The organism is Actinopolymorpha cephalotaxi (assembly GCF_013408535.1).
GTDB classification, from domain to species: domain Bacteria; phylum Actinomycetota; class Actinomycetes; order Propionibacteriales; family Actinopolymorphaceae; genus Actinopolymorpha; species Actinopolymorpha cephalotaxi.
Genome location: NZ_JACBZA010000001.1, coordinates 6,359,048 through 6,416,154, shown reverse-complemented (window position 1 = coordinate 6,416,154; position 57,107 = coordinate 6,359,048). Strand labels below are relative to the sequence as shown.

54 protein-coding genes (1 of these 54 cut by a window edge) are annotated in these 57,107 nt (G+C 71.0%); 27 read left to right on the top strand and 27 right to left on the bottom strand.

Annotated features, from left to right (window positions below; all coding sequences use genetic code 11):
- On the bottom strand, positions 1-834 hold the 5' portion of the coding sequence (locus FHR37_RS28595; protein WP_237768989.1) for an alkaline phosphatase D family protein. 789 nt of this gene lie to the left of the window's left edge; only the first 834 of its 1,623 coding nucleotides appear in the window; it begins with the start codon at positions 832-834; its stop codon lies off the left edge, out of view.
- A 330-nt stretch (positions 835-1,164) separates the two neighbouring features.
- On the opposite strand from FHR37_RS28595, the gene FHR37_RS28590 reads away from it, so the two are divergent.
- Complete coding sequence (locus FHR37_RS28590; RefSeq protein ID WP_092886538.1) at positions 1,165-3,363, top strand: HelD family protein; 2,199 nt, start codon at positions 1,165-1,167, stop codon at positions 3,361-3,363.
- 9 nt (positions 3,364-3,372) lie between these two features.
- Here FHR37_RS28590 and FHR37_RS28585 read toward each other — a convergent pair whose 3' ends face one another.
- The 3 genes from FHR37_RS28585 to FHR37_RS28575 are packed head-to-tail and all read right to left on the bottom strand — an operon-like array spanning position 3,373 to position 6,052.
- Positions 3,373-4,350, bottom strand: coding sequence for a DNA polymerase domain-containing protein (locus tag FHR37_RS28585; RefSeq protein WP_092886540.1), 978 nt, complete (start codon positions 4,348-4,350; stop codon positions 3,373-3,375).
- A gap of 40 nt (positions 4,351-4,390) precedes the next feature.
- Complete coding sequence (locus FHR37_RS28580) at positions 4,391-5,632, bottom strand: RNA polymerase sigma factor (protein ID WP_092886542.1); 1,242 nt, start codon at positions 5,630-5,632, stop codon at positions 4,391-4,393.
- Between the two features lie 3 nt (positions 5,633-5,635).
- On the bottom strand, positions 5,636-6,052 hold the full coding sequence (locus tag FHR37_RS28575) for a YciI family protein (protein WP_092886544.1): 417 nt from the start codon (positions 6,050-6,052) through the stop codon (positions 5,636-5,638).
- A 181-nt stretch (positions 6,053-6,233) separates the two neighbouring features.
- On the opposite strand from FHR37_RS28575, the gene FHR37_RS28570 reads away from it, so the two are divergent.
- On the top strand, positions 6,234-6,563 hold the full coding sequence (locus FHR37_RS28570) for a putative quinol monooxygenase (RefSeq protein ID WP_092886546.1): 330 nt from the start codon (positions 6,234-6,236) through the stop codon (positions 6,561-6,563).
- A gap of 93 nt (positions 6,564-6,656) precedes the next feature.
- On the opposite strand, the gene FHR37_RS28565 is transcribed toward FHR37_RS28570, so the two are convergent.
- Both FHR37_RS28565 and FHR37_RS28560 read right to left on the bottom strand, forming a co-directional pair.
- Positions 6,657-8,213, bottom strand: coding sequence for an FAD-dependent oxidoreductase (locus FHR37_RS28565; RefSeq protein WP_092886548.1), 1,557 nt, complete (start codon positions 8,211-8,213; stop codon positions 6,657-6,659).
- 70 nt (positions 8,214-8,283) lie between these two features.
- The gene (locus FHR37_RS28560; RefSeq protein ID WP_202818281.1) at positions 8,284-8,925 is read right to left on the bottom strand and encodes a CGNR zinc finger domain-containing protein; all 642 of its coding nucleotides are present in this window, start codon (positions 8,923-8,925) and stop codon (positions 8,284-8,286) included.
- A 16-nt stretch (positions 8,926-8,941) separates the two neighbouring features.
- Between FHR37_RS28560 and FHR37_RS28555 the strand changes: the two genes are divergently transcribed.
- Positions 8,942-9,415, top strand: coding sequence for a VOC family protein (locus FHR37_RS28555; protein ID WP_237768990.1), 474 nt, complete (start codon positions 8,942-8,944; stop codon positions 9,413-9,415).
- Positions 9,416-9,492: 77 nt separating this feature from the next.
- On the opposite strand, the gene FHR37_RS28550 is transcribed toward FHR37_RS28555, so the two are convergent.
- Genes FHR37_RS28550 through FHR37_RS28535 form a run of 4 tightly spaced genes read right to left on the bottom strand, consistent with a single transcriptional unit; the run spans position 9,493 to position 12,380 of the window.
- Entirely contained in the window at positions 9,493-10,431 is a 939-nt protein-coding gene (locus FHR37_RS28550; protein ID WP_092886552.1) for a lipid kinase, read from the bottom strand.
- Between the two features lie 26 nt (positions 10,432-10,457).
- A complete protein-coding gene (locus FHR37_RS28545) occupies positions 10,458-11,459 on the bottom strand; it encodes an NADP-dependent oxidoreductase (protein ID WP_092886554.1) in 1,002 nt (333 codons plus the stop codon).
- On the bottom strand, positions 11,456-11,881 hold the full coding sequence (locus FHR37_RS28540; RefSeq protein ID WP_092886556.1) for an organic hydroperoxide resistance protein: 426 nt from the start codon (positions 11,879-11,881) through the stop codon (positions 11,456-11,458). The genes FHR37_RS28545 and FHR37_RS28540 overlap by 4 nt, the downstream gene beginning before the upstream one ends.
- A gap of 4 nt (positions 11,882-11,885) precedes the next feature.
- Positions 11,886-12,380 carry a MarR family winged helix-turn-helix transcriptional regulator gene (locus FHR37_RS28535; protein WP_202818282.1) on the bottom strand — a complete coding sequence of 165 codons (495 nt, stop codon included), beginning with the start codon at positions 12,378-12,380 and terminating at the stop codon, positions 11,886-11,888.
- Between the two features lie 243 nt (positions 12,381-12,623).
- Between FHR37_RS28535 and FHR37_RS28530 the strand changes: the two genes are divergently transcribed.
- Positions 12,624-13,664: a Gfo/Idh/MocA family protein gene (locus FHR37_RS28530; RefSeq protein ID WP_139239106.1), complete on the top strand. Its 1,041-nt coding sequence runs from the start codon at positions 12,624-12,626 to the stop codon at positions 13,662-13,664.
- Between the two features lie 13 nt (positions 13,665-13,677).
- Here FHR37_RS28530 and FHR37_RS28525 read toward each other — a convergent pair whose 3' ends face one another.
- A complete protein-coding gene (locus tag FHR37_RS28525; RefSeq protein WP_237768991.1) occupies positions 13,678-14,232 on the bottom strand; it encodes an ArsR family transcriptional regulator in 555 nt (184 codons plus the stop codon).
- Positions 14,233-14,307: 75 nt separating this feature from the next.
- The gene (locus FHR37_RS28520) at positions 14,308-15,399 is read right to left on the bottom strand and encodes an aldo/keto reductase (RefSeq protein WP_237768992.1); all 1,092 of its coding nucleotides are present in this window, start codon (positions 15,397-15,399) and stop codon (positions 14,308-14,310) included.
- 132 nt (positions 15,400-15,531) lie between these two features.
- On the opposite strand from FHR37_RS28520, the gene FHR37_RS28515 reads away from it, so the two are divergent.
- From FHR37_RS28515 to FHR37_RS28450, 14 genes are all read left to right on the top strand, one after another.
- A complete protein-coding gene (locus FHR37_RS28515; protein WP_202818283.1) occupies positions 15,532-16,407 on the top strand; it encodes a helix-turn-helix domain-containing protein in 876 nt (291 codons plus the stop codon).
- 67 nt (positions 16,408-16,474) lie between these two features.
- Positions 16,475-18,115, top strand: coding sequence for an alpha-L-arabinofuranosidase C-terminal domain-containing protein (locus FHR37_RS28510; RefSeq protein ID WP_092886562.1), 1,641 nt, complete (start codon positions 16,475-16,477; stop codon positions 18,113-18,115).
- Positions 18,116-18,149: 34 nt separating this feature from the next.
- On the top strand, positions 18,150-18,524 hold the full coding sequence (locus FHR37_RS28505; protein ID WP_092886564.1) for a PH domain-containing protein: 375 nt from the start codon (positions 18,150-18,152) through the stop codon (positions 18,522-18,524).
- Between the two features lie 113 nt (positions 18,525-18,637).
- The gene (locus tag FHR37_RS28500) at positions 18,638-19,999 is read left to right on the top strand and encodes a hypothetical protein (protein ID WP_092886566.1); all 1,362 of its coding nucleotides are present in this window, start codon (positions 18,638-18,640) and stop codon (positions 19,997-19,999) included.
- A 139-nt stretch (positions 20,000-20,138) separates the two neighbouring features.
- Entirely contained in the window at positions 20,139-20,807 is a 669-nt protein-coding gene (locus FHR37_RS31065; RefSeq protein ID WP_202818284.1) for an excalibur calcium-binding domain-containing protein, read from the top strand.
- A 54-nt stretch (positions 20,808-20,861) separates the two neighbouring features.
- The gene (locus tag FHR37_RS28490) at positions 20,862-21,257 is read left to right on the top strand and encodes a VOC family protein (protein ID WP_092886568.1); all 396 of its coding nucleotides are present in this window, start codon (positions 20,862-20,864) and stop codon (positions 21,255-21,257) included.
- A 169-nt stretch (positions 21,258-21,426) separates the two neighbouring features.
- Entirely contained in the window at positions 21,427-23,385 is a 1,959-nt protein-coding gene (locus FHR37_RS28485; RefSeq protein WP_092886720.1) for an APC family permease, read from the top strand.
- Positions 23,386-23,434: 49 nt separating this feature from the next.
- On the top strand, positions 23,435-23,620 hold the full coding sequence (locus tag FHR37_RS28480; protein ID WP_139239107.1) for a hypothetical protein: 186 nt from the start codon (positions 23,435-23,437) through the stop codon (positions 23,618-23,620).
- The gene (gene kdpF, locus FHR37_RS28475) at positions 23,617-23,706 is read left to right on the top strand and encodes a K(+)-transporting ATPase subunit F (RefSeq protein ID WP_139239108.1); all 90 of its coding nucleotides are present in this window, start codon (positions 23,617-23,619) and stop codon (positions 23,704-23,706) included. The genes FHR37_RS28480 and kdpF overlap by 4 nt, the downstream gene beginning before the upstream one ends.
- Positions 23,707-25,368 carry a potassium-transporting ATPase subunit KdpA gene (gene kdpA, locus FHR37_RS28470; RefSeq protein ID WP_092886572.1) on the top strand — a complete coding sequence of 554 codons (1,662 nt, stop codon included), beginning with the start codon at positions 23,707-23,709 and terminating at the stop codon, positions 25,366-25,368. It abuts the gene before it with no gap.
- Entirely contained in the window at positions 25,365-27,521 is a 2,157-nt protein-coding gene (gene kdpB, locus FHR37_RS28465; protein ID WP_092886574.1) for a potassium-transporting ATPase subunit KdpB, read from the top strand. Before kdpA ends, kdpB begins: the two co-directional genes overlap by 4 nt.
- Positions 27,522-27,525: 4 nt before the next feature.
- On the top strand, positions 27,526-28,131 hold the full coding sequence (gene kdpC, locus FHR37_RS28460) for a potassium-transporting ATPase subunit KdpC (protein ID WP_237768993.1): 606 nt from the start codon (positions 27,526-27,528) through the stop codon (positions 28,129-28,131).
- Between the two features lie 3 nt (positions 28,132-28,134).
- Entirely contained in the window at positions 28,135-30,711 is a 2,577-nt protein-coding gene (locus FHR37_RS28455) for a sensor histidine kinase (protein WP_092886578.1), read from the top strand.
- Positions 30,708-31,397: a response regulator gene (locus FHR37_RS28450; RefSeq protein WP_092886580.1), complete on the top strand. Its 690-nt coding sequence runs from the start codon at positions 30,708-30,710 to the stop codon at positions 31,395-31,397. Before FHR37_RS28455 ends, FHR37_RS28450 begins: the two co-directional genes overlap by 4 nt.
- A 51-nt stretch (positions 31,398-31,448) precedes the next feature.
- Here FHR37_RS28450 and FHR37_RS28445 read toward each other — a convergent pair whose 3' ends face one another.
- Positions 31,449-32,462, bottom strand: a complete 1,014-nt coding sequence (locus tag FHR37_RS28445) for an NAD(P)-dependent oxidoreductase (RefSeq protein ID WP_139239109.1) — start codon at positions 32,460-32,462, stop codon at positions 31,449-31,451.
- 156 nt (positions 32,463-32,618) lie between these two features.
- Between FHR37_RS28445 and FHR37_RS28440 the strand changes: the two genes are divergently transcribed.
- Positions 32,619-33,659, top strand: coding sequence for an acyltransferase domain-containing protein (locus tag FHR37_RS28440; RefSeq protein WP_092886584.1), 1,041 nt, complete (start codon positions 32,619-32,621; stop codon positions 33,657-33,659).
- Positions 33,660-33,666: 7 nt separating this feature from the next.
- On the opposite strand, the gene FHR37_RS28435 is transcribed toward FHR37_RS28440, so the two are convergent.
- The 3 genes from FHR37_RS28435 to FHR37_RS28425 form a co-directional block, all read right to left on the bottom strand.
- Entirely contained in the window at positions 33,667-34,917 is a 1,251-nt protein-coding gene (locus FHR37_RS28435; RefSeq protein WP_092886586.1) for a hypothetical protein, read from the bottom strand.
- A complete protein-coding gene (locus tag FHR37_RS28430) occupies positions 34,854-35,651 on the bottom strand; it encodes a hypothetical protein (RefSeq protein WP_092886588.1) in 798 nt (265 codons plus the stop codon). The genes FHR37_RS28435 and FHR37_RS28430 overlap by 64 nt, the downstream gene beginning before the upstream one ends.
- Before the next feature lie 92 nt (positions 35,652-35,743).
- Positions 35,744-36,871, bottom strand: a complete 1,128-nt coding sequence (locus FHR37_RS28425) for a GntR family transcriptional regulator (RefSeq protein ID WP_092886590.1) — start codon at positions 36,869-36,871, stop codon at positions 35,744-35,746.
- 211 nt (positions 36,872-37,082) lie between these two features.
- Between FHR37_RS28425 and FHR37_RS28420 the strand changes: the two genes are divergently transcribed.
- The gene (locus tag FHR37_RS28420) at positions 37,083-38,279 is read left to right on the top strand and encodes a glycoside hydrolase family 76 protein (RefSeq protein WP_237768994.1); all 1,197 of its coding nucleotides are present in this window, start codon (positions 37,083-37,085) and stop codon (positions 38,277-38,279) included.
- A gap of 84 nt (positions 38,280-38,363) precedes the next feature.
- Here FHR37_RS28420 and FHR37_RS28415 read toward each other — a convergent pair whose 3' ends face one another.
- Together FHR37_RS28415 and FHR37_RS28410 are read right to left on the bottom strand one after the other, a co-directional pair.
- Positions 38,364-40,166: a hypothetical protein gene (locus FHR37_RS28415; RefSeq protein WP_092886594.1), complete on the bottom strand. Its 1,803-nt coding sequence runs from the start codon at positions 40,164-40,166 to the stop codon at positions 38,364-38,366.
- Between the two features lie 110 nt (positions 40,167-40,276).
- Complete coding sequence (locus FHR37_RS28410; RefSeq protein WP_092886596.1) at positions 40,277-40,828, bottom strand: 2'-5' RNA ligase family protein; 552 nt, start codon at positions 40,826-40,828, stop codon at positions 40,277-40,279.
- A gap of 17 nt (positions 40,829-40,845) precedes the next feature.
- Here FHR37_RS28410 and FHR37_RS28405 point away from each other — a divergent pair, with 17 nt between their 5' ends.
- Entirely contained in the window at positions 40,846-41,496 is a 651-nt protein-coding gene (locus FHR37_RS28405) for a histidine phosphatase family protein (protein ID WP_092886598.1), read from the top strand.
- Between the two features lie 22 nt (positions 41,497-41,518).
- Here FHR37_RS28405 and FHR37_RS28400 read toward each other — a convergent pair whose 3' ends face one another.
- A complete protein-coding gene (locus FHR37_RS28400; protein WP_092886600.1) occupies positions 41,519-42,415 on the bottom strand; it encodes an aldo/keto reductase in 897 nt (298 codons plus the stop codon).
- A gap of 84 nt (positions 42,416-42,499) precedes the next feature.
- Here FHR37_RS28400 and FHR37_RS28395 point away from each other — a divergent pair, with 84 nt between their 5' ends.
- The 4 genes from FHR37_RS28395 (at position 42,500) to FHR37_RS28380 (ending at position 47,176) form a co-directional block, all read left to right on the top strand.
- Positions 42,500-43,321: an LLM class flavin-dependent oxidoreductase gene (locus FHR37_RS28395; protein ID WP_092886602.1), complete on the top strand. Its 822-nt coding sequence runs from the start codon at positions 42,500-42,502 to the stop codon at positions 43,319-43,321.
- 93 nt (positions 43,322-43,414) lie between these two features.
- On the top strand, positions 43,415-45,712 hold the full coding sequence (locus FHR37_RS28390) for a glycoside hydrolase family 3 C-terminal domain-containing protein (protein WP_092886604.1): 2,298 nt from the start codon (positions 43,415-43,417) through the stop codon (positions 45,710-45,712).
- Positions 45,713-45,866: 154 nt separating this feature from the next.
- Positions 45,867-46,274, top strand: coding sequence for a VOC family protein (locus FHR37_RS28385; RefSeq protein WP_092886722.1), 408 nt, complete (start codon positions 45,867-45,869; stop codon positions 46,272-46,274).
- 95 nt (positions 46,275-46,369) lie between these two features.
- Positions 46,370-47,176, top strand: a complete 807-nt coding sequence (locus tag FHR37_RS28380; RefSeq protein ID WP_092886606.1) for an SDR family oxidoreductase — start codon at positions 46,370-46,372, stop codon at positions 47,174-47,176.
- 29 nt (positions 47,177-47,205) lie between these two features.
- Here the strand turns inward: FHR37_RS28380 and FHR37_RS28375 are convergent, their stop codons facing one another.
- Positions 47,206-47,904 (bottom strand): haloacid dehalogenase type II, encoded by a 699-nt coding sequence (locus tag FHR37_RS28375; protein WP_092886608.1) that lies wholly within the window; start codon positions 47,902-47,904, stop codon positions 47,206-47,208.
- Between the two features lie 102 nt (positions 47,905-48,006).
- Here FHR37_RS28375 and FHR37_RS28370 point away from each other — a divergent pair, with 102 nt between their 5' ends.
- Positions 48,007-48,669, top strand: a complete 663-nt coding sequence (locus FHR37_RS28370; protein ID WP_092886610.1) for a ThuA domain-containing protein — start codon at positions 48,007-48,009, stop codon at positions 48,667-48,669.
- A 49-nt stretch (positions 48,670-48,718) separates the two neighbouring features.
- Complete coding sequence (locus FHR37_RS28365) at positions 48,719-49,174, top strand: VOC family protein (RefSeq protein ID WP_092886612.1); 456 nt, start codon at positions 48,719-48,721, stop codon at positions 49,172-49,174.
- 27 nt (positions 49,175-49,201) lie between these two features.
- On the opposite strand, the gene FHR37_RS28360 is transcribed toward FHR37_RS28365, so the two are convergent.
- The 7 genes from FHR37_RS28360 to FHR37_RS28330 form a co-directional block, all read right to left on the bottom strand.
- A complete protein-coding gene (locus tag FHR37_RS28360) occupies positions 49,202-49,672 on the bottom strand; it encodes a MarR family winged helix-turn-helix transcriptional regulator (protein ID WP_092886614.1) in 471 nt (156 codons plus the stop codon).
- Positions 49,665-50,645, bottom strand: coding sequence for an SMP-30/gluconolactonase/LRE family protein (locus FHR37_RS28355; protein ID WP_092886616.1), 981 nt, complete (start codon positions 50,643-50,645; stop codon positions 49,665-49,667). The genes FHR37_RS28360 and FHR37_RS28355 overlap by 8 nt, the downstream gene beginning before the upstream one ends.
- 82 nt (positions 50,646-50,727) lie before the next feature.
- Positions 50,728-52,017 (bottom strand): MFS transporter, encoded by a 1,290-nt coding sequence (locus FHR37_RS28350; RefSeq protein WP_092886619.1) that lies wholly within the window; start codon positions 52,015-52,017, stop codon positions 50,728-50,730.
- Entirely contained in the window at positions 52,014-52,607 is a 594-nt protein-coding gene (locus FHR37_RS28345) for a MarR family winged helix-turn-helix transcriptional regulator (RefSeq protein ID WP_202818285.1), read from the bottom strand. Before FHR37_RS28345 ends, FHR37_RS28350 begins: the two co-directional genes overlap by 4 nt.
- Positions 52,608-52,638: 31 nt before the next feature.
- On the bottom strand, positions 52,639-54,249 hold the full coding sequence (locus FHR37_RS28340; RefSeq protein ID WP_092886621.1) for a DUF4185 domain-containing protein: 1,611 nt from the start codon (positions 54,247-54,249) through the stop codon (positions 52,639-52,641).
- A gap of 422 nt (positions 54,250-54,671) precedes the next feature.
- Positions 54,672-55,778: a Gfo/Idh/MocA family protein gene (locus FHR37_RS28335; RefSeq protein WP_175542704.1), complete on the bottom strand. Its 1,107-nt coding sequence runs from the start codon at positions 55,776-55,778 to the stop codon at positions 54,672-54,674.
- Between the two features lie 5 nt (positions 55,779-55,783).
- Complete coding sequence (locus FHR37_RS28330) at positions 55,784-56,896, bottom strand: Gfo/Idh/MocA family protein (protein WP_092886625.1); 1,113 nt, start codon at positions 56,894-56,896, stop codon at positions 55,784-55,786.
- Positions 56,897-57,107 lie beyond the last annotated feature (211 nt).

Below are 57,107 nucleotides of genomic sequence, written 5' to 3'. Positions count from 1 at the left end.
GTCCGGCACCGGGGTGACTCCGGGATGGTCGCCGGCCCAGTCGTCCTCCACCTCGTGGTCGTCCAGCGTCACGATCCACGGGAAGCGCGCGTGCGCGGCCCGCAGCGGCGCCTCTGACTTGTAGAGCGCGTACTGCAGCCGGTAGCCGGGCAGGTCGAAGACCTCGGTGCGCAGCGACGCCTCGCCGATCTTTCCCCGCCGGTCACGGTCGGGCACGTGCTCGTAGATGTAGTCGCCCAGATGGACCACCAGGTCGAGGTCCTCCCGCGCCAGATGGTCGTACGCGGTGAAGTAGCCGTCCTGCCAGGTCTGACAGCTGGCGAACGCGAAGCTGAGCTCCCGCGGCGAGGACGAGGCGAGCGGCGTCGTCCTCGTCCGCCCGACCGGGGAGAGCGCCCCGCCGACCCGGAACCGGTAGTAGTACACCCGGTCGGGTTCCAGGCCGCCGACCTCCGGATGCACCGAATGGCCGAGTTCGGGGGTGGCCACCACCCGGCCGCGGCGGACGACGCGGGCGAACCGGTCGTCGGCGGCCACTTCGTACTCCACCCGCACGGGTCTCGGCGGCATCCCGCCGCTGCCGTCGGCCGCCAGCGGCACCGGCGCCAGCCGGGTCCACAGCACCATCCCGTCCGGCGCCGGGTCACCGGAGGCGACGCCGAGAGTGAAGGGGTCGGCGCCACCGAGCGGGAGGGACGACACGGAGTTCTCGACGAACACCCCGGTGCCGAGCAGCACCGCGGCGGCACCGCCTCCGCCGAAGCCCAGGAACCGTCGCCGGGACAGCCGCCCCGGTGGGGAGTTCGCTGCGCGCGCGTGCGTGGACCAACTCACCCTGGTGCCCGACCGAAGTCCGCGAAGCCCGAACGGAAGTACGCCGCGTCCGGCGAAAGTGCGCCGCGCCCGGCTGACGGGAGCAGCCGGACGCGGGCGCGCGGCGGGCAGAGCTGGAGTTGTCCGCCACAGTGCGAGCTACCCATCGGCCGGGCGCGAATAACCGGTGGCGGGACGGCAACCGCCCTGGTAGCGTCACCGGGCTTCCTGGGTGGCTCTCGAGTAATCCTCGAAGGATCGAATCGAACCGGACCTTCTCACTCCGGGGCGGGACCCTCGTCGACGGCCGCCGATCTCTTCGTCCTCACGACCAGAGGAGCCCAGGCCCTGATGAAGTCCGTCACCACCGCAGCCGGCCGGTCCGAATCCGCCACCGGCGCCGACCCCACCGATCCCACTCGTCCCACCGATCCCACTGGTCCCGGCAGGCCGTACGACCCGGAGCTACGGGCGGAGCGCGGGTTTCTGGACGACGCCCGTGCGGCCCTGCGGCGCATGCACGCCGACGTCGTGGACACCGAGACGCCGCTGATCGGCGGCGAGGACAACGACGAACGCTTCACCAACGAGTCGAACCTGCGCGCCCGCTGGCTGCGCGCCCAGTCCCTGGTCGACCTGCCCGACGTGCCGCTGTTCTTCGGCCGGATCGACTACGACGCCGGGACCGTCGCGGAGGCGGGCGACCGGATCCACATCGGCCGCCGGCACGTGCACGACGAGGTGGGTACGCCACTGGTGATCGACTGGCGGGCGCGCGTCTCGGTCCCGTTCTACCGCGCCACCCGTACCGACCGGCAGCACGTCCACCGGCGCCGCCGCTACGGTTTCTCCGACGCGGCCGACCTGACCGCCTACGACGACGAGATCCTCGACGGTACGGACACAACGGCGGGCGAGGCGGGCGACCCTCGTGCGGACGCCTTCCTGCGGGCCGTGATCGAACGCCCACGCACCGGACCGATGCGCGACATCGTCGCCACCATCCAACCCGAGCAGGACGACCTGGTCCGCGCGCCGCTGCAGCCGTCGATCTGCGTGCAGGGCGCACCGGGCACCGGCAAGACGGCGATCGGGCTGCACCGGATCGCCTACCTGCTCTACACCGAACGCGAACGCCTGCGCCGCGGCGGCGTCGTCATCGTCGGGCCGAACCGCTCGTTCCTCTCCTACATCCGCAAGGTGCTGCCCGCCCTCGGTGAGGTCGACGTACGCCAGACCACGGTCGAGGAGTTGCTCGGCCAGACCGGCACCGCGAACGCCGTCGGCACGGCCGGCACCGAAGACCCGCGGGCGGAGCAGCTCAAGGGCGACGCCCGGATGGCGGCGGTCCTGCTCCGCGCGCTGTGGACGTACGTCGGTACGCCGGCCGAGGGAATCCTTTACACCAAGGGATCCAACCGCTACCGCGTGCACGACTACGCCGTCGCAGAGATCGTCGAGTCGCTGCGTGGTACGACCCGCTACGCGCCCGGACGCAACTCTCTCGCCCAGCGGATCGCGCACGAGGTGCTGGTGCTGATGGAACGCCGCGGCGAGTCGCCCGACGACCGGGTGCAGAACGCGGTGGCCCGGTCGAGGCCGGTCAAGGTGCTGGTCGACCAGGTGTGGCCGAAGGTGACGCCGGAGCAGGTGCTGTTCCGGCTGCTGTCCGACGCCGCGTTCCTCGAGCTCGCGGCCGGGACCGACCTCACCGAGGACGAGCGGATCGCCCTGGCCTGGCGCAAACCCCCACGGTCGGCGAAGTCGGCGAAGTGGTCGCCGGCCGACCTGGTGCTGCTCGACGAGCTCACCGACCTGATCGAACGCCGGGCGGGTTCGCTCGGCCACCTGGTGGTGGACGAGGCGCAGGACCTGTCGGCCATGCAGCTGCGGGCACTCGGCCGGCGCTGCCGTACCGGCTCCGCGACCGTGCTCGGCGATCTCGCCCAGGCGACGTCACCCGCGACGACGGGTTCGTGGGAGCAGGTCTTCGAGCACCTGGAGATGCACGACACCCGGCTGGTCGAGCTGGAGCGGGGGTTCCGGGTGCCGGGCGAGATCATCGACTTCGCGGCCCGGCTGCTGCCGACGATCGCGCCCGCCCTGGGCCGGCCAACGGGATTTCGTTCCCTGCCGGGCGCGCTACGGGTCATCCCCGTGACGTCGGCCGGCCGTCAAGGCTTTCTTGACAGCCTCGCGGACGCCTGCCGGAACGCCCTGGGTGGTGAGGGTTCGGTGGCGATGATCGCGGCGGACGCCGACGTGGACGAGCTCCGGGCGGGCCTGCTGGACAGGGGCCTGCCGTCCGCGCTGCTCGGCGGCGCAGACGACGCGATGGAGACGGACCGGCTGGTGTGCGTACCCGCGATGCTGGCCAAGGGGCTGGAGTTCGACGCGGTGGTGGTCGCCGAGCCGGCCGGGATCGTGGCGGCCGAGCCGCGCGGGCTGGCCCGGCTGTACGTCGTGCTCACCCGGGCGGTCACCAGCCTGCACGTCGTGCACGCCGAACCGCTGCCGGCCGAACTCCGCGGCGCCGCAACCGCTGGTTGACGTCTACCTCTACGTCTCCGTCGACTCACCGCGCCGGGCGCGGGCGCGGCGCTTGCCCTCGTGCATCGCCTGGACCCTGGCCACCGGGATCGTGTGCCCCTCGGCAACGAGGTCGGCGGGCAGCGTCTGCGGAGCCGGCAACTGCTCCACCCACGGGTCGCTCGTGCCGATCAGCTCCGGCACGGTGTGGATGGTGAAGTCGCCGGGGACGATGTCGTCGAGCACGTCCCAGCCGACTGGGTAGGACACCGGAACGCCCGGCCGGAGCCGGGGGCTGTACGCCGCGACGACGGTGGCCCCGCCGGCGCGGGTCGAGTCGAGGAACACCTTTCCGGCCCGGTCCTCGCGGATGAACGCGGTGGTCGCCACGGACGGATCGAGTCGCTCGGCCCGCACGGCGAGCGCCCGGGTCGCCGCCGCGACGTCCCACACGTCCTGCCCCTGCGCGAGCGGGACGACCACGTGCAGGCCCTTGGCGCCGCTGGTCTTCACCGCGCCGGCCAGCCCGTCGTCGGCCAGCGCCTGCCGGACCAGCTTCGCCGCCGCCACCGCCAGCCCGAACCCCGCGGCGAGATCGTCGCCCTCCGGCGGGTCGATGTCGAGAATCAGGGCGGTGGGATGCGTGACGCTGTCGGCGCGGGACAGCGTGGGGTGGTATTCGATAGCGCGCTGGTTGCCGAACCACAGCAGCGTGCGGCGGTCGTCACACAGGGCGTACCGGATCTTCCGCTTGGAGGCCTCCGCCCACACCTCGACGCTGCGCACCCACGAGGGGGTGTACTTCGGGAGGTTCTTCTGCATGAACGGCGACTGCCCGCGCAGCACCCGCACCACCGACAACGGCCGGCCGGCCAGCTCGGCGACGAGCCTGTCGCCCACGGCGTCGAGGTAGTCGACGAGATCACGCTTGGTCGCGTCCGCACCGTCGAACAACGGCTGGTCGAGGTTGGTCAGCGACACACCCTCACGCGTCTCCTCCGACGTCATGCCCGCAGCGTAGGCGACGCCGCCGACAACGCGGCGCAGGTCACTCGGCGACGTCGGCCAGTCGGGCGGCGCGGGCCCGCAGATATCGCTGCCGGGGAAGACTGGAGGTGAGGTCCGCGGCGGCGAGGTAGGCCGTCCGGGCGCCGGCCGGATCGCCGTCGCGTTCCAGCAGATGCCCCCGGACCGCGTGCAACCGATGGTCCTGCGCCAGTCGTACGTCGGACTCCAGCGCCCCGACCAGCGACAGACCGGCGCGCGGCCCTTCCACCATGGCCACCGCGACGGCATGGTTCAGCGCGACCATCGGGTTGTCGGAGATCCTGCGCAGCAGGCCGTACAACGCGGCGATCTGCGGCCAGTCGGTCTCCTCGTAGCTGGGCGCCTCGTCGTGGAGTGCGGCGATCGCGGCCTGCAGTTGGTACGGCCCGGTGTGGCCGCGCGGCAAGGCGGCGGTGACCAGGCGTACCCCCTCGGCGATCTGCCCGGCGTTCCAGCGGCCGCCGTCCTGTTCGTCCATCGGGACGAGCTCGCCGTGCGGCCCGACCCGCGCTGCCCGCCGGGCGTCGGTGAGCAGCATCAGCGCCAGCAGCCCGGCCACCTCGCCGTCGCCGGGCAGCAGCCGGTGCACCATCCGGGCCAGCCGGATCGCCTCGGTGGCGAGCTCCACGCGGTGCAGGCTGGGGCCGGACGTACTCGCGTATCCCTCGTTGAAGATCAGGTAGAGCACGTGCAGCACGGCGGCCAGCCGGTCGTCCCGCGCGGCACCGGCCGGGATGCCGAACGCCACACCGCTGTCACGAATGCGCTGCTTGGCCCGGCCGATCCGGCGGGCCATGGTCTGTTCGGAGACGAGGAACGCCCGGGCCACCTCCGCCGTGGTCAGCCCGCCGACGGCGCGCAGCGTCAACGCGATCTTGCCCTCCGCCGACAGCGCCGGGTGGCAGCACATGAACAGCAGGATCAGCGAGTCGTCGGTGTCGGACGCGCTCCGGTCGGCGGGTGGAGCCAGCCACTGGTCGGGCAGCACCCAGGATGCGACGGTGTCCTCGCGCTGGCGCCGGGCCTGCTCGTTGCGCAGCAGGTCGGTGAGCCGGCGGGAGGCGACCGTCACCAGCCAGGCCCGCGGGTCGTCCGGCACACCGTCGACCGGCCACCGGGTGGCGGCGGCCAGCAGCGCCTCCTGGGTGGCGTCCTCGGCGGTGTCGAAGTGGCCGTACCTACGGACGACCGCGCCGAGGACCCGCGGCGCCAGCGTGCGCAGCAGGTCCTCGAGCTCGGTCACCGCTCACGCCTCCAGCTCGGACCGTGACTCCACCAACGGCCGGACGTCGGCGTACGCGGTGGCCCGGACGTGCTCCGGCCCCGGGCAGTCGGCCAGCCGGGCGGCGAGCTCGGTGGCCCGGTCGAAACTGTCGCACTCCACGATCCAGTAGCCGGCCAGCACCTCCTGGGTCTCGGCGTACGGCCCGTCCGTCACCACCGGCCGGCCGTCCCTCGACCCCAGCCTCCGGGTGTGCACCGGCGCGTCCAGGCCGCGCGTCTCGACCAGCTCACCGGACGCCGCGAGGTCGGCGTTGAACTTCTCCATGAACGCGCCCATCGCGGCGAAGTCCTCCTCCGACCAGGCCGGCTGGTCCCCGCCCTTGCCGGCCATGCCGTCGTAGTCCTGCTGTGAGGCGTACGTCAGGATCATGTACTTCATGGGTTCACTCCCTCTCGGCGAGACGCCGGGGTCCGGCGCCGCTCACCCGGGACGTCGAGGCCGCCGCGGCCACTCGGACAGCTCCGACCAGGATCGCGCACCATTTTTCCGGCGACCTCGGGTGTCGGGTCTCCCCGCTACGGTGTGGCGTGACGAACAAACCGGACACGGGAGGCGACCCATGATCTTCATCACCGCGAAGTTCGACGTACGACCCGAGGACGCCGACCGGTGGCCCGCGATCGTCGCCGACTTCACCCAGGCGACCCGGAGCGAGCCCGGCTGCCTGTGGTTCGACTGGTCGCGCAGCCTGGACGACCCGGCGGAGTACGTCCTGGTCGAGGCGTTCCGTGACGACGACGCGGGCGCGGCGCACGTGCAGTCCGCGCACTTCCAGGAGGCGCGGCGGACGCTGCCGCCCCATCTCGCCCGGACGCCGCGCATCGTCAACGTCACGGCACCCGGGGACGACTGGTCCGAGCTCGGCGAGATGGCCGTCTCCGGGGAGTAGCCCGAGAAGCTCCCCGACCGCTTCGCGTAGCGGGACCGACTCGTTGGGGACGCTCCGCTCCAGCAGTTCGTCCACCCGGTCGAGGCTGAGGCGTCAGTCCACGTCCTCCGCGTCCTGGTTGTCGTGGGCGTTCACCGTGGCCTCCGGGTCGCGCGGCTGGAGCGGGCTGGTCGCGGGGCCGGTGAGGACGGCGCCGTCGGGGTCGAACCGGGAGCCGTGGCAGTTGCAGTCCCAGCTGGTCTCCGCCGCGTTCCAGTGCAGCCGGCAGCCCAGGTGCGAGCAGGTCGGGCGTACGCCGTGCAGGGCGCCGGCCGGGTCGCGGTAGACGCCCATCGCCTGCCCGCCCACCCGGATCAGCCCGCCGGTACCGGGGAGCACCTGGTCGAGCGTCCGCGCCTCGGGCGTACCGAGGTAGCCGCCGACGAACTCCCTGCCGACGTGCAGGTTGTCGGTGACCGTCTTCACGACTCCGCGTACGTCGCCGATCCGGCGGGCGTCGAACGCCGACGCCCACGGGTTGGAACGGCCGGACATGGCGTCGACCAGCATCACCGCGGCGGCGGATCCGTTGCTCAGTCCCCACTTGCCGAACCCGGTGGCCACCCAGACCGAACGGTGGCCGGGTGCCGCTCCGACGTACGGAACGCGGTCGGGGGTGGTGAAGTCCTGCGCGGACCAGGTGTACTCCACGTCCTCCACGTCGAACGTCTTCCGCGTCCACTCGATCAGGTCGCGGACCTGTTCCTCGGTGTCGACGTCCGCGGCTCCGGTCTCGTGGCCGTTGCCGACGACGACGATGCCGTTCGGTCCGGGGTCCAGCCACGGCCGCGTCGAGCGGGTCGGCTGGTCGACCGACAACGCCATCGCGGTCGGTGCGGGACCGCTCAGCCGCGCGGCCAGACCGTAGGACCGTTGCGGGCGGGTACGCGCGAAGTAGCCGCCGATCATGCCCAGCGGCAACAGCGTCGCCATCACCACGTGCCGGGCCCGGACCACGCCGGACTCAGTGGTCACCGTGACCGTGTGGTCGTGTCCCTCGGACACGTCGGTGACGCGGGTGTCCTCGTGGACGCCGGCACCTGCCTCGGTCGCGGCGGCCGCGACGGCGCGCAGGTAGCGGACCGGGTGGAAGTGCAACTGGTCGTCGAAGCGCACGGCTGCCGCGACGTCGAAGGGGTGCTCGGCGGTGTCTGCCATGCTCGCCGCAAGCCCTAGCTTGGTGGCCGCGGTCACCTCGGCCTCGAGCTCGCCGATCCGGCTCTCGTCCAGGGTGTACGCGTAGGACGGGGCACGGGTCAGCTGGCAGTCGATGGCGCCCTGCTCCACCAGGTCGGTCACCAGCTCCATGCCGGCCGAGTTGGCCGCGGCGTACTGACCGGCGGCGGTCCAGCCGTGCCGCCTGGCGAGCTCGGCGTAGATCAGGCCGTGCTGCGTGGTGACCTTGGCGGTGGTGTGCCCGGAGGACGCGGAGGCGATCCGGCGGGCTTCGAGTACGACGGTCTGCAGCCCCGCGCGCTGGGCGAGCAGGGCGGTGGTGAGCCCGACCAGGCCGCCGCCGACCACCGCGACGTCGACGTCCAGGTCGGTGTCCAGGGCCGGATAGGTGGGCCCCTCCGCTCCGGCGAACCACACGCTGGCATGTCTGGTCATCTCGTCCCCTACTCCCGCGCCACCGTCGCTTCGTGTAGGGCGCTCCTACCCGGGGCGGGGACCGACATGCTCAGGAGTGGTCGCGGCGGGCCCGCAGCGCGCGGAGCTTGTGGCGGTTGCCGCAGCGTTCCATCGAGCACCACCGCCGACGGCCGGGTCGCGAGGTGTCCACGAAGACCAGTTGGCAGTTGTGCGCGTCGCACTCGCGGATCCGGTCGGCGTACGGGCCGGTCAGCAGGTCGATCGCGTCCCGGGCGACGGTCGAGACCACCTGCTCGGCGTCCGCCGGGAGCGTCCACTCGTGCGTCCCGTCGGCGGCGATCCGCGGCACGAGGGGCGGGCGGGCGGCGGCGCGGTTGACCTCGGCCAGGTCTTCGGGGGTGGGCGTCAGCTCCGCCTCCTCGCCCGCGTCGTCGTCCGCCTCGTGGGTGGTCCCGTGAGCCGCGTCGTGGACGACGCGCCACAGCGCGTCGCGGACCCGGCGGGCCGACGCCAGCGCCGCGACCGTGACGTCCACCTGGGCGGGGTCGAGGTGCAGCCGGGAGTCCGCCAGCCAGGTGCGCAGCCCCTCCGGCCGGTCGAGCGTCTCCCACCTCGCCAGCGGTCCGGGCCCGCCGGTGACCAGGAACTCCAGGCACAGGGCGCCCGGGTCGAAGATCCACCGGGCGCCGTCCCGGGAGTGCATGGGCAGACCGGTTGCGGGTACAGACACGTAACCACTATAAACGGTGTCGTCCGAACTGGAGGAACTCATGCCCCTGCACTGGAAACTCGTCGTCGACTGTGTGGACCCGCTGCGGCTGGCCGACTTCTGGGGGTTCGCCCTCGGCTACGACGTGGAGGACCACTCCGCGCTGATCGACCGACTGCTCGGCGCGGGCGTCGTCACCGAGGCGCAGTACACCGAGGTGGACGGCCGCAAGGCGTGGTTGCATGCCGCTGCCGTACGCCATCCCGACGACCCGGTGGACGGCTCGACCGGGGTGGGTCTGGGCCGGCGGCTGCTGTTCCAGGCGGTGCCCGACCCGACGCCGGGCAAGAACAAACTCCACCTCGACGTGCACGCCGAGCCCGGGCGCCGCGACGACGAGGTGGCCCGGCTGCAGGAGCGCGGCGCGAAGGTGCTGCGGGTGGTGTCGGAGCCGGGGACCGACCACGTGGTCATGACCGACCCCGAGGGCAACGTCTTCTGCGTCCAGTAGCTCCGGCGAGCCCGGCGTCCGGGGTGTCAACTCCGCCTTGCCGGCACTCGCGTCAACTCCGCCTTGCCGGCCCGGCGTCAGTGGTGGTCGGTGTCCAGTCGCGCGGCGTCGGACTCCTGGGGTACGAGCACGACCAGCGCGTTGCGCTGCACGCCGAACTCCTGCGGGGTGGTCGCCACCACCTCACCGTCGACGTTCACCGCCTGCTCCGGCTCCGCGTGCAGGTTCAGCCGGCGGGTGGTCACGTGCACGACGTTCCGGTGCCGGACGAAGTGCCCGCTCCGCAGCAGCCGCGCGATGCTGAGATGGTCGTGCAGGTTGCCCCTCGGGATGGCGTACACGTCCAGGGTGTCGTCGTCGATGCCCGCGGTGGGTGAGACGACGTTGCCGCCGCCGTAGTGCCGGCCGTTGCCGACCGCCACCTGCAGCAGGTCGGCGAGGTCCATCGGCGGGTGGTCGCCGTCCGGGAACTCCAGCCGGGCCCGGAACGGCCGGTGGGCACGGTAGGCGCGACTCGCCGCGAGCGGGTACGCCAGCGGTCCCAGCCGGCGCTTCATCCTCGACGTGAGCGCCTGGGTGACGCCGACGGACAGCCCGATCGAGGCGACGTTGACGAAGTGGTTGTCGCCGATCCGGCCCAGGTCGACGTCGACCAGCTTGCCGTGCGCGATCGTCTCGCAGGCACCGGCGAGGTCGAACGGAATGCGGAGAGTACGGGCGAAGTCGTTCGCCGTGCCCAGCGGAAGCACGCCGAGAGCGGTCCGGCGGGGCGCGAGGTGGTCGACGGCCGTACTCAAGGTGCCGTCGCCGCCACCGACCACCACCAGGTCGTGGTGGTCCGCGACCTCGGCGACGACCTCGGACAGCCGGGCGCCGTCGGTGACCGAGTAGCACTCACCGAGCGGCACCCCGAGGTCACGCAGCCGGCCGCGAGCGTCCTCGAACGCCGCGGCTCCGCTGCGTGAACCCGAGTTCACCACCAGCGCGACCCGATCGAACCGCTTCTCCGCTGCCATCGGGCCAGGCTACGTGGGCGGGCGGCTCAGCCGAGCCGGACCAGCATCTTGCCGAGGTTGTCGCCGCGCAGCACGCCGAGGAAGGCGTCCGGCGCGTTCTCGATGCCGTCGGCGAACGTCTCGTCGTACTTGACCCGGTCCTCGCGCAGCCAGCCGGCCATCTCCCCGACGAACTGGTCCTGCAGGTCGGCGTGGTCGGCGACCAGGAAGCCGCGGACGGTCAGACGCTGGGCTATCAGCAACCCCAGGTTGCGCGGGGCGGCCGGCGGCTCGGTGCTGTTGTACTGGCTGATCATTCCGCAGACCGCGACCCGCCCGTGGGTGCGCAGCGAGCCGAGCGCCGCCTCCAGGTGATCACCGCCCACGTTGTCGAAGTAGACGTCGATGCCGTCCGGCGCGGCCGCCTTCAGCGACTCGGCCACCGGCCCGTCGTGGTAGTCGAAGGCGGCGTCGAAGCCGACCTCCTCCAGCCGTCGCACCTTGGCCGCGGAGCCGGCGCTGCCGATCACCCGGGCGGCACCCTTGAGCTTGGCGATCTGACCGACCAGGTTGCCCACCGCGCCGGCCGCCGCCGAGACGAAGACCGTCTCGCCGGGACGGAACGCCGCCACCTCCAGCAGTCCGGCGTACGCCGTGAGGCCGGTCATCCCCAGCACTCCGAGGTACGTCGACAGCGGCGCCAGGTCCGGGTCGACCTTGCGGGCCGCGGCGGCGTCGACCACGGCGTACTCCCGCCAGCCGAGCCCGTGCAGCACCAGGTCACCGGGGCGCAGGCCGTCGGCCTGGGAGGCGACCACCTCGCCGATCGCACCGCCGTCCAGCGGCGCGCCGACCTGGAACGGCGGTACGTAGGACTTGACGTCGTTCATCCTGCCGCGCATGTACGGGTCGACCGACATGACCACGTTGCGGACCAGGACCTGCCCCGGACCGGGGTCGGGCACCGTCGCCTCGACCAGCGTGAAGTTCTCCGGCGTCGGCCAGCCGGTCGGGCGGCTGGCCAGGTGGATCTCTCGTCCCTGGGTCATCGGGTCTCCCCCACAGTCAGCGTGACGTCGATGTTGCCCCGGGTCGCGGCGGAGTACGGGCAGACCTGGTGGGCCTGCTCGACCAGTTGCGTGGCGGTGGCCGGGTCGACCTCGGGCAGGTCGACGGCGAGCTCGACGGTCAGCCCGTAGCCACCGGCGCCGGTGGCGCCGATGCCGACCCGCGCCTGAACGGTGGAGCCGGTGACGTCGGCCTTGGCCTTGCGGGCCACGGCCCGAAGTGCGGAGTGGAAGCAGGCCGAGTACCCGGCCGCGAAGAGCAGTTCGGGGTTGGCGGCTCCGCCGGCCCCGCCCATCTCCTTCGGGACGGCGAGATCGAGGTCGATCGAGCCGTCGGAGGTGGTGACGTGTCCGTCCCGCCCGTCACCCGTGGCAAGTGCCTGGGCCGTGTAGAGGACCTGCATGTCGTCAGTTCTCCTTCTGTTGTTGCCGTTGTTGCTGGTCTTGCTGGTCTTGGTGGACACCGGCCTGCTGGTGGTGGACGGCGTCGGTGATCCTGGTCAGCGTGTGCCGCAGCGACAGCAGTTCGTCCTCGGACAGTCCGGTCGCCTCGGCGACCTGCCGGGGCACCTCGCCGACCCGGTCGCGCAGGGCCCGACCGGCGGCGGTGAGTGCCACCTCGACCACCCGCTCGTCCCGGACCGAGCGGGACCGGGTGACCAGTCCCGCGGCGGCCAGCCGCTTGAGCAGTGGCGAGAGCGTGCCGGAGTCCAGCTCCAGAGCGGCCCCCAGGTCCTTGACCGTCGCGGGATCCGGGTCCCGCTCCCAGAGCACCAGCAGCACGAGGTACTGCGGGTACGTCAGCCCCAGCTCCTCCAGGATCGGCCGGTAGACGTCGGTGACGGCGCGGGACGCCGCGTAGAGCGCGAAGCACACCTGGTGGCGCAGTTCCAGCTTGGTCACCTGCCCCACGGTATTGCCCGATCAAATTGTGCACAACTTAATCGACTGTGACCCTGGTCTCCCGCCGCGCGGTCCGCACCGGGTCACTGGCCGTCACAGGCCGCCGGCTTGGCCCGTACCCACTCCGCGCGGCAGGCTGACCCGCGACGGCCGGGACGACACCGGCCGTACTCGGTCGAACGCGACGGGCGCGACTGGCACGACTGGCACGACTGGCACGACTGGCACGACGGAGGGACTGGCATGGCGGACGCACCGCTTCGGGTCGGGATCATCGGGCTGGGCAGGAGCGGGTGGAACATCCACGCCGACGCCATCGCCGACCACGAGGGATTCGAGGTGGCAGCGGTCGCCGACCCGGTGCCGGAGCGACGCCGAGAGGCCGAGGAGCGCTTCGGCTGCGCGGCCCACACCGAGCCGGAGGGTGTGATCGGCACCGAGGGCCTGGACATCGTCGTCGTGGCCACGCCGTCCCACACCCACGTCCCGCTCACCCTCGCCGCCCTCGAGGCCGGCAGCCACGTCGTCGTGGAGAAGCCGATGGCCGCGTCGGTGGCGGAGATGGACGAACTGATCGCCGCCGCCGACCGGGCCGACCGGGTGCTCACCTGCTACCTGCCGCGGCGGCTGGACGTGGACTTCGACTTCGTACGGCAGGTACTGGCTTCCGGCCTGCTGGGGAAGCCGATCCTGCTCCGGCGTACCGTCCACCGCTTCCAGCGGCGGGCCGACTGGCAGACGCTGCGCAAGTACGGCGGCGGCGAACTGTCCAACACCACTCCGCACGTGCTCGACCAGGTCCTGTTGCTGTTGGACGAGGAACCGGCGGAGGTGTTCGCGGACCTGCGGCACACGGTCGGCCGGGGCGACGCCGAGGATCATGTCAAGCTGACCTTGCGCGGACCGAACCTCCCGCTCGCCGAGGTCGAGTCCAGCATGTGCATGGCGATTCCCCAGCCGGACTGGCAGATCACCGGCACCACCGGCGCGCTGGTCGGCGACGGGCAGACATTCACGACCCGGTGGTTCGACGAGGCCGCCGCCAACGCGCCGCACCTGGACGAGGGTCCGGCGGCGGGCCGAAGGTACGGCAGCGGCGAGGCGATCGACTGGCAGGAGGAGGTCCGCACGCTAGGCCGCGGCACCCGGTCGGCCGCACTGCGCTACTACGACCGGCTGGAGGCGACCCTGCGTGCGGGCGCGGACCTGTTCGTCACGCCGGAGAGCGTGCGGCGCCAGGTCCGGATCATCGAGGAAGCCCGCCGCCAGACGGGTTACGCCTGACCCGCCGGACTACTCAACGAGCCAACTCGACTTCGACCAAGGGACGAGATCGTAAGTGAGCAAGGAAGGGATCGTCGGAAGGCGACTCCCACTCGGCGCGTCCGACTCGATGGACGTTGACCTCGAACCGAAGCTGCTGCCGTGCTTGCCGAGCGGCCTCGTCGAGTTCGTCGAGGTCGGCGTTGCCGACCACCAGCACATCGAGGTCTGCCGGTACGGGTCCCGCTTCGCCGGTGTGCCGTGCGGCCCAGGAGCCGTAGATGAACGCCTGCTCGACGCCGGCGATCGGGCTGAGCAGGTCCGACATCACTGGTAGCGGCCCGTAGGTCGCCACCAGGAGGTCGGTGAGCGGGGCAACCAGTCGATGACCGGTGTCAGCGGAGACCAGCCGGAGGTTGCCCCGCCGCCGGGACTTGATCAAGCCTGCTTCGGACAGCCTGTCCGCTTCGTGGTGGATCGTCTTCACGCTCACCCGTAATGCTCGGGCGAGATCGGTCAGGCTGTATTCCGTCTCAGGGTGAAGGTACAGCTGCGCCAGGAGGCTGCCCTGAGCCTGCGAGCGCAGCAACGGAAGCAGCTGGGACGTTCTCATAACTGGTAACGTACCTTACCACTTGTGAGAACTCCCAGGCTTCGGCGTTGATCACCCGCGAGGGGTCAGCTGGAGATCGCCGAACATCACGCCCCGCGTCATCGGCTGCGCCAGGAAGTCGTGCGGGAACCCGAGCTCGACCGCGCTCGCGGCCTCCAGCCGGGCCACCTGCTCGGGAGTGAACCGCACGTCCAGCGCACCTAGGTTGTCCTCCAGCTGCGCCATCGTCCGTACGCCGGCGATCGGTGCGGTGACCGCGGGGTTGAGCAGCGTCCAGGCGATCGCCACCTGGGCGGGTGAGTGACCCACCTCGGCGGCCACGTCGCGTACGACGTCGGCGATCTCCAGCGCGCGTTCGGTGAGGCTGCCATTGCCGATGGCGACGTCCCGGCGGGTTCCGACGGCGCCGGCGGAGACCTGGCCGTCCGCGGACGGCAGGTCCGCGCGCGAGTACTTCCCGGTCAGCACTCCACTGCCCAGCGGCGACCACGGGACGACGCCGAGGCCGAGCTCGTGGGCCATCGGGATCAGGTCGCGTTCCACGGTCCGCTGCAGCAGGCTGTACTCGATCTGCAGCGCGACCAGCGGCGACCATCCGCGCAGGTCGGCGAGGGTCTGCATCCGGGCCACCTGCCAGGCGGGCGTGTCGGAGATGCCGGCGTAGAGCACCTTGCCGGCGCGTACGAGGTCGTCCATCGCACGCATGACCTCCTCGACCGGGGTCGTGCCGTCCCAGGCGTGCAGGTAGAGCAGGTCGAGGTAGTCGGTGCCCATCCGGCGCAGGCTGCGCTCGACCGACTGGACCATGCTCTTGCGGTGGTTGCCGCCGGAGTTCGGGTCGCCGGGCCTGGCGATCAGGGTGTACTTCGTGGCGATCACGAGCTGGTCGCGCCGCCCGCCCGCGAACTCGCCGACGAACTCCTCCGCGGTGCCGTTGGTGTACTGGTTGGCGGTGTCGACGAAGTTGCCGCCGCGGTCGACGTAGGCGTCGAAGATGCGGCGCGCCTCGTCCTTGTCCGCACCCCAGCCCCAGTCCGAGCCGAACGTCATCGTGCCCAGTGCCATGGGCGAGACCCGCAGGCCCGAACGGCCCAGCAGTCGGTAGCTGTCGAGCGAGAGGTCGCGGGAGAGGGAGGTGGTCACGTGTGACTCCAGGAAGGTCGTACGAACTCCTACGCGTACACCTTCGGCCTGCCGGCTGGGGCCGGGTAAGGGAAAGGTCTTCCTGGGACTGGCTTTCCTACCTTCGCGCTTCCCCGGCCTAGAATCGCGAAGGTGGCCACGACGATCGACACCACAGCCGAGCTGGCGGCGTTCCTGCGCACCCGTCGCGAACGCCTGTCGCCTGAGGCCGTCGGTCTCCCGGACAGTCGCCGGGCCCGCCGCACGCCGGGGCTGCGCCGTGAAGAGGTGGCGGAGCTGGCCGGCGTCAGCGTCGACTATGTCGTACGCCTGGAGCAGGGGCGGGGTCTGCGGCCGTCCGCGGAGGTACTGGACGCGCTGGCGGGCGCGCTGCGGCTGGACGGGGACGAGCGGGCCTATCTGTTCGACCTGGCGCACCAGCGGACCGCACACCGCACGCCCGAACGCGGTCCCGGCACGCGGAAGGAGGCTCACGTCGATGCGGCCCTTGCCCAGCTGGTGCACGACCTGTCGCCGCTGCCGGCGATGTTGCTCAACCACCGGCTGGACATCCTCGCCTGGAACGCCGAAATGGCCGGCCTGATGGTGGACTTCGGCGCGCTGCCGCCCGAGCATCGCAACGTGCTGTGGATCTGCATCCTGCATCCGGGCATGCAGGAGTTCTACGTCGACCGGGAACGCGTGATCCGCGAGGGCATCGCCGACCTGCGCGCCGCCTGGGCCACCCGTCCCGACGACACGGATCTTGCCACGCTGGTGGACGAGCTCACGTCGCAGGACGAGGTGTTCGCCCGGCTGTGGGCGCTGCGGGACGTACGCGTCAACGGGCGAGGGCACAAGTCGCTGCTGCATCCCCGGGTCGGGCCGCTGACCATCGAGTACCAGGTGCTGACACCGCTGCAGGACCCGAGTCAGCGGCTCATCTTCTACCGCGCCGCCGATCCCGCATCGCAAGCAGCACTTGACGCCCTCGCCGACGACCGCGCGGAGGTGCGTCCTGTCCGTTAGCCGGGCGACATCACCCATCTAACGGGAAGATTGCACGTCGTCGTACCACAGACCCGGGAGAGCACTCGTGACCCAGCCGACCGCGACCATCCTGATCGACCGGAGCCGCGAGGTGGGCCGCATCGACCCGCAGATCTACGGCCACTTCCTCGAGTCCTCGTTCTTCGGCAACATCGAGGGCGGCGTCTTCGACGAGGGATCCCCGTTGTCCTACGACGGCCCCGGCGCTCGAAGCGGCCTGCGCAAGGACGTGTTGACACTGTGCCAGGAGCTCGGCCTGCCGATCGTTCGCTGGCCGGGTGGCAACTTCGCGTCGCCGTACCGCTGGGAGGACGGCATCGGCCCACGCGACTCACGGCCCCGTAGGCTGGAGCTGGCCTGGGGCGGGCTGGAGACCAACCGCTTCGGCACCGACGAGTTCCTTGCCTGGTGCGCCGAGGTCGGCACCGAGCCGTACCTCGTGCACAACTGCCGCGACGTCGACGAGGCGGTGCGCTGGGTGGAGTACGCCAACAGCCAAGCCGACACCGCCTACACCCGCCGGCGCGCGGAGAACGGCCGAGCTGAGCCGTACGGCGTCCGCTACTGGGGAATCGGTAACGAGGTCTACGGACCGTGGCAGTACGGCCACCGGACGGCGGACGAGTACGCCGCCGCGGCCCGCGAGCACGCGCGGTTCATGCGCCTGGTCGACCCCGACATCAAGCTCGTCGCGGTCGGGATCCCGTGGCAGCAGGAGGAGTGGACGCGCCCGTTGCTGGAGCAGGCGGGCAACCTGGTCGACTACGTGTCGCTTCACCTGTACGGCGCGAGCACGCATCTGTTCTCGCCCGCGTCCGGTGACGACGACTACGACGCGGTGGTGGCGCAACCGACGTACTTCGAACAACGCATCCAGGACTACTCCCACCTCGTCTCCGACCTGGCCGCGAAGGCGGGTGTCAACCGTCCGTTGGCACTGGCCCTGGACGAGTGGAACATCCGGCACCTGGAGCCCGCGGGCTGGCCCGAGCCGTTGCCCTCCGACGACGGCGGGGTCGTTCCGCGGGACGTCGCGGCGGCCGGCGGGTCGCCGGCGAAGCTCCGCGTCAACCGCTGGAGCCCCCGCACCCTGGCGGACGCGTTGTTCTACGCCGGGGTGTTCCATGCCCTGCACCGTGGCTCCGACCTGCCCGTACCCCCGACGATGGCGAACACCGTCAACCTGGTCAACGCCAACGGTCTGGTCGTCGCCCGTCCCGGCGGCGCGGTGAAGTCGGCGTCCTACCACGTCTGGGACCTCTACCAGAACTCACTGGGCTCCCGCGCGCTCGCGACCCAGGTCGACGGCCCGGCCAGGACCGCGGCCGTACGCCAGGGCGACGAACGCGAGCGCGGCGGCCTGCACACCACACGTCCGGCCGTCGTCGCGTATCTCGATGTGAGCGCGACCCTCACCGAGGACCGGCGCTTCCTACGGGTCGCGGTGATCAACCGGCACCGCTCAGCTCCGATCAGGGCGCGGATCATCCTCGATGCAAGGGCCGAGGCACTGCCGCCCACCGCGGACGTCCGTGACCTCGGTGCCGACGTCGACGACGTGCTCGCCGGCAACAGCCTGAGCAACCCTGGCAACGTGTGCGTCCGCGATCGCGGCCGGGTGGACGTGCCGTCCGGCGAGTTCGACTTCCCGCCCCACTCGGTGACCGTCCTGTCGTTCACGCTCTGAACCCGGCGACTCCCAGCGGCGCTATCGTGGCGCGATGATCGACTTCGCCAACGGGTCCGTCTTCAAACTCAACCCGTGCCCGACCACTGACCTCGCACCGCTGGTGGCGCCGCTTCTCATTCCGGGGGAGCAGGTGGTCAGCTCCTTCAAGGCGATGCGCGACTTCGTGGTCTTCACGGACAAGCGTCTGATCGCCGTCAACGTTCAGGGGCTGACGGGTAAGAAGAGGGACTTCACCTCTCTTCCGTACAACAAGATTCAGGCGTTCTCGGTCGAGACCTCGGGGACGTTCGACCTGGACGCCGAACTCGACCTCTGGTTCAGCGGCCTGGGCAAGGTACGCCTGGAGTTCAAGGGGAGCTCCGACATCCGGCAACTGGGTCAGCTGATCGCCGGCTACGTACTCTGACCGGTTTTTGCGAAACCATTACACACACCCGCTGTCTGCCTTTACGATCTTCGCCACCGGACGGCGGCAGGCGTCGCCCGGTGCGGTCGCGAGTTCCGTAGCCGGGGGGACAGATGAAGAGGTTCGGCAGAGTCGCAGGCGTTGCCGCGTTCGCCATTCTTGCCGGCGGGATGGCGAGCACGTCGGCGAGCGCGGCGCCACCCACCACGCAGACCTCCTTCCACGCAGGGCTGCAGTGCTCGGGGACCACCACGACCGGCGAAGCGGTGTTCGTCACCGCGGGCGCCTCCTCCGACTTCGGCGACTTCGCGTACGCGGCGGTCGGCCCGGACGACGCTCCTGTCCTGAACGCGTACGGCATCGGCAGCTGGAACGACGGCTCACCCTCGTACGAGCTGGACGTCTACGACGCCGAGGGTGAGCCCGCCGGCAGCGGTGCGTTCACGGCGACCACGACGGTCACCGCCCAGGTGGAAACCGACGGGCGTAACGACAACGGCAACCAGCACGTGAAGTCGCACACCGTCGCGTCCACGCTGGCCGTGCGGCCGACGCTCGTCCTGCCCCGCTACACGATCGCGTCCCTCGACTGCACGGGGACGTCCACGCTCGTCACGTACCGCTCCAACTCCCCGGCAGCGACGGTGCGGTCGGAGCGGCAACTGTTCGACTCGGTGCGCTGTGAGGGCAACGCGGTGGTCGGGTTGTTCGGCCCCGCGGAGGGTGAGTACTTCCTCTCCGTGGACGTCGAGCACGACGGCCGGCAGTACAACCTGTTCGGCCCGGTCGAACCGGTGGACGAGTTCGTGGCGACGCTTCCGCTGCGCGACTCCGAGACCGCCGAGGTGATCGCGAACGTCCCGGTCTCGGTGACCGCGCGACCCACGGGCGAGACCACCACCAGCGTTCTGCGTACGTCCAAGGCCCGCGTGGTGCAGAAGGTCACGCCGTACGCGGTGACCGCACAGGCGGATCTGCCCTGGGGTTCGGTCGACGCCACCTGCGAGCACCTGGAGATCCTCACCCGCGAGAAGATCAGCGCTGCGGAGGGACCCAAGCCGGGCGGCCCCGCACCGGGCAACGACACCTTCGCGACGGCGGCCGCCCTGAGGCCGGGTACGACGGTCCACACCTCCACCCGCGGAGCCGTCGAGGAGGCCGAGGCGGACATGCCGTGCGCGGCTGGGCCGGTGTCCCGCACCCTGTGGTACGCCGTGCAGGGCACCGGCGGGATCCTTCACCTCGACACCGCCGGCAGCGACTTCGACACCGTGCTCGCCGTCTACACCGCCACCGACGACGGGCTCGAACCCGTTGCCTGCAACGACGAGGACGGCCCCGGCTTCCCGCTGCCGCCGACCACCCTGCAGGCTCGCGTCGACCTGGGGACGACCGCCGGAACGACGTACTACGTCCAGGTGGGCGGGTTGTACGGCGACTACGGCCGCCTGGTCCTGACCGCCACCGCCGACTGACAACGCCACATTGCAGAACCGACATTCGCGCTGACGCAACCTGAGACTGTCTTTGCGGGTTAGTCAACGACCTTGCCACCCGTATGCCGCGGCCTCACGGCGTACGGGTGGCTCATCATGACTGGTCCGGGGGGATCTCTTGTCTCGTACACGTGCGTCGGCGCGTTCCAACAGTGGAGGAGGGCGGGGCTGCCTCATTCTCATCGGCTTTATTGCCTTCGTTCTCATATCTCACTGCGGCGGGTCGGACGGGCCCGACGCGTCCGGCGATGCGGCTGGTTCCCTCGACCCGACTGCGACCGCGACCGCCACACCCACGCCGACCGAGACTCCCGCGGATGAGTCGACGCCCGAGGACGCGGCGATTGGCGCGGAGGCCGACGCGAACGCAGGTGCTGACTACTCCGACGACCTGAACTGCAGCGACTTCTCCACCCAGGAAGAGTCCCAGGCGGTCTACGACCAGGACCCCTCCGATCCCAGCGGCTTGGATAGGGACAACGATGGAGTCGCCTGCGAAACGCTGCCGCACCAATCCGGAGCGAGTTCCGACGGCTCGGTAGGGAAAAACGACTCCTGGAGCGCCAGCGACTCGACCGGCTCCGACGAGTTAGAGTCCTCCGATGACTCGCCTGACAGTGGGAATACCTCGGACGACTCCTCCGACGGCAGTTCTGGGACCGATCCCCGATTCGACACCTGCAAGGCGGCCAACGCCGCTGGCTTCGGCCCATATCAGCAGGGCGTGGATCCCGAGTACGACTGGTACCGGGACCGCGACGGTGACGGTTCGGTCTGCGAGAGGTGAAGAGCAAGCGCTGCCTGCACAGGAGAGGCCTTGCCTGGCCGTAGGCTCTCCGGCATGACGGAGCCCGTGCTGCGCAAGGTTGACGCTGTTACGGTCCCGGTGCCCGACCTGGACAGCGGGCTCGCCTTCTACCGCGAGCGTCTCGGCCACGCCCTGGTGTGGCGTAACGACGCCGTCGGGCAGGCAGGGCTGCGGCTCCCGGACAGCGACACCGAACTCGTCCTCACCACCGAGCAGACGTACGCCCCCAACTGGCTGGTGGGCTCCGTCGACGAGGCGGCGGAGGCCGTCCGCGTGGCGGGCGGGCGGATCGTCAGCGGACCGTCCGACATTCCGGTGGGCCGGGTCGTCGTCGCCGCCGACCCGTTCGGCAACCTCCTCGTCCTGGTGGACCTGTCCAAGGGTCTCTACGTCACCGACGAGGCCGGCGCGGTCACCGGCATCGCCTGAAGGGCCGTGCCCCGAAGGGACTGCCGCGTCCGGTTCGCCCGGCCCGCGCGCATTCGCGCCCGATGACCGTGGGATGACGCGATCGCGTCTCGCGGCAGGCCCGTCTCTCCTACTGTGAAGGAGAAACCCCCTCGACGTCCGCTCGACGGCGGTGGGACGGGAGCACACCGTGGCCGAACCCAGCAACACCGGCGGCCGGTCGGTTTCGCGAGGTTTGCGCCAGTGGCTGTTGGAGGGGATGCCCCGCCGGTCCCGGCGGCTGGCGGCGTTCAGCGAACCGGACCACTCCCATCCACGCAGTCCCTGGTGGAAGGTGATGTGCCTGACCGGGCTGGACTACTTCTCCACGCTCGGATACCAGCCCGGGATCGCGGCCCTGGCGGCCGGCCTGCTCTCGCCGCTGGCCACGGTCGTACTGGTGCTGGTCACCCTCTTCGGTGCGCTGCCGGTCTACCGCCGGGTGGCGCGGGAGAGCCCGCACGGCATGGGGTCGATCGCGATGCTCGAACGCCTGCTGCCGTTCTGGAGAGGCAAGCTGTTCGTGCTCGGGCTGCTGGGATTCGCGGCCACCGACTTCGTCATCACCATGACGCTGTCCGCCGCCGACGCCACCGCGCACGTCATCAACAACCCGCACGTGCCCGCGGTGTTCGACACCCACCAGGTCGGCATCACCCTGGTGTTTCTTGCCGTTCTCGGGGCGGTGTTCCTGAAGGGGTTCAAGGAGGCGATCGGGGTGGCGGTCGCCCTGGTCGCGGTCTTCCTCACCCTGAACGCCGTCGTCGTCACCGTCGGACTGTGGCACGTGGTCACCGCACCGCACGTCGTCGCCGACTGGAGCCGGGCACTGACCACCCAGCACGGCGACGTGTTCTTGATGATCGCCCTTGCACTGCTGGTTTTTCCCAGGCTGGCACTGGGCCTGTCAGGCTTCGAGACCGGTGTGGCGGTGATGCCGCACATCAAGGGCGATCCCGACGACACCGAGGAGCGGCCGACCGGCCGGATCCGGGGCACGCGGAAGCTCCTCACCACCGCCGCGCTGATCATGAGCGTCTTCCTGATCACCAGCAGTATCGTCACCACGTTGCTCATTCCGGCGAAGGCCTTCCAGCCCGGACAGCCCGCCTATGGACGGGCACTGGCCTACGTCGCGCACGAGTACCTCGGCAGCGGGTTCGGCAGCGTGTACGACCTGTCCACGGTGGCGATCCTGTGGTTCGCCGGGGCGTCGGCGATGGCCGGACTGCTGAACCTCCTGCCGCGATACCTGCCGAGGTACGGCATGGCACCGCACTGGGCGCAGGCTGCCCGCCCGATGGTGCTGGTGCTGACCGGAGTGGCGTTCCTCATCACCTGGATCTTCCAGGCGGACGTCAACGCACAGGGTGGGGCGTACGCGACCGGCGTGCTCGTGCTGATCACCTCCGCCGCCGTGGCGGTGACCATCGCCGCCCGCCGCGCACGCGAACACCACTGGACCACGGCGTTCGGCGTGATCGCGGCGGTCTTCGTCTACACGACTCTGGCCAACATCGCCGAACGCCCCGACGGGGTGAAGATCGGCGCCTGCTTCATCGCCGCCATCATCGCCGTCTCGTTGCTGTCCCGCTCCTACCGCGCCTTCGAGTTGCGGGTCACCGAGGTCACCCTGGACGAGACGGCTCAGCGGTTCGTCCGTGACTGCGCCCGGCGCAGGGTGCGGCTGGTCGCGAACGAGCCCGGCGCGGGTGACGTGGCGGAGTACCGCGAGAAGCTCCGCCAGATTCGTGCGGACGCCGACGTCCCGGTCGAGGACGACATCATCTTCGCCGAGGTCCTCGTCCGCGACCCGTCGGAGTTCGAGTCCAGTCTGAACGTGCACGGATTGGTCCTGCACGGCAAGTACCGCGTACTGCGGATGGAAAGCTCCACGGTGCCCAACGCGCTGGCCGCCCTGCTGCTGGACATCCGCGACCGCACCGGAATGCGCCCGCACATCCATTTCGAGTGGACCGAGGGCAACCCGCTCACCAACCTGGCGAGGTTCCTCCTCATCGGCGTGGGCGAGGTCGCCCCGGTCACCCGGGAGGTTCTGCGCGAGGCCGAGCCCGATCCGGCCCGGCGCCCGCACGTCCACGTGGGCTGACTCCGCACGAGGGCCGTCAAGAACGCGTCAAGATCGGCCGCGATCCCGTATGGACGCCGTTAAGGACCAGTCGACGGAGGACGACCGTCCACTTGAGTGGGTTTCGGGTCGTCCGGTCACCCGTCGAAAGATCGGCAACGAGAGGCACCCCGTGAGTGACCTGTTGTTCGTCGGCCTGACGATCATCGCGTTCTGCGTTGTCGTCGGCGTCCTCAAGGCGGCGGCGAAGCTGTGAACGTCGCGAACCTCGTCGGCCTGGTTCTTGCGGTCGCGCTGATCGTCTATCTCCTGCTCGCCCTCGTGAAACCGGAGAAGTTCTAGATGTCACCGGGCCTCACCGCCGTCCTCCTCGTGGCGACGCTCGTTGCCGCGTACGCCGTCGTGCACCGCCCGCTCGGCGACTACATGGCGCGGGTCTACCAGAGCGACCGTCACCTGAAGGTCGAACGCCTCGTCTACCGCGCGATGCGGATCGACCCCGACACCGACCAGCGGTGGACGGGGTACGCCGCGAGCGTGCTGGCGTTCTCCTTCGTCTCCGTGCTTTTCCTGTACGCGATGCAGCGGCTGCAGGCCTGGCTTCCGCTGTCGGTGGGCATGAAGCCGGTGCCGCCGGACGGCGCGTTCAACACCGCGATCTCGTTCGTCACCAACACCAACTGGCAGTGGTACTCCGGTGAGTCCACGATGAGCTACCTCACCCAGATGGCCGGCCTCACCGTGCAGAACTTCGCATCCGCGGCCGTCGGCATGGCGGTGGCCGTCGCGCTGATTCGCGGGCTCGTCCGACGGAGTACGGGTGACCTCGGCAACTTCTGGGTCGACCTCGTCCGCGGCACCCTGCGGATCCTGCTGCCGATCGCGTTCGTCGCCGCGATCATCCTGCTGGCCGGGGGGGTGATCCAGAACTTCGGCGACCCGACGACCGTGCACACCCTCGCCGGGTCGGCCCAGCACCTGCCGGGCGGCGCGGTCGCCTCCCAGGAAGCGATCAAGGACCTCGGCACCAACGGCGGCGGGCCGTTCAACGCCAACTCCGCGCACCCGTTCGAGAACCCGACCGGCTTCACCAACCTGCTGATCATCTTCCTGCTCACGGTGATTCCGTTCTCGCTGCCGGCGACGTTCGGCCGGATGGTCGGAAACCTCAGGCAGGGTTACACGCTCGTCGCGGTGATGGGCCTGATCTGGCTCGGCTTCGTCGTCGCCTGCTATGCCGCGGAGTTCGCCCACCCGGGTGCGGCGCTGCAGCTCGCGGGCGGTGCGATGGAGGGCAAGGAGACCAGGTTCGGTGTCTCGTCCTCACCGGTGTTCGCGGTGTCGACGACCCTGACGTCGACCGGCTCGGTCAACTCCATGCACGACTCCTTCACCGCGTTCGGCGGCGGGATCACCATCCTGTCCATGGTGCTCGGCGAGGTCGCCCCCGGCGGCGTCGGTTCCGGGCTGTACGGGTTGCTGGTGCTGGCGGTCATGTCGGTGTTCGTCGCCGGACTGATGGTCGGGCGTACGCCTGAGTACCTCGGCAAGAAGATCCGCGCCCGGGAGATGAAGCTGGTCGCGCTCTACATCCTGGCCACCCCGTTGTGCGTCCTGATCGGCACCGGACTCGCGCTGGCGCTGAACACCGGCCGCTCGTCGATCCTCAACCCGGGCGCGCACGGATTGTCGGAGGTGTTGTACGCGTTCGCCTCCGCGTCGAACAACAACGGTTCGGCGTTCGCGGGACTCACCGCGGGCACACCGTTCTACGACGTCGCCCTCGGGCTGTGCATGTTGTTCGGCCGGTTCGTCCCGATCGTGTTCGTGCTGGCGCTGGCAGGCTCGCTGGCCCGGCAGAAGCCGGTGCCCGAGTCGGCCGGAACGCTGCGGACCAACTCGCCGTTGTTCGTCGGCCTGCTCACCGGCGTCACCCTGATCGTCACCGGCCTGACCTTCTTCCCCGCCCTTGCCCTCGGCCCGCTTGCGGAAGGCCTGTCATGAGCATCTCCACCCACGACACCCACGACTCCAACCACCCCCACGACACGGCGGCCGCGCACCCGCAAGCACGCCTTGACGATCGCTCCGGTGAGCACCAGCGCGTCGCCGGTGGCGCGTTCGACCCCGCACAGTTGCTGAGGTCGCTGCCGCAGGCGTTCGCCAAGCTCGACCCGCGCACGATGGTCAGGTCGCCGGTGATGTTCGTCGTCGAGGTGGGCGCCGTGCTGAGCACCGTGCTGACGATCTTCGACTCCAGCCTTTTCGGCTGGCTGATCGTCGGCTGGCTGTGGCTCACCGTGCTGTTCGCCAATCTCGCCGAGGCCGTCGCCGAGGGGCGTGGCAAGGCCCAGGCCGACACGCTCCGACGGGCGCGTACGGAAACCCTTGCCCGCAGGCTCGGAGCCGACCGGACGACCGAGGAACGCGTACCCGGCACGTCCCTGCACGTCGGCGACCTGGTCGTGTGTGAGGCCGGCGACGTGATCCCCGGCGACGGCGAGGTGATCGACGGCATCGCCAGCGTGGACGAGTCGGCCATCACCGGTGAGTCCGCGCCGGTGATCCGCGAGTCCGGCGGCGACCGCAGCGCCGTCACCGGTGGCACGAAGGTGCTGTCGGACCGCATCATGGTCCGGATCACCAGCGAGCCCGGCGAGACGTTCATCGACCGGATGATCGCACTGGTCGAGGGCGCGGACCGGCAGAAGACGCCGAACGAGGTGGCGCTGACGATCCTCCTTGCCAGCCTGACGATCATCTTCCTGCTCGCGGTCGTGACGCTGCAGCCGATGGCCGGCTACTCGGGCCAGCAGCAGTCGATCCTGGTGCTGGTCGCCCTGCTGGTCTGCCTGATCCCCACCACGATCGGTGCGCTGCTCAGCGCGATCGGCATCGCCGGCATGGACCGGCTGGTCCAGCGCAACGTGCTGGCGATGTCCGGACGGGCGGTCGAGGCCGCGGGTGACGTGTCCACGCTCTTGTTGGACAAGACCGGCACGATCACCCTGGGCGCCCGGCAGGCCGTCGACTTCGTGCCGGTCGGCGGCGCCGGGCGGGACGAGCTCGCCAACGCCGCCCAGCTCGCCAGCCTCGCGGACGAGACACCCGAGGGCAGGTCGGTCGTCGTACTGGCCAAGGAACGGTTCGGGCTGCGCGGCCGGGAACTCAGTGGGGCAACGGTGCTGCCGTTCACCGCCGAGACCCGGATGTCCGGAGTCGACGAGCCCGACGGCCACCAGATCCGCAAGGGTGCTGCCAGCGCCGTACTCCGGTGGGTGCAGCAGGAGGGCGGCGCGATCCCTCCGGACACTGCGGAGGCGGTGGACGAGATCGCCCTGCAGGGCGGTACGCCACTGCTGGTCGCCGAACGCCGTCCGAACGGCGATGACTGCACCGGCGACAACACCCGTACCCGCGTCCTCGGTGTCGTCCACCTCAAGGATGTCGTCAAGGCGGGCTTGCGCGAGCGCTTCGACGACCTGCGCGCGATGGGAATCCGTACGGTGATGATCACCGGCGACAACCCGCTCACCGCCAGGGCGATCGCTGCGGAAGCAGGCGTGGACGACTTCCTCGCCGAGGCCACGCCCGAGGACAAGATGGCGCTGATCCGCCGCGAGCAGGAGGGCGGCAAGCTCGTCGCGATGACCGGCGACGGCACCAACGACGCGCCCGCGCTGGCCGCGGCGGACGTCGGGGTGGCGATGAACACGGGTACGCCGGCCGCCAAGGAGGCCGGCAACATGGTCGACCTCGACTCCAACCCGACCAAGCTCATCGAGATCGTCGAGATCGGCAAGCAGCTGCTGATCACCCGGGGTGCGCTGACGACGTTCTCCATCGCCAACGACGTGGCGAAGTACTTCGCGATCATCCCGGCGATGTTCGCCGCGGTCTACCCGGGCCTGCAGGCGCTCAACATCATGGGCCTGTCCACCCCGGAGTCCGCGATCCTCTCGGCGGTGATCTTCAACGCGCTGATCATCGTGGTCCTGATCCCGCTGGCGCTGCGGGGTGTGCGCTACCGGCCCACCTCCGCCTCGGCCATGTTGCGTCGTAACCTGTGGGTCTACGGCCTCGGCGGAATCGTGGTGCCGTTCATCGGGATCAAGGCGATCGACATGCTCATCTCACTCATACCAGGGATTGGGTGACCCCGTGGACGCAACCATCCGTCAGTTGGGCCCCGCACTTCGGGCGCTGCTCGTGCTGACCGTGATCACCGGCGTGCTCTATCCGCTGGCCGTGTGGGGTGTCGGACAGGTCGGTTTCCGCGACCAGGCGGCCGGCTCGCTCGTCCACCGCGACGGCCAGGTCGTCGGCTCCCGCCTGATCGGGCAGGAGTTCACCGGACCGCGCTGGTTCCACTCCCGCCCGTCGGCCACCGGGGACACTCCGTACGACGCGATGAACAGCTACGGCTCCAACCTCGGCCCCACCAACCCCGCGCTGGTGAAGCTGGTCCGCGAACGCAGGGCCCAGGTGGCGAAGGAGAACGGCGTCGCCCTCTCGGCGGTGCCCCCGGACGCGGTGACCGCCAGTGCCAGCGGCCTCGACCCGCACATCTCCCCGGCGTACGCACGAATCCAGCTGGACCGGGTGGCCCGCGCCAACGGGCTCACGCCGAGCCAGGTGCACAAGCTGGTGGACCAGAACACCGATCGGCCCTCGCTGGGCTTCCTCGGCGAACCCGGCGTCAACGTGGTGGGCGTCAACCTCGCCTTGCGTGCGCTCGTCCAGCACGACCAGCAGGCAACGCGGTAGCCGATGGCGCGGGGAAAGTTCAGGGTCTACCTCGGCGCGGCGCCCGGGGTGGGCAAGACGTACGCCATGCTCGGTGAGGGACACCGGCGTGCCGACCGTGGCACGGACGTGGTGGTCGGCTACGTCGAGTGCCACGGGCGGATCCTGACCGAGCAGCTCGTCGCCGGGCTGGAGGTCGTGCCGCGGCGCACGGTCGAGTACCGCGGCGGGACGTTCACCGAGATGGACGTGGACGCGATCCTCCACCGCCGGCCCGAGCAGGTGCTGGTGGACGAGATCGCGCACACCAACGTCCCCGGCTCCCGCAACGCCAAGCGCTGGCAGGACGTCGAGGAACTGCTGGACGCGGGCATCGACGTGATCACCACGGTCAACATCCAGCACCTGGAGTCCCTCAACGACGTGGTCGAGGCGATCACCGGAGTGAAGCAGCGGGAGACGATCCCGGACGAGGTGGTCCGGCGCGCGGACCAGATCGAGCTGCGGGACATGGCACCGGAATCGCTGCGCCGCCGCCTCGCGCACGGCAACGTCTACCCGCCGGAGAAGATCGACGCGGCCCTCGCCAACTACTTCCGCGCCGGCAACCTCACCGCGCTGCGGGAGCTCGCGCTGCTGTGGCTGGCCGACCGGGTGGACGAGGGGCTGTCCCGCTACCGCGCCGCGCACGACATCACCGCCGCGTGGCCGGCCCGCGAACGCGTCGTGGTCGCGCTCACCGGTGGGCCCGAGGGTGAGACGGTGCTCCGGCGGGCGGCGCGGATCGCCGCGCGCGGCGCCGGCGGCGAGCTGCTCGCCGTGCACGTCGTCACCGGCGACGGCCTGGCCGCCGCGTCACCACAGACTCTCGGCCGGCTGCGCACCCTGGTGGAGAGCCTGGGCGGCACGTACCACCAGGTGGTCGGCGACGACGTGCCCACCGCGCTGCTCGACTTCGCCTCCGGAGTGAACGCCACCCAGCTCGTGCTCGGCAGCAGCAGACGTAACCGTTTCCAGCACCTGTTCCGGCCCGACGTGGCGACGTTGCTGACCCCGAGGTCGGGCGACATCGACGTCCACCTGGTCACCCACGAGCAGATCGGCAAGGGCCGGTTGCAGACGCCGCGTACGCCACTGAGCAGGCGGCGGATCGTCGGCAGCTGGATCCTGGCGCTGGTCGGGCCGCCGGTGCTGACCCTGCTGCTGGCTGCGACCCGGGACGCGCACACGTTGACCATCGAGGTGCTGTGCTTCCTCGCCCTCGCGGTGGCCAACGCCCTTGTCGGCGGGATCGCGCCCGCGGCGGTGGCGGCGGTGATGGGGTCGCTGCTGCTGAACTACTTCTTCACCCCGCCGCTGCACACCCTCACCATCAACGAGACGCAGAACGTCGTCGCGCTGGTCATCTTCGTGGTCATCGCGGTCGCGGTCGCGATCGTCGTGGACCTGGCCGCCCGGCGGGCGAGTCAGGCGGTCCGGGCCAGGGCCGAGGCGGCGACGCTGTCCACCCTTGCCGGCAACGCGTTGCGGGGCTCGGACGCGCTGGAATCCCTGCTGGGGCAGGCGCGGGAGACGTTCGGGATGACCTCGGCCGCACTGCTCGAACGCGGGCCCGCCGATGGCGCTGACGGCGCCGACAGCACAGTCGGCGCCGACGACCAGTGGAAGGTGCTGGGCAGCGTGGGCAGCGAACCCGCCCGCGACCCGGGGCAGGCGGACGCGGACGCGGCGGTGACCGACTCGCTGGTGCTGGCCCTGACCGGGCGGGTGCTGCCTGCCTCGGACCGCCGGGTGCTGGAGGCGTTCGCCGAGTACCTCGCCGTCGTCCTGGAACGCCGGCGCCTTTCCGAACAGGCCGGCCGGGCCGGCAAGCTGGCCGAGGGCAACCGGATCCGGACCGCGCTGCTCGCCGCCGTCTCCCACGACCTGCGTACCCCGCTGGCGGCGGTGAAGGCCGCGGTGAGCAGCCTGCGCCAGACCGACGTCGAACTGTCGGAGGAGGACCAGGCCGAGCTCCTCGCCGGCATCGAGGAGTCCGCCGACCGGCTGGACCGGCTGGTCGCGAACCTGCTCGACATGAGCCGGATCCAGGCAGAGGCGGTCCGCCCGATGCTGCGCGACGTGAGCCTGGACGAGGTGGTCCCGGCCGCGCTGATCGGCGTACCACGGTACTCTGTCAAGGTGGCCTTGCCGGAGGACCTTCCGGCCGTACGGGTGGACACCGGGCTGGTCGAGCGCGCGGTCGCCAACATCGTCGAGAACGCCGTACGCCACAACCCGACCGGGGAGCCCGTCCTGCTGACCGCCAGCGCCCTGCGCGGCCAGGTGGAGATCCGGGTAGCCGACCGCGGGCCCGGCGTACCCGACGAGGCCAAGGACCACATCTTCGAACCCTTCCAGCGGCTCGGTGACGCACCCGCCGGCACCGGTGTCGGGCTGGGGCTGGCGGTGGCGCGCGGGTTCGCCGAGGCCAACGGTGGCACGCTGTACGCGGAGGACACCCCGGCCGGCGGGCTCACGATGGTGCTGACCCTGCCCGCCTGCGCCAGGGCCACAGAAGACGCCGCCGACGCCGACAGGAACGACAGGACGGCACCGTGAGCAGCGCCAAGGTTCGGCTGCTGGTCGTCGAGGACGACCCCCAGCTGGCGCGCGCGCTCGCGATCAACCTGCGGGCGCGGGAGTACGACGTGGACGTGGTGGCCGAGGGTCGCGCGGCGCTGGACGTCGCGGCCCGGCGTCACCCGCAGCTGGTCGTCCTCGACCTCGGCCTGCCGGACATGGACGGCGTCGACGTGATCCGCGGCCTGCGCGGCTGGACGCAGGTGCCGATCCTCGTCCTGTCCGCGCGGCACTCCTCCACCGAGAAGGTCGCCGCGCTGGACGCCGGCGCCGACGACTACGTGACGAAACCATTCGGCATGGACGAGCTGCTGGCCCGGCTGCGGGCCGCGGTCCGCCGGGGGCAGCCCGCACCGGACGGGGAGCCGGTGGTGACGACCGAGGCGTTCACCGTGGACCTGGCCGCCAAGCGGGTGATCCGCGACGGCCAGGAGGTACGCCTCACCCCGACCGAGTGGCACCTGCTGGAGACGCTGGTGCGCGCCCCCGACCGGCTGATCGGCCAGCGCCAGCTGCTGCAGGAGGTGTGGGGTCCGGAGTACGCCACCGAGACCAACTACCTCCGCGTCTACATGGCGCAGCTGCGGCGCAAGCTCGAACGCCAGCCGGCCGCGCCGCGGCACCTGATCACCGAACCCGGCCGGGGCTACCGCTTCCGGCCCTGACCCGGCTTCGGGCCGTGGCCGGCGCTCATGGCCGGCGTTCATGGCCGGTGCTCAGGGCCTGACCACCCGGCCGACGAGCTCGGGCTCCGCGGCCAGCAGCCGGCGTGGCGGCAGGCCGGCGACGATCGCCTCCAGGTCGTCGACCACCATCTGCCCGATGTCCCACATGCCCTCGCGGACCGACCCGGCGCGGTGCGCGGACAGCACCGCCCCGCGCGCCCCGCGGATCGGGTGGGCGGCCGCGAGCGGCTCGTCCGGGAACACGTCGACGGCCGCGCGGAACCGCCCCGCCAGCACGAACTCGGTCAGCGCGTCGAAGTCGACCACGTGCGCCCGGCTGACCAGCACCACGACGGCGTCCGGCCGCACGCGTTCGAGCAGCTCCCGCGACAGCAGGGCGTGGTTCTCACTGCTCGGCGCGGCCAGCACGAAGACGAACCGCGACGTCTCCAGCAACTCCGGCAAGGACACCGGCCGCACGCCCTGACGTCGCAGGAACCCGTCGCCCAGCCACGGGTCGTACACACTGATCCGTACGCCGAAGGGCGCCAGCAACGGCTGCAAACTCCGCGCGAGCGCGCCGTACCCGACGAACCCGACCGGCTGGTCGTACAGCATGAACGTGGACGCGTTGCCGGCGTGCAGCCACCGCTCCTCACCGGCCCGCATCGCGGCGTCTCCGGCGGCGATCTCCCGGCAGGACGCGAGCGCGAGGCCCAGCGCCAGCTCGGCCACCTGCCGCCCGAACGCCGGCGCCGCGGACAGTACGCGGATCCCCCGCTCCCGGCAGGCCTGGTAGTCCAGCTGGTTCGGGAACGCGCCGGACACACTGATCACCGCGCGCAGGTCGGGAGTGTCGTCGGGCAGCGGCCCGTAACGCCACTCCGAACACACCACCGCCGTCGCCTCGGCCAGCGCCTCGCGGGCGTCCTCGGGCGGCATCGGGTCGTCGCGCCCCCACACCACCTCGGCGGTGTCGTGCAGGCGCTCGCGGTCGGCGGCGGAGAAGATCTCCGTCATCGTCCGGAAGTGCGGGTCGAGAAGCACTTTCGCCTTGTCCGGCAAGGGTTTCTCCCTCACTGCCCGAGGGGCACGCCGCAATGCGTTCTCGGCGTACGCCGAGAATTTCGCTGGACTCCCTGGCACGGTAGCGTGTCCGGCACGCCGGGCGCACTGCCCGACGTACCACCAGGCCGCCTACCCCGGACCAAGGGAGGACACGTGACCTCGACACCGGTCATCAGCCCGGACCTCGCCACCGTGCGGGACGAACTCGGCCTGTCCCCGGAGGCGGTCCGGTGGCTGTCCGAACACGCGGGCTCGCTGCCCGGTGCCGGCGGCCCGGTGCTGCCCGACGACGAGACCGCCGACCGCCTGCTGACCCGGCTCGGCGCCGACCCGCGCGACCGGGCGGACACCTTGGCGGCCCGCCCCGACCCGGAGCGGCACCGGGCCCTGTGGTGGGTGCTCGACCGGATGTACCGCCACCAGGTGTCGGTCCTCGGCGAGTGCCTGCCGATCGAGGGCCTGTCCGGGTGGCCGGCCCTGCCCGCGAGCACCGGACCGGTCGGTGCGCACCTGTACGTCTGGCTGTATCTCGCCGCGCTGCCGAAGGTGCTTGCCTACCACGCCGAACGCGGCATCCCCGAGGAGGTGAGCTGGGCGAGCCTGGGTGTCGGCCAGGGCATGCGAGCGCATCGCACCTTCACCGGGCACAGTGGGCTGAGCCTGTTCGGCACGTGGACGCCGCAGGTCCACCTGCGTGGGGCGCAGTTCTCCTTCGGTCGGCTGGACTTCAACCGCGGGGCGGTGTCGTTCGGCAACGGCGCCTGCGGGTACGCCGTCGCGGTGCACATCCCGGCCACCGGGCGGCTGGACGCCGACGAGTGTGACCGGTCGATGGCGCAGGCCCGGGAGTTCTTCGGGCGCTACTTCCCCGAGGAGCCGGTGGCGTTCTTCACCTGCCGGTCCTGGCTGCTCGACCCGCAGCTGGCCGAGTACCTCCCCGAGGCCTCGAACATCGTGCGCTTCCAGCAACGGTTCGACCTGTTGCCGTTCCTCCCCGCGACCGATGTGGGCGACGCCGACCACGTGGTGCTCGGCTACGTCTTCGAACGCTCCGCGCCCGGGAAAGAGATCACCGCCGACCTGCTCGCCGAACTCCCGCAGGACTCCACCCTGCAGCGCGCCTACGTCGCTCACCTGCGGGCCGGGCGGCACTGGCACGAACGCACCGGCGTGCTCCCCTTCCACGAAGCCTGAGCGCTGGTTACCGGGCAGCGGGCTGGAGCCGGTAGAGAACCGCCGCGCCGGCGTCCAGGTTCGCGGTCAGCCGCAGCCGATCCTGGCTGACGTACGTCCCGGTCCTGGGGTCGAACCTCGCGACCTTCCCAACCGTCGCCGGGTCGAGCTCGACCTGGCTCACACACCGCTCGGAGTGCGAACGGTTGGCGATCAGCAGCCAGCGGGTGCCGGACCGCTCGGCGTCGACGAACCTCCCCAGGACAACCGCGTCGCCGGTCACCGACGTCACCACCTCGTCCGGCGTCCACGCGGTCGCGCCGGCCGGCAGCGGGTCGTCGTGGGCGTGGGTCACCGACTCCGACACCAGCGGCTTGAGCTCGCGCCCGACCGGGGCGAGCCAGTACACGTTGATGTTCTTCGCCGCGTCGTACCGGTCGGTGCGCTTGCCGTCGACGGTGATCAGCGCCGGCTGGAAGCCCTCGCCGCGTGCCGGGTCCGGCGTCCAGTAGGTGAAGTACTGGATGCCCTTCGCGCCGTAGGCGAGGCTGACGTTGACCTGCCACAGCAACTCGGCCGCGGTGGGCTGACGGCGGTTGCCGTACGCGCCGGTCTGGATGAAGATCCACGTCGGCAGACCGGCCCGCAGGCCCTCCTCGCGGACGATCTTCCAGTTGAGGAAGTAGCCCGGGTCGTCGGTGCCGTCGGCCATCAGCGGGTAGCGGTCGTAGGAGAGCAACACCGGCTTGACGACATCGACGAACTGCCGCACGTAGTTCTGGTCGTTGGAGGGCAGCAGGTTGATGTACGGAAGGGCGTTCGGGTCGAGCTCCCTCATGATCCGCACCAGGTGGGCGAGGGTCTCGAACCTGTCCGGCGAGGGCTCGTCGTAGATGTCGAGTCCGGCGAACGCCGGTGAGCCGCCCGCGTTCGGCGCTTTCCAGGCTTCGAGGTTGCCGGAGAAGTCGTCTGTCAACACCACCTTGCCATCGGCAGTGGTGACCTTCACGTTGTCGAACAGCGCCGACTCCGGACCGGCCTCGCGGAAGCCGACCCGGCCGCGGGCGTACGTGGCGTCGGTCGTGGTGTCGACCACGGTGCCGTTGATCGAGGTCGTGATGGTGCCGCCGGCGACCTTCGTCTCCACGTGGTACCACGTGCCGTCGGTGACCGCGAACGTGAGTGGTACGGGGCGAACCCAGGCAGGGCTGCCGTTCACGAACAGCACCTTGACCAGGTAGCCGGGTGCTGCCGGTGTGGTGTAGCCGGAGTTGGACAACAGCCAGACGTAGGCGTTGCCCTCGTCCCGCGCGCGGAACGCCCACCCTGCCTGGGCGTACTTCCCGCCGCCACCGGTCTGCCGGGGCGCGACGTCGAACGCGAACGTGTAGTCCGTCCAGTCCGCACCGTCGCGGGACAGCCCTGTGCTGCCGTTGCCGGTGCCGCCGTTCTGCAGCAGCCGCCGTCCCGGATCTCCCAGAAGCTGCGCGGACGGTAGGTGTCCAGCACCTGCTTCAGCTTCGTCTTCGCCTGCTCCGGGGTGAGCGTGAAGTCGCCACCCTCGGTGGAGATGCGGAAGTCGTTGCGCATCCACCGCACGGTCGGGTCGTCGACGACGACAGTGAGACCCACCTGGTCGGCGATGCTCATCGCGTACTTCTGGATGTAGGCGTCGGCCCAGAGGTAGTTGTTGCTGTGGGTGTAGGTGAATCCCGCGTCCTTGATCTCCCGGTAGCGCGGGAGCGTGGTCTGCAGCGGAGGCGGCGGCCACCACAGGCCGATCGGGAACTCCCTGCCACCGACCAGCGGCAGATGGGCGAGTTCGTCCGGGGTGATCGCGGGTGCCGTACCGGCCGCCCCCGTCGCCGTCCGGCTCACCGGTGTCGCGCCGGTGGCGGTGGCGGCCGCGGCCGGGACGGCTCCGGCGATCGGCGCGGTGGCGGCGAGCGCGCCCGCCCCCATCGCCTTCAGCAGGGTCCGCCGGTCAGGGTGCGTGGAGCGTTCGTCGTGCATCCGTTCTCCCCCAGGGAAGCGTTGGTGACGAATCGATGCTCCGGGTTGTCACACCGGACTTCAAGCGATGTGTACAGATTCGGCCCAGGCCGTTATGGAACCACGAGCTCGAACGGGACGGTGGAGCGGCGGGGAACGTCCTCACCGTTCAGCTGGGCGACCAGGAGGTCGACGGCTCGCCGCCCCATCTCCTGCTGGCCCTGCCTGATGTGCGGGAACGAGGCCGCGGCCGCCCGCGACCAGGGCGAGTCGAAACAGGCGACCAGGTAGCGGGCCGGATCCCACCGGCCCACCTCCGCCAGCACCTCCCGCAACAGGACCGCGAGGTTGTACTCACAGACGACGAACCCCGTGACGGCCGGTTCGCGGTCGAGGAACGCGCGGATCGCGGCCCGGTCCGAGCCCGCCTCGCTGTCCGAGCCGGGCTCGGGCAGGGTGCTCTGCAGGCCGGTGAAACAGCGCTCGCCGGCGGCCGGGACACCGCGCTCGCGCAACGCGGATCGGTAACCCTGGATGCGTTCCTCGATGCTGGTGGTGTTCTCGACCGGTGGCGACACGAACGCGACCTCGGTGTGCCCCCGGTCCAGGACGTACTCCGTCAGCACCCGGCACGCGGCCGCGTTGTCGGTGCACACCGCGCACGCCGGGATGCCGGGCAGGTAGCGGTCCACCAGCACCAGCGGGGAGCCGTCCAGGACGAGCCGGACGAGACTCGCGTTGTAGAACTCCCCGTGCACCGGGAAGACGAGCATTCCGTCCACGGTGCCGCCGCCGAGCGCGCGGATCGCCTCCTCCTCGACCTGCTGGCTGTCGCGGGTTCGCCGTACGACGAGGTGGTAACCGTGCTCGGCGGCGCGCTCCTCGATGGCACACATCAGGTCCAGGCCGTACGTCTCGGACGCGTCGGGCAGCAGCAGCGCCAGGCATCCCGTTCCTCCGGCGCGTTCACGAACGGCCGGCGCCGCCGGGGTCTCCGCCACGCGTACGGCCTTCACACCTCGCGCGTCGACGGACACGAACGACCCCCTGCCGCGCTGACGTTCGACCACGCCGGCGTCGGCGAGCATCCGCAGCGCCCGCTTGGAGGTGATCCGGCTGACGCCGAACCGCTCGGCCAGCTCGGTCTCCGACGGCACCCGGTCGCCGGGACGCAGCCGGCTCTCGGCGATCTCCTCCAGCACGAAGTCGTAGAGGCGCTCGTACAGGAAGTGCTCGGGCACCGGCTCTCCAGACTTCGTTCACATACCATTTGTGGGCCACCGACATACCAATCCGATCCGGTGCCCGTTCGGTCACAATCCTCCACCACACAAGGGGATTGGTGGCAGAGCAGCGATGACCGCATACGGACGAAAGCAGCCGTTGACTTGTTGGTATATCCGGTGCACTTTGAGTCCCGTGCCAGGCGGCACATCGACTCGGAGGTTTCCCGTGACCCAGCATTTCAGCGCCCCGTCGCGACGGGCCGTCCTGCTCGGCGGAGTGGCCGCGGCCACGACCGCGGCGGTCGGCGCGGTGTCCACCCCTGCGTACGCCGACACGATTTCGACGGCGACCCTGAGCCGGTACGCCCGGCGCGCCCAGGCCAGCTACACCGCCCTGCAGAAGTACTTCTACGACCCCACGAACTCGCTCTACCTGGAGGAGTACCCGCACGCGGGCGGCAACGCGTACTCCTACGTCTGGCCGTTCTCCCAGGCGATGGTGGCGACCCAGGACATGGCCGGCCTTCCGGGAGTGGGCGCCCGGTACGCCGCCGACGTGCGGGACCGGTTCGCCGCGGTGGAGAAGTACTGGAACGACCAGACCGACCCGCCCGGCTACGACTCCTACCTGCGCCCGCCGCTCGGCCAGGGCGGTGACAAGTTCTACGACGACAACGAGTGGATCGGCCTGGCCGACCTGCAGCGGCACCTGATGACGGCCGGCGGGCACGCGCCCTCGCTGCGCCGCGCGGCTCAGATCTTCGACCTGGTGGTGTTCGGCTGGGACGACGACCCGACGCACCCGTGCCCCGGCGGGGTGTTCTGGACCCAGGCGCCCTGGAGCCAGGACCGCAACACCGTCTCCAACGCTCCCGGCGCCGAGGTCGGCCTGCACCTCTACCTCGCCACCAAGCAGCCGCGCTACCTCGAGTGGTCCACCCGGATGTACGACTGGACACGCACCTACATGCTGGCCCCGAACGGCCTGTACTGGGACCACGTCGACCTCGCCGGCAACATCCAGAAGACGCAGTGGTCCTACAACCAGGGCGTCATGATCGGTGCCGGTGCCCTGCTCTACCGCGCGACCGGCAACCGCGCCTACCTCGACCAGGCCGCCGACACCGCCACGAAGGCGCTCGCGTTCTACGCCGAGAACGAGCGCTACTTCACCCAGCCGGCCCGCTTCCACGCGATCTTCTTCGCCAACCTGCTGCAGCTGTCCACGCTTCGGCCGGACCCCGCGTACCGCCAGGCGATGCAGTGGTACGCCGACCAGTCGTACGCACGGTTCCGCGACGCCGGCACCGGCCTCTACCGGTTCGACGGCGCCAACCCGGTCACCCTGCTGGAGCAGTCGGGCATGGTCCGGATCGAGGCGATGCTCGGCTGGTCGCCCACCGACTACCGCAAGCTGACCTGACCGAAGTTCTTCCCAGGCCAGCTCACACCCCACGGCCGGGGCCGCACCAGCGGTTCTGTGCGGCCCGGCCCGTGCGGGTGTCAATCAGGAGTTGGCGAACCGCTCGTAGTTGCCGCGGTCGCGTTCGCGGCCGAAGGCGACGTTCTTGATGGTCACACGTGCGCGGCGATCAGGGCAGAAGTTCGGTGAGTTGTCGTCGCGTACGTACGTCGTGGCGTTCCACACACCGTCGCCCGTGGGCCAGCCGCGGATGGAGAGGTAGTCGCCCCAGCGGCCCGACGACGAGCCCTCCTCGAACGTGCACCCGCCGCCGTGACCGCGGAGGAAATAGTTCACCGAAGGGATTCTCGGGCTGAGGTCGTCGAAGACCCCGACCATCCCGCCGGGGAAGACATGACGTCTGCCGGTACCGCCTCCGAAGCTGTCGACCAGGCCGACGTGGCCACGGCCGTCCGGTGCGAGCGAGGCATACACGTGAGCGACGTCCTTGCTGTAGACGTCACGGTTGTCGAGCACGCGAAGATCGGACTCGCGAAGCTTGGTGATCCTCGTGTAGGGGAACGGACGCCTGGCGCCGTACTGCCGAGCACTCCAGGAGAACCACAGATATCCGTTGCCGCGGGCGGCGCCGAGCACGTCGCTGTCGACGAACTCGCACCAGTTGTTGACCTTGCCGTCCTCGCTCGCACAGTTCGGGTCGACGGCGCCGCTCGCCGGTGAGATGTGGATGTACGGCGGCACCCGCCGGTCCACGGTCCGCACGACACGGGTGTTCTCGGGCCAGACGAGCATGCGCAGGTTCCGCCCCTGACCGACGGCCGGGCTGGTCGATGCGGCGTAGGCGACATCGGTGATGCCCTGCGCCACCCGCGGCAGCCGCAGATCGGTCCGCAGGACCACGTCGTAGTGGGCGGGCCGGCACCTGGCCAGGTCGTTCAGCGATATCCGGGCCACCATCGCGAGCGGCACCACCGTGTAGCCACGGTCCTGCACCCGGATGAAGCGCGAGGTCAGATAGAGGTAACGGGTTCCGACTACCAGGTCGTTGAAGTCGAAGCTCTCGTCCTTCGGCCGTCCGAAGGTTCTCGGGGTGATGACGTACGGGCACCAGTGGACGAAGTCGCCGCCCGCGGAGTTGGCCAGCGTCAGGTGGTCGAAGCCGGGCCCACCGAGCAGGCTCGGAAGGTACTGCAGAATCCAGTACTGACGGTTGCGCCCGGGGTCGTAGGCGGTGACCTGGTCGCAGCAGAAACCCGGACCGAACAACGTGAACGGGTCCAGGCCGGTCCACGTCGCTCCGCTGTCCCGGGAGAACTCCGCGTGGTAGTTGCCGGTGGCGAAGATGTTCCGTCCGGACTGGTCCGTGCTGGGCTCGGAGGCGGCACCGGTTCGGCCCGTGGTGACGGGAACCGTCGTGTTACGAAAGACCGACAGCCTGTCCGGACCTCGCGGGCCCTCGCCACGATGTTCACCTACCGGCCGGGACACCGTGCGCACAGGCAGCCCGGGGGGCCCCGGAAGCGGAGGGCCGAGTTCGTCGGACACGTCCGGCCTCGTGACCGGTCGTGCAACGGCAGTCGGGGTCGACCCCTTCTGCCGTCCTTCGTCGTCGGCGTCGCCGGAATGTGTGCGGCGATACTTCTGCGTCTGCGGATCCGCCGAGGGCGAAGGCGGATCCGGAGCAGCCTTCGCCGCGCCGGTGTCCGCCACAACTGGAACGGCCGGCTTAATGACTCCGCTCCGGGCGAGCTGCGGGCCGGGGGTCGCCGGCCGGGCCGCGTCGTGGGAGTCGCCCCCGCCGGCTGGTTGGCTCGCCATGACGGATTTCCCGACGACGAACAGGGCGAGTACGACGACGGCCACGAGCAGCAGGCGACGTGTGCGCATCCCACAATCCCCCCGGATCTGCCGCCACAGCACGTGTCGCCCTCGTCATTCCGCAGGCAGCGGGACTCAAACTCGTGCCAACGGCAACCTCACCCAAGCGAACGGTTGCCTCAGGGCCGGCCGAGAGGAAGCTCGGCGACGGGGCGCCACGACTGCCACGACCCCGGCTCCGGCGACCCGCAGATGACCTGTGCCGCGGCCACCTCCGTGCTGATCGGGAGGTGGCCGCGCACGTGTTCGGCTGCCTGGCGGAGTTCGGCTGCCGGCGCACCGTCGCCGACGGTGAGATGAGGCACCACCTCGGCGAACGCACCGCCGTACGGCGGAAACTCCGGGAAGCGTTCGCACACCGCGGCGGTCAGCTCGGCGAACGCCCGGGCCGGTTCCGGAGCCAGCCACACCACCTGGTCGCCGAACCACTCGACGCGGGCGAAGGTGGCCCGGAAGGACGCGACCGTGCGGATCGCCTCGCCCGCCCTGGCCAGCACCGCAGCGTCGATCAGCTCCGGCGGGACGAACGGGTAGAGGACCGTCACGTGCGCGGGGACGCCCCACGCCGCGGACGGGTCCAGCCGGGACCGGAGGTGACCCACCACCGGCTCCGCCTCGCGCACCGCCACGATCACCGCGCTCTCGCTCGGCGGTGTCCGGGTCGACGGCATGTGAGCAGTATGGATCGATGAAGCAGCTGATCTTCGCCCGCCACGGGGAGAGTCACGCGAACCTGCTGAACGTGTTCGCCAACCACGAGCCGAGTCCCCCGCTGACAGACCGCGGCCGCGAGCAGGCGACGGCGCTCGCCCATCGGCTGGCGGGCCGGACAACGATCGGCATCTACACGAGTCCGTTGCTGCGGGCCGTGCAGACCGCGCACATTGTGGGTGACGCACTCGGTGCGCCCGTCGTCGTCTCCGACGCCCTCCGCGAGTTCGACGTCGGCTGCTACGAGGGAAGCGGCGAACCCGCGCACTGGCGCGAATACGACGAGGTCCTGCTCGCCTGGCTTGCGCGCGGCGAGGGCGACCGCCGGGTGGGCGGCGGCGAGAACCTGCACGAGATCCGGGCGCGGTTCCGGTCCCTGGTCGACGAGCTGACAACCGGGCTGACAACCCGGGAGGGTACGACTGTCCTGGTCGGTCACGGCGGGTTGTACCGCTGTACCCTGCCTGCCGTCCTCGCCAACGTCACCCCTCGCTGGACGCTGGCACATCCGCTCGCCAACACCGAGACCGTGACGACGCGGCCACATCGGGGCCGGCTGGTCGCCGTCGCCTGGGGAGATCTCGCCGTCGATCCGAGCGACGTACTCGACGAACCGGCCGATCCATAGGCCGCTCGAAGTCAGCCCGGAGTCAGCCGAGGACGGCGAGCTCGTCGGCGGTGAACCGCAGCGCGCCGGCGGCCACGTTGTCGGCCAGATGCGACGGGTCGCCGGTGCCCGGGATCGCCAGCACGTGCGGACCCTGGTGCAGGGTCCAGGCCAGGCGTACCTGATGCGGAGTGACACCGTGCGCGCGGGCGACGGCCCGCACCGCCGCGCTGTGGTCGGACGTCGCGCCCGCCTCGCGTTCGGCGCCGGCGATGGCGAAGAACGGCACGTACGCGATCCCCCGCTCCTCGCAGGTGCGGACGAGCTCGTCCTCCTCGCGCTTGTAGTCCAGGCCGTAGGGGTTCTGTACGCAGACCACGGGTGCGATGGCCTGCGCCTCGTCAAGGTGGTCCTGACGTACGTTCGACAGGCCGAGGTGCCGGATCAGCCCCTCGTCACGCAGCCGCGCCAGCGCGCCGAACCGCTCCGCGATCGAGTCGTGCCCGGCCTTCTTGATGATGCGGAGGTTCACCAGGTCGAGGTGGTCGCGGCCGAGCCGGCGGAGGTTCTCCTCGACCTGGCTGCGCAGCTGCGCCGACGTGGTCGCCTGGTAGAAGCCCTTGTCCGGGTCGATGCCGGGGCCGACCTTGGTGGCCACCACCAAGTCGCCGGAGTACGGCGAGAGCGCGTCCCGGATCAGCTCCGTGGCGTACCTCGCCGGTCCGGTGCCGACGCCGAGCGTGCCGCCCGGTGACACGTAGAACGCGGCGGTGTCGAAGTGGTTCACGCCCAGCTCGGCCGCCCGGCGCAGCACGGCGAGGGCACGGTCGCGGTCGGGGTCGGCGGTGATCCGCATCGAGCCGAAGCCCATCCGGTTGACGGTGACGTCGCCGAGCTTCCAGGTGCCCGCGGCGGCCGCGGTGATCTCCTCGGATCGCATCCGCCGACCATACCTTCCGCGACACCTGGGGTTATTCTGAATTTCGTATGATACTGTTCTCGTACGATCTTCGGAAGGTTCACCATGACCACACGCACGTTCCGCTTCGGTGCCGCCGTCGCGTTCACTCCCGACGGCTCGTCCTGGCTCGCCATCGCCCAACGCATCGAACGGCTCGGCTACGCCACCATGCTGATGCCCGACGGGCTCTGGGTGCCGGCGCCGTTCGTCGGCCTGAGCGCGGCCGCCGCGGCCACCTCGACCCTCCGCCTCGGCACGCACGTTCTGGCCGCGCCCCTGCACGCGCCCGCCGCGGTCGCGCACGAGACCGCCACCCTCGACCTGTTGTCCGACCACCGCTTCGAGCTCGGTCTCGGCGCCGGCCGACCGCAGGCCGCCGGCGAGGCGGAGCGACTCGGCCGGAAGTTCGGCGGCGCGGCCGAGCGGGTGGGGCAGGTCGCCGAGACGATCACCGCCGTGCGCCGGCAGTTCGCCACCAGCGGGCGGCCGGCACCGCGGATCCTGCTCGCCGGCATCGCGCCCCCGCTGGTCGAACTCGCCGCCGCCGAGGCCGACACGCTCGCGCTGCCTCTTCCCCACCACGTGAACGAGGACGCCCTCGCGGCCAAGGTCGCCGAACTCCGCGCCCTCGTCGGCAGCCGGCTGGACGAGCTGGAGCTGGCGGCCAACGTCCTCGTCGTCGGCGACGGTGACGTGCCCGAGGCGATGCGCGCACTGGTCCGCGACCTGCCGGCCGACTCCTTCAGCAGGCTCCGCGGCACCCCGCGGGAGATCGCCGACACCCTGCTCCGGCGCCGGGAGCAGCTCGGCATCTCCTACGTGACGATCGCCCAGCACTCCATCGAGGACTTCGCCCCCGTCGTGGAGCTCCTCGCCGGTACCTGAGGCAACCGGCCGAGGAGACGCGGGGCCGGCGGGGGTGGGCGGGGTTACAGTGCCAGCACGACGGCCCCAGCCCACGGCCCCCAGGGAGGCACCATGTCCGAGTCGTACGGTTCCCTCCCGCCCGCGCCGGGCGCGCCGCCCGCGGTCGGCGAGCTCACCCTGGAGGAGAAGGCCGCCCTGGTCAGCGGTTCGGACTTCTGGCACACCACGCCGGTGGAACGCCTCGGGATCCCGGCGATCATGGTCTCCGACGGCCCGCACGGCCTGCGTACCCAACTGTCGGAAGCCGACCACGTCGGCCTGACCGGCAGCGTCCCGGCGACCTGCTTCCCGCCGGCGGCAGGCATCGCCAGTTCCTGGAACACCACGCTGATCGAGACCGTCGGCCGGGCGCTCGGCACCGAGGCGCGCCGGTGGGGCGTGTCCGTCGTCCTCGGCCCCGGCGTCAACATCAAACGGTCCCCGTTGTGCGGGCGCAACTTCGAGTACTACTCCGAGGACCCCTTCCTCGCCGGGCGGCTCGGCGCGGCCCTCGTCCGCGGCGTGCAGAGCCAGGGCGTCGGCACGTCGGTCAAGCACTTCGCCGCCAACAACCAGGAGGACGACCGGCTCCGGGTGAGCGCCGAGGTGGACGAGCGCACGCTGCGCGAGATCTACCTGCCGGCCTTCGAGCACATCGTGCGCACCGAGCAGCCGTGGACGGTGATGTGTGCGTACAACAAGGTCAACGGGACCTACGCCTCCGAGCACCACTGGCTGCTGACCACGGTGCTGCGGGAGGAGTGGGGGTTCACCGGGCTGGTCGTCTCCGACTGGGGCGCGGTGCGCGACCGGGTTCGCGCGCTGGCGGCCGGGCTGGATCTGGAGATGCCGCCGAACCTCGAGCTCAGCCCGGCCTCCGTGGTCGCCGCGGTACGCGACGGACGGCTGGCGGAGTCCGTACTCGACGGCGCGGTGGCCCGGGTGCTGACCCTGGTGGACCGGTCGACGTCCGCGGGGTACGCGAACGGCGAGCCGGTCACCTTCGACGAGAACGAACACCACCGGGTGGCCCAGCTCGCCGCGCTGGAGTCCGCGGTCCTGCTGAAGAACGAACGCGGAGCGCTGCCGTTGCGTACGGAATCGGGGGCCACGGTCGCGGTCGTCGGCGAGCTCGCCCGCACGCCACGCTTCCAGGGCGGGGGCAGCTCCGAGGTCAACCCGACCCGGGTGGACGTGCCGGTGGAGGAGTTGCGCGACCGGCTCGGGCCGGACGCCGAGGTCGTCTTCGCCGCGGGCTACGACCTGGCGGGTGACGCTGCCGGGGAGGAGCGGCTGCGGGCGGAGGCCGTGCGGGTCGCCCGCACCGCCGCCCGGGTGGTGGTGTTCCTCGGCCTGCCGGCCGCGGAGGAGTCCGAGGGCTTCGACCGTACGCACCTGGACCTGCCGGCCGGCCAACTGGCGCTGCTGGCAGCGCTGCGGGAGGCGACCGACCAGCCGCTGATCGTGGTGCTGTCCAACGGGTCCGCGGTCCGCACCTCCACCTGGGACGGCGAAGCCGACGCGATCCTGGAGAGCTGGCTGTCCGGGCAGGCCGCGGGTGGCGCCGTCGCCGATCTGCTCACCGGCCGGGCCAACCCGTCCGGGAAGCTGGCCGAGACGATTCCCGTACGCCTGGAGGACAACTCGTCGTACCTCAACTTCCCCGGCGACAGCGGCGTCGTGCGCTACGGCGAGGGCGTGTTCGTCGGCTACCGCGCGCACGACCGGGCCTCGCAGGAGGTCAGCTACCCGTTCGGGCACGGGCTGTCGTACACCACGTTCGACCTCGGCGACCTGACCGTGCGCACCGCCGGCTCGGTGGCCGGTGACGACCTGGCGGTCGAGGTGTCGGTGACCGTGACGAACACCGGGCCACTCACCGGCGCGGAGGTCGTCCAGGTCTACGTACGCGACACCGAGTGCTCGGTCGCCCGGCCGGTGCAGGAGCTGAAGGGCTTCGCCAAGGTCGCGCTGGAGCCCGGCGAGAGCCGCACGGCCACGGTGACGCTGGACCGGCGGGCCTTCGCGTACTGGTCGATTCGGCACCACGACTGGGTGGTCGAGGCGGGCGACTTCGAGATCGCGGTCGGCACGTCCTCGCGCGACCTGCGCGCGGCCGCCACGATCCGGCTGGACGCCCCGTCACTCGCACTGCCGCTGGCCGGCGACTCCACCCTCGCCGAGTGGCTGGCCGACCCGCAGGGGTCCGAGCTCCTGCAGGGCCTCGACCTGCCGATCCTGCTCGACCCGGGGCTCGTCCGGGTGGTGGGCACGATGCCGATGAGCACGCTGGCGTCCTTCCCCGGTCTCGGGCTCGACCACGCCACCCTCGCCGACCTCGTGAGCAGGCTGGACCGCGCCGCCGGGTGAACCGCGCCGCTGGGTGAACCGCGCCGCTGGGTGACGGCCCGCGCGACGCCTTCGCGGGTTCACCGTCGTTGGGGGTGGTGGCCGCTAGTCTGCGAACGCCGTCCCGCAGAGCTGGGCGCATGCCGTGAAGAAGGCCGGAATCAAGGAGGATCCCATGGCCTCTCGACTCAACCCCTACGTCAGTTTCCCCGGCAACGCCCGGGAAGCGATGGAGTTCTACCAGCGCGTCTTCGGTGGCAATCTCGCCATGAGCACGTTCGGCGAGTTCGGTACGCCGGACATGCCGGGCTCGGACAAGATCATGCACGCCATGCTGGAGACGGACGACGGCTTCACCCTCATGGGCGCGGACAACCCGCCGGGTGAGGAGTACCGGCCGGGCAACAACATGACGGTGAGCCTGAGCGGAGACGACGCCGACACCCTGCGCGCCTGCTGGAAGCAGCTGTCCGACGGAGGTCAGGTGGCCGTCCCGCTGGAGAAGCAGATGTGGGGCGACGAGTTCGGCATGTGCATCGACCGGTTCGGCACCCCGTGGATGGTCAACATCGCCGGGAGCTGATCCAGCGGTACGTCACCCACACCCCGGCGGCTGCCGGACCTCACCGGCGAAACGCGGTTGCCCTGTCGTCGGCCGGTCCACCACAATCCTGCGGGATGAGCCACAGCGAACGAACGACCCACGCGTCCACCGAACCCGACGGTCCCGGGGTGAACCGGCCGCTGGCTCTGGTCACCGGGGTCGGCCGGACCGTCGGCATCGGCGCGGGCATCGCCCGCCGGCTCGCCGACTCGGGCTGGGACATCGCGTTCACGTACTGGACCCCCTACGACCAGCGCATGTCCTGGGGCGTCGAGACCGGCGCGACGCAGGCGATCACCGACGATCTCGCGGGGCGCGGCGCGGCCACGGCTGCCATCGAGGCGGACCTGTCCGATCCGGAGGCTCCGACGGCGGTGTTCGACGAGGCCGAACGCCGGCTCGGCGGCGTCACCGCCCTGGTGATGTGCCACTGCGAGTCCGTCGACTCCGGGTTGCTCGACACCACCGTCGAGAGCTTCGACCGGCACTTCGCGGTCAACGCGCGCGCCACCTGGCTGCTGATCCGCGAGTACGGCCGGCGCTTCACCGGCGAGCACGGCACCGGCCGGATCGTCAGCCTGACCAGCGACCACACCGTCGGCAACCTGCCCTACGGCGCGAGCAAGGGAGCGCTCGACCGGATCACGCTCGCCGCCGCCCACGAGTTCGCCCACCTCGGCGTCAGCGCCAACGTCGTCAATCCCGGCCCGGTGGACACCGGCTGGATGAGCGACGAGATCCGGGTGAGCGGCATCCGGCAGACGCCGCTCGGCCGCCTCGGCACGCCGCAGGACACCGCGAACCTCGTCGACTTCCTGTGTTCGCCGCGCGGCCAGTGGATCAACGGCCAGCTCCTGCTGAGCAACGGCGGCTTCGCCTAGGACAACCCCTCGGGACGCGGCCTGATGCGCTAGCCCAGACACCGGTCGAGCTGTCGTGCCAGGTCGGCCAGGCCGTCGGCGTGCAGGTCGAACTCGTCCGACGGCGCGGGCGGGTCACCGACGGGCCGGGCGACGTAGGCGGTGCGCAGGCCGAGTTGCTGCGCACCGCGTAGGTCCCAGGCGTGCGCGGCGACCATCAGCAGCCGCTCCGGCGGCCGCCCGGAGACGGTGACCGCCAGCTGGTAGACCGCCGGGTCCGGCTTGTAGGTGCGGGCGTCCTCGGCGGACAGCGCCTGGTGCCACCTCAGTCCCGCGTGGGCGTCGAGCTCCAGCAACGCCGTACGGCTGGCGTTGGACAGCCCGATCAGCGGAAACCGTTCGGCGAGCGCGGAGAGCCCGGCCACGGTGTCGGGCCACGGCGGAAGCCGGCGTCCCGACCGGGCCAGCCTTGCCACCGCGGCCGGGTCGTCGGCACCGCCGGCGGCGTCGGCGACCAGCCGGGCGGCCTCGTCGTCGAGGACCTCGGTGGTGACGTACTCCCGGTCGCCGTCGAGCACGCGCCGCTGCTCGCGCTCGATGTGCTGCTGCCACAGCGACAGGAGCTGCTCGACCCCGGAGTCCTCCAGGGACGGGGCGAGCTCACGGATGCCGGCGCGAAGACCCGCGGGCTCGTCCACGAGCGTGCCGAGTACGTCGAACACCAGGGCGTCGATCTCCAGCTCTGCCATGACCTCGACCCTAGGCATCGCTCTGGCCAACCCGGCCACCGAGGTTCCGAAGTGTGACGCCGACGAGCCGGGTGAGGCTGCGCAGACCGTAGGGTCGCGGACATGACCAGGCTGTTGGTGTTCTCGCGTACGACCGGCTACCGGCACGAGTCCATCGAGGAAGGGGTCGCCGCGCTGCGCGACCTGGCCGCGGAGGCGTCGGTCGACCTCGACCACACCGAGTCCGGTGACGCGTTCACCTCCGCCAACCTGAGGAGGTACGCCGCGGTGGTGTGGCTGCAGAGCTCCGGGACCGGCCTGCTGGACGCCGACCAGCGGCAGGCGTACGAGGAGTTCACCGCGGAGGGCGGCGGATACGCCGGGGTTCACCTGGCCTCCGCGGCCGAACAGGACTGGCCCCTGTACGACCGGCTGGTAGGCGCGCGTTTCACCTCCCACCCACGCGAGCTGCAGACCGCGCGCATCCAGGCCGAGCGCACCGACGACCCCGCCACCAAGCCGTTGCCCACGCCGTGGTCGTGGCACGACGAGTGGTACGCGTTCGACACCAACCCGCGGGGGACCGTCGAGGTGCTGGCGACCGTGAACGAGGACGACTACGACGTCGGCTCCTCCGGGATGGGTCCCGACCACCCGATCTGCTGGCGTACGCAGGTCGGCCGGGCGAAGGCGTGGTACACCTCGCTCGGGCACGCGCCGGTGGCGTACGAGGACGAGACGTTCCGCGCCCACCTGTGGGGCGGCGTCACCAGCGTCCTGAGGTAGGTCCGGTCGCGGAAGCAGGCATGTCGGAGGTGCCTGGCATGCTCCGGCCATGGAGATGGCGTTGCTACTGACGATCGACTGTGCCGACCCGCGCCGGATGGTGGCGTTCTGGAGCGAGGCGCTGGGATACATACCCGAGCCGCCGCCGGGCAGCCACGCCACCTGGCGGGAGTACTGGGCAGCCATGGGCGTGCCCGAGGAGGAGCTGCCGCCGGGAGCGGGTGACACCCCGGAGTCGATCGTCGATCCCGCGGGGCACGGACCCCGGATGTGGTTCCAGAAGGTGCCCGAGCCCAAAGCCACCAAGAACCGCATCCACCTCGACCTGAAGGTCGGCGGTGGGCGCGACGTTCCGTTGGCGGTCCGCAGGCAGCGGGTCACCGCCAAGGTGGAGCGACTGGTCGAGGCCGGCGCGAGCGTGGCGCGGATCAACGACGCGCCGGACATGGGGCACTACGCCGTTCAACTGCAGGACCCCGAAGGCAACGAGTTCGACGTCTTCTAGAACGCAGCTCAGCGCAGCTTGTGCCGCTCAGGACGTGGCGACTGCTCGGACCGCGTCATCCAGGCCGGCGAGCACGTCCCGCACTCCCTCGGCCTCGTCCCGGCCGCCGAGCTCGGCGGTCAGCGCGGCCACCACCCGCCGCATCCTCGGCCGGCACTCCTCCAGCCGCGCCCGGCCGTCGTCGGTCAGCGCAACCACATGGGAACGCCCGTCGCGGTCGCTGCGGGTGCGGGCGATGTCGCCGCGCCGTTCCATCGCCGCGAGATAACCGGACAGCGTGGGCAACGGCAGCCCGAGCGTCCGGCCGAGCTCACTCGGGGTCTGCTCGCGTTGCCCGAGCTGGCCGTAGACCGCGTATTGCGCGGGGGTGACGCCGGTCGGCTCCAGCGCGGCCGTCAGCAGACCACCGAGATGTTGCTGGAGGACGAACAGGTCGAGGACGACGTTGCCGCCGCGCTGGTCCAGTACGCGAGGCCGTCCGGGCCGGCGCTCACTCACCGCACGCGGGGTCGGCCACGGCGCTCACCGTGTACGGCGGCTGCCCGGGCCGGTGGTCGCCCTGGCTGTTCACCACGTACAGCCGGCACCGGTAGCGGGCGAGGGTGGTGGGCAGGTCGAACGCCTGTCCGTCCGCGTCGGTGAGGATCTGGTGGGTGACGGTTCCCGACCGCAGCTCGGGATCGAGGTCGGCGACGTAGACGCCGTTCGGCGCGCCGTAGTTGAGCACCGCGTACAACCGTCGGCCGGCCAGCACCATGCCGTCGGCGCCGAAGCTGTGCCCGCCGAGGTCGACCTGCTCGACGGCGCGGGTGGCGACGTCGATCCGCCAGACCGCCTCGGTGCCGTTCGAGGCGACCAGCACCGTGTCACCGGCCGCGTCGGCCACGATGCCGTTCAGCAGCCAGTACTGCGCGGGGAACTGCGGGAACGCCGAACGGATGTCAACCCAGGGTTGCAGCGGTCCGGGCCGACCGTGCCGGATGGCTGCGCGGTAGACGATCGGGTTGGCCCAGTCGGTGACGTACACCGCGTCCCGCGTGAGGGCGAGGTCGTTCAGGTCGGCCGCCCCGAGCGGTCCGTCAGGCGCGCCGCGGGTGGCCAGCAGCCGGCCATTGCGCGAGTGGACGGTCAGCGTGCCGGCGCCGACCGACCACACCCGCCCCGACCTCTCGGTGTGCACGCCGCGCGAACTCGGCCGGTCGACCGTGCCGACGGCGAACGGATGCATCGCCGGCATCCGCACGTCGCCCGCGAACAGCCCGCCGGTGGCGTCCGACGACACGTACATACGGCCGTCGCGGTGCACCGCGACGCCCTCCGGCACCACGCCGGGCTCCTCGGACACGACGTAGGTGTCCGGCAGCCGCGGCGGACCGTGCCGGGTGGCCGCCTGGGCCGGCGGCGCCGCGCCGAGGCCCACCGTCAACGCGACCAGAGAAGCCGTCGCCCACCGCGGGAATCGCCTTGCCATGCGGGACTCCGTTCGCCACGACCACGGACCAGTCCGTCGAACAAGTTCGAGATCGAAGTAGTTTCGGAGCAGCATGGCGGAGTCACACCGCCGTGCGCAACCCCTCCCCGGGCTCGCCGGACTCTTCAGGCTCCCCGGCCACGTCGGCCGTCGGGGAGAACCTCCGCAGGCTCCGGTTGGTGGCGGCGACCCCGGCCACACCGGCCACACACATCACCCCGCCGGCCACGAGGGCGAAGGTCGCCGAGGTCACGTCGCCCACGAGGCCGGCCCGGAAGTTGCCGACGTCGGGCCCAGAGGCGCCGACGATGAGCTCGACGGCGCTGACCCGCCCGCGATGGGAGTCCGGCGTCGCCAGCTGGACGATCGATCCGCGCGAGATCACCGAGAAGGTGTCCGCCGCGCCGGCCACCGCCAGGCAGCCGAGTGCGAGCCAGAGGTACGGCGCAAGCCCGAATCCCGCCAGGCCCACGCCCCACACCCCCGCGGTCACCAGCATCACCACACCGGGCCGGCCCGACCGCGCGACCCGCCCGGACACCGCACCCGCAACCACACCGCCCACCGCGATCGCGGTGAAGAACAGCCCCAGCGTCTCCGGGCGGCCCCCGAACCGCTCGGCGTTCACCACCGGGAACAACGCGATCGGCATGGCCAGCACGGTGGCGAAGACGTCGGTGAGGAACGCACCACCCAACGCCGGTCTGGTCGCGATGAACCGCCAGCCCTCCCAGACCGTACGGATGCCCGGGCGAGCGGGCAGGCCCACCGGCCGCATCGCCGGGAGCCCGCGCACGCCGTACAGCGCGGCGAGGAAGGTGATCGAGTCCACCAGGTAGCAGACCCCGATTCCGGCGTGCGCGATGACCAGGCCACCCAGCGCCGGGCCGCCGAGCATGGCGAACTGGAAGCTGACATGGGACAACGCCACCCCGGCGGTCACCTGTTCGGCGGGCAGCAGCCGCGGCACGAACGTACGCCGCGCCGGCGCACCCAGCGCGCCGCCCACGCTCTGTACCGCCACGAGGACCAGCAGGACGGCGTACGAACGCAACTCGGTGAAGGCCTGCACCGCCAGCATCACCGCGACGCCCAACTGCCCGACGGTCGTGAGCAGCACGAGGCGACGGCGGTCGACCGCGTCCGCCAGCGACCCGCCGACCAGCCCGAACACCACCATCGGCACCGCCCGGACGAGGCCGAGCGCCCCGACCGCCGCCGGGCTGCCGGTCAGCTCCCACACCTGGTAGAGCACCGCCACCATGGTCAGCTGCCCACCCAGCCCGGACAGGGTGGTGCCCACCCACAGTCGCCGGAACGCCGGGCTGGACCGCAGCGGCCGGGTGTCGAGGAACCCGTCGAGGAAGCTCACCGCGCGCCGTCCTCGTCGGCGCCCTCGCCCAGGGCCGCGGTGTCCAGGTGCGCGGCGATCCGGTCCTTGAACGGCCGCCGGGCCAGCGCGGCCTCCAGGTCGTGGACCACCTGGCTCAGCGGGTACGGAATCTCGGCCTCGAGGTCGGCGACCGCCTGCTCGGTGGCCCGCCACTCCGCCTCCAGGAACGGCAGCACCTCACGGGCGCGCGCCGTCACCGCCACCTCGCGGGTGCGCGCGTCGGCGCCCGGCGTACTGCGGACGAACCCTTCCCGGCGCAGCACCGCCACCGTCTGGCTCATCGCGGAGTGGGTGCGGTCGAGCGCGTCGGCGAGCGCCCGGATCGTCATCGGGCCCTCACGGCCGAGCCGGATCAGTGGTCTGGTGAACCGCGGCCGGATCCCGGTCACGCCGCGCTCGGTGTAGAGCGCGGCGATCTCGTCGTCCATCGCGGCCAGCAGCGCGTACAGCGGCCGCCAGTGGCTCACCTCGGTGGGATCCGGACGCTGCTGCACCGAGCTGGGGGCAGGCTGAGCGGCCTTCCGGGCAGGCTTTCGGGCGCGGTCACCCGCGGGCGGTGGAGGGACCATGCCCGAAACTATAACAGCGCTTATATATTTCCTACAGTGCCACGAGCGACACCTCGTCGACCTGCACCCAGGCGTCGGCACCCGCGCCCCAGAAGCCGGCGAAGACCTCGACGTCGGCGTTGTCGCCGGGGTCGAAGTCCACGCTCACCTTCGTGTAGCCGCCCAGGTGCCCGAACGACGTCCGGGCGAGTTCCCCGCTCCTAGCGCGCACGCCCAGCGCCCCGTCCGGCACGTCGCGGGCGGAGGTCCGCACCCAGGCGGTGAGCCGGTGCCGGCGATTCGGCCGCAATACGACCGCCTGGGTGAGGGCGTTCCAGCCCTGCGCCGCGCGCACGTACCCGTTGTTCTTCCCGGCGTACGACTGGCCGCCGTCCCGGTCGATGCCGCCCTGGCCGCAGACGAACCACGGCACCCGCACCTGCCGGTCGGGCTGTTCCTCGAAACCGGGGTCGCTGAGCAGGTTGGCGGTGTCCACTGCCCGGTCGAGCGTGGTGCGCATGAGGAAGACGTTGTACGGACCCCACTGCGACATCGCGAAGTACAGGTCCCGGTCACCGGAGGCCGCCGACCACGGGTGCATGAACGGCGCGTACAGCGCGGGGTACTCCCCGCCCTCGCCGCCACGGACGACCACCCGCGCACCGCTCCATGGGCCGGTGATGTCCGGCGCCTCGCGCATCACGATGGCCGCGCGGTACTCGTCGAGGTACATCATCAGCCAGCGACCGAGATGTTCGTTGTACAGAACGGACATCTCTCCCGACGGTGCCGCGACCACGGGAACGGCGTCGGCCTCCCGGGCGCTCCAGCCGCGCGCGTTCCAGTACCTCCAGGCGCTCAGCTCCAGCATTCGGGCCTCGGGCACGCGGGCCAGGTGGATGTCGTACAGCCGGCCGCTGCCGGTGCCGAACAGGTAGACGAACCCGTCGTGGCGTACCAGCGAACCCAACTGGAAGCCCCGTCCCCACAGCGGAGCGGAGTTCTGCCAGCGGACGTTGCTCTTGGTCCAGTTCTGCCCGTTGTCGTCGGAGTACGCGATGCCGCCGTAGTTGGTGTTCCACGGCCCCCAGTTGTTCTGGGAGAAGTAGTGCAGGAACTGCCGCTTCCCGACGCTGACACCGGAGTTCGGGATGACGGTGATCTCGTCGTTGTCGACCTTCTTCGAGGCCAGCAGTTCCTTGGCGTGCCCGGGCCGGTCGACCACCATGTCGTCGAACGTCATCCCGTCGGACAGGTCGTGGTCGGAGGATCGGGCGAGGACGTTGGAACGCCAGTCCTGCCCGAACTGCCCGCCGCCGACCTGGCCCTCACCGAAGGTGTCGCCGAACGCCATCAGCACCTGGCCAGAGCCGTTGTCCCACATCGCGCCGAGGTCGGTCCCCATCACCTGGTAGCGGGTGTCTGTGTCGTTGACGGAGCCGGGGCCGGTCAGCTTGGCGACCAGGTCCGCGAGGGTCGGGCCGGGCACGCTCGGGCCGGGAGCCAGCATCGGGGCGGCGGCGCCCAAGGCCTTCGGCGTCGGCTGGCCGCCGGGTCCGCCGGGACCGCCGTCTGGGCCCTCGGCGTTGGCCACCTGCGGGCCGGCGACCGCGGCCAGCGGACCCGCCAGCGCGGCCGTGGTGAGAAGTGTCCTGCGTCGCATAGCCCCGGCTCCCGTTCCCGCTTCAGCGGCCAGAAATCGATTTCACATTGGCCGGAGGCTAGGAGCCCTCTCGCGACGCCGTCAACGAACCACCCTCCGCTGACCGCACCCGGTCATCGCCACGTCCGCGAACCGGTTCGAGGTGCCCCTCCCGCGAGCCGAACACGAGCGCCGTTCCTCCGCGGAAGAATCGCGCGCCACAGGTGTGCCACGAGGCAGTGTGGAAGCCCGGGTGGGCAGGACACCCGTCAGGTTTCACGCTTGCCGCTCGGCTCGTTCTCTCTTCGCGGAGCGTGAAGACCGACGGGGGCTCTGGCCACCCGCTGCTTTCACCCTCCGCCGAACGACCGGCCACATCACAGGGCGCCGGGATTCTTCCGCGGAAGAATCCCGGCCGGCGGAGGCTGCCGGGCGTACGCCGGTCAGTCGTGCGCCCAGGGCTGGCGGGTGGTGCGGATCCGCGTCCCCGACGCCACGGCCTCCGCGACGACCAGGCCGAGATAGTGGTCCTGGCACGCGTCCGCGAGTGAGTAACCACCAGCCGGCTGCCCTCCGGCACCGATCCGTGCGGCCATCCGGGTCAGGCAGGTGGCGATCGCGATCTCCTCGTCGGGCAGCCGCGCCGGCGCGTACGGGTTGGCGTACACCCGACGGTCCCCGGCATACAGCGCCCGCAGGTGGAATCCCTCCAGGTCGCCGCCGAGTCCGGTCTGCTGACGCGTGAACGACGTCTGCACCGGCGCGTCCGGGTCGGCCTGCGGCAGGTAGGTCAGCCGGTCGTCGATCACCTCGCCGCGTTCACCGCGGACGACGATCCGGTTGCCGAGAATCGGGTGGAACCACTGCCCGTCGGTGAAGTCGTAGACGCCGAGCCGGCCCCCGAAGTCCAGCGTCGCGATCACCTGGCCGGCGTCCGCGAGCTCGTCCCGCACGGGCCAGCCGTCGCGGTCGGGACCGCGCTGGAGCCGGTTGGTGAAGGCGGTTCCGGCCACCTCCGCGTCGGCGAAACCGACGTCCAGCAACGTACGCAGCACCGCGATCGCGTGGTAGGTCTGGGTGGCCGACAGGTGCGCCGAGGTCACCGTGCCGAGCAGGCCCGAACGGCACACGGCCACCCGCGCGGCGTACTCCGGAAGGAACGGATACTGCTCGGCGACCTCCACGATCGCGGTGTCCCCGACCGCGTCCCACAGCGCCCGCATCCCGTCCAGGTCGGGCGCCGGCGGCGTCTCGCTCAGCACCGGAACGCCGCGTTCGCTCAGTTCCACCACGAGGCCGGGGTTGGCCGCCCACGACACCGACGTGACCACGAAGTCCGGCCTTCCGTCGTCCAGCAACGCGTCCACCGAGTCGAACGTCGGTACGCCGAAGCGTTCCCGGAGCTCCTTCGCGCGTTCGGCTCGGCGGGCGACGACGCCCGCGACGCCGAAATGGTCCGGCAGCGCGGCGGCGATCCGGAGGTAGAACTCCGTCCGCCAGCCGCTGCCGACCACGCCGAAGGTGGTTCTCGTGGTGTTCGTGGGAGTCATGGTGGTCATCGTGCCTCCAGCCGGCGGCCGTCGCGACCGCCGCCCTCGCCGGGATACGGCGTACCCGGGTCCCAGTCCGGCACCTGCGGCGGTGCGAACTCCGGCGGCACGAACTCCGACAGCGGGAACGTCACCACACACCGGTGCCGGTGCGAGAGGTACGCCGCCTCGCACAGCTCCAGCGCCCGCAGCGAGGTGTCCGCGACCGTGTAATCCTGCTCTGCCTCGTCGATCTGGCGGGCCAGTTCCTCCAGGTGCACCTGGTGCGGCGAGCGGTCCGCCTCGGGGATCGGGCCGACGTCGGCGGGTCCCGCGCCGGCGACGATCCGGTAGCCGTTCTCCCAGCCCCAGAACTCCACCAGCCCGTCGGTGCCGACAACGCGGAACAACGTGTCCTTGCCGGGACGGCTCTGCGCGACATAGTCGCCGCTGTGCAGGACGACCCGGGCACCGCCGCGCGTCCACGCGTACGTCACCGCCTCGGTCTCCACCCGCATACCGTCGCGGAACGTCCGGCTGGAGGTGTCGCAGGTCGCGAGCACGCCGGCGAACGGGTCGGCGCCGAGCAGGTTGACGGCGTACTGGAACCAGTGGATGCCGGCGTTGATGATGTCCCAGCCGGCGCACTCGATCTCCACCAGCCGGACCTCGCCGATGTCCCCGGCCCGCACCCGGCGCAGGATCTCCAGCGAGGTCGGCCGGGCGACCAGCCCGTGTGGGACGGCGAGCGGCGTCCCGCTCCGGCGCACCGCGTCGACGATCCGCCGGCCCGCCGCGGCCGTGTCGCCGAGCGGCTTCTCCACCAGCAGGCCGCGTGGACGCGTCGCCAGCGCAGCCAGCGCGATCTCCTCGTGGGTGGGGGCGTAGGTCGACACGCACACGACGTCGATCGCGTCGCCGGTCCCGGCGGCCGCGGCCGCGTCGGCGAGCAGCTCGCGATAGTCGGCGTAAGTGCGGATCCCGGGGTGTTCCGCTGCGAGCGTGTCCCGGACGTCGGGCCGCAGGTCGCACGCGCCCACCAGCCGGAACCGGTCCGAGGCGGCGAGCGCGCGGACGCTGAGCATCCCACCGGCACCGCATCCGATCACCGCGGCGGAGTACACCGGCCGGTCGTTCATCGCGCCCCCTCACCGCCGGACCTCGGGCGGGCCCGGCGTGCCGTACGTCGACGATTCATGCGTACGCCAGCCTGCCAACCAGCCGGCAGCCGAGGGGCCGGCGCGACCGCAACCGGCCCGCCCGGCCGACGCTCCCGCCGCCAGATGGCCGATAGCGGTCAGGCCACACGCGTGACCCGGGCCCGGGTTCGTCGTTACTGCAGAAGTGCCG

Excerpts from the sequence above, each read along its gene's own strand:
- FHR37_RS28490 (WP_092886568.1), top strand. The coding sequence starts at position 20,862 with ATGACGGAGCCCGTGCTGCGCAAGGTTGACGCTGTTACGGTCCCGGTG.
- FHR37_RS28570 (WP_092886546.1), top strand. The coding sequence starts at position 6,234 with ATGATCTTCATCACCGCGAAGTTCGACGTACGACCCGAGGACGCCGAC.
- FHR37_RS28430 (WP_092886588.1), bottom strand. The coding sequence starts at position 35,651 with ATGCACGACGAACGCTCCACGCACCCTGACCGGCGGACCCTGCTGAAG.
- FHR37_RS28505 (WP_092886564.1), top strand. The coding sequence starts at position 18,150 with ATGATCGACTTCGCCAACGGGTCCGTCTTCAAACTCAACCCGTGCCCG.
- FHR37_RS28585 (WP_092886540.1), bottom strand. The coding sequence starts at position 4,350 with ATGACGTCGGAGGAGACGCGTGAGGGTGTGTCGCTGACCAACCTCGAC.
- kdpB (WP_092886574.1), top strand. The coding sequence starts at position 25,365 with ATGAGCATCTCCACCCACGACACCCACGACTCCAACCACCCCCACGAC.
- FHR37_RS28385 (WP_092886722.1), top strand. The coding sequence starts at position 45,867 with ATGGCCTCTCGACTCAACCCCTACGTCAGTTTCCCCGGCAACGCCCGG.
- FHR37_RS28480 (WP_139239107.1), top strand. The coding sequence starts at position 23,435 with ATGGACGCCGTTAAGGACCAGTCGACGGAGGACGACCGTCCACTTGAG.
- FHR37_RS28575 (WP_092886544.1), bottom strand. The coding sequence starts at position 6,052 with ATGAAGTACATGATCCTGACGTACGCCTCACAGCAGGACTACGACGGC.
- FHR37_RS28375 (WP_092886608.1), bottom strand. The coding sequence starts at position 47,904 with ATGGCAGAGCTGGAGATCGACGCCCTGGTGTTCGACGTACTCGGCACG.
- FHR37_RS28390 (WP_092886604.1), top strand. The coding sequence starts at position 43,415 with ATGTCCGAGTCGTACGGTTCCCTCCCGCCCGCGCCGGGCGCGCCGCCC.
- FHR37_RS28540 (WP_092886556.1), bottom strand. The coding sequence starts at position 11,881 with ATGCAGGTCCTCTACACGGCCCAGGCACTTGCCACGGGTGACGGGCGG.
- FHR37_RS28355 (WP_092886616.1), bottom strand. The coding sequence starts at position 50,645 with ATGGCAAGGCGATTCCCGCGGTGGGCGACGGCTTCTCTGGTCGCGTTG.
- FHR37_RS28590 (WP_092886538.1), top strand. The coding sequence starts at position 1,165 with ATGAAGTCCGTCACCACCGCAGCCGGCCGGTCCGAATCCGCCACCGGC.
- FHR37_RS28345 (WP_202818285.1), bottom strand. The coding sequence starts at position 52,607 with ATGGTCCCTCCACCGCCCGCGGGTGACCGCGCCCGAAAGCCTGCCCGG.
- FHR37_RS28545 (WP_092886554.1), bottom strand. The coding sequence starts at position 11,459 with ATGACCCAGGGACGAGAGATCCACCTGGCCAGCCGCCCGACCGGCTGG.
- kdpA (WP_092886572.1), top strand. The coding sequence starts at position 23,707 with ATGTCACCGGGCCTCACCGCCGTCCTCCTCGTGGCGACGCTCGTTGCC.
- FHR37_RS28340 (WP_092886621.1), bottom strand. The coding sequence starts at position 54,249 with ATGCGACGCAGGACACTTCTCACCACGGCCGCGCTGGCGGGTCCGCTG.
- FHR37_RS28380 (WP_092886606.1), top strand. The coding sequence starts at position 46,370 with ATGAGCCACAGCGAACGAACGACCCACGCGTCCACCGAACCCGACGGT.
- FHR37_RS28335 (WP_175542704.1), bottom strand. The coding sequence starts at position 55,778 with ATGACTCCCACGAACACCACGAGAACCACCTTCGGCGTGGTCGGCAGC.
- FHR37_RS28365 (WP_092886612.1), top strand. The coding sequence starts at position 48,719 with ATGGAGATGGCGTTGCTACTGACGATCGACTGTGCCGACCCGCGCCGG.
- FHR37_RS28550 (WP_092886552.1), bottom strand. The coding sequence starts at position 10,431 with ATGGCAGCGGAGAAGCGGTTCGATCGGGTCGCGCTGGTGGTGAACTCG.
- FHR37_RS28330 (WP_092886625.1), bottom strand. The coding sequence starts at position 56,896 with ATGAACGACCGGCCGGTGTACTCCGCCGCGGTGATCGGATGCGGTGCC.
- FHR37_RS28405 (WP_092886598.1), top strand. The coding sequence starts at position 40,846 with ATGAAGCAGCTGATCTTCGCCCGCCACGGGGAGAGTCACGCGAACCTG.
- FHR37_RS28370 (WP_092886610.1), top strand. The coding sequence starts at position 48,007 with ATGACCAGGCTGTTGGTGTTCTCGCGTACGACCGGCTACCGGCACGAG.
- FHR37_RS28530 (WP_139239106.1), top strand. The coding sequence starts at position 12,624 with ATGGCGGACGCACCGCTTCGGGTCGGGATCATCGGGCTGGGCAGGAGC.
- FHR37_RS28395 (WP_092886602.1), top strand. The coding sequence starts at position 42,500 with ATGACCACACGCACGTTCCGCTTCGGTGCCGCCGTCGCGTTCACTCCC.
- FHR37_RS28415 (WP_092886594.1), bottom strand. The coding sequence starts at position 40,166 with ATGCGCACACGTCGCCTGCTGCTCGTGGCCGTCGTCGTACTCGCCCTG.
- FHR37_RS28500 (WP_092886566.1), top strand. The coding sequence starts at position 18,638 with ATGAAGAGGTTCGGCAGAGTCGCAGGCGTTGCCGCGTTCGCCATTCTT.
- FHR37_RS28565 (WP_092886548.1), bottom strand. The coding sequence starts at position 8,213 with ATGACCAGACATGCCAGCGTGTGGTTCGCCGGAGCGGAGGGGCCCACC.
- FHR37_RS28400 (WP_092886600.1), bottom strand. The coding sequence starts at position 42,415 with ATGCGATCCGAGGAGATCACCGCGGCCGCCGCGGGCACCTGGAAGCTC.
- FHR37_RS28455 (WP_092886578.1), top strand. The coding sequence starts at position 28,135 with ATGGCGCGGGGAAAGTTCAGGGTCTACCTCGGCGCGGCGCCCGGGGTG.
- FHR37_RS28410 (WP_092886596.1), bottom strand. The coding sequence starts at position 40,828 with ATGCCGTCGACCCGGACACCGCCGAGCGAGAGCGCGGTGATCGTGGCG.